Source organism: Sphingopyxis sp. PAMC25046, from assembly GCF_004795895.1.
Lineage (GTDB): Bacteria > Pseudomonadota > Alphaproteobacteria > Sphingomonadales > Sphingomonadaceae > Sphingopyxis.
The window spans coordinates 458125-515795 of record NZ_CP039250.1 but is presented as its reverse complement, the minus strand read 5'-3'; the positions used below and the strand labels follow the sequence as shown (position 1 = coordinate 515795).

At 66.6% G+C, this 57671-nt stretch carries 51 protein-coding genes, 1 pseudogene and 1 riboswitch (2 of these 53 only partly in view); of the genes and pseudogenes, 27 read left to right on the top strand and 25 right to left on the bottom strand.

The genetic code is table 11. The annotated features are described in order from the left end of the window. The 6 genes from E5675_RS02335 to E5675_RS02315 form a co-directional block, all read right to left on the bottom strand. On the bottom strand, window positions 1-2034 hold the 5' portion of the coding sequence (locus E5675_RS02335) for a transglycosylase domain-containing protein (RefSeq protein WP_136173163.1). The gene continues 483 nt to the left of window position 1, outside the view; only the first 2034 of its 2517 coding nucleotides appear in the window; its start codon is at window positions 2032-2034; the stop codon falls past the left edge of the window. Window positions 2035-2167: 133 nt separating this feature from the next. After that, a complete protein-coding gene (locus E5675_RS02330) occupies window positions 2168-2809 on the bottom strand; it encodes a TetR/AcrR family transcriptional regulator (protein ID WP_136173162.1) in 642 nt (213 codons plus the stop codon). Beyond that, window positions 2806-3951 (bottom strand): DSD1 family PLP-dependent enzyme, encoded by a 1146-nt coding sequence (locus tag E5675_RS02325; RefSeq protein ID WP_136173161.1) that lies wholly within the window; start codon window positions 3949-3951, stop codon window positions 2806-2808. Before E5675_RS02325 ends, E5675_RS02330 begins: the two co-directional genes overlap by 4 nt. Continuing rightward, window positions 3948-4721 carry a D-arabinono-1,4-lactone oxidase gene (locus E5675_RS21670; protein WP_247594750.1) on the bottom strand — a complete coding sequence of 258 codons (774 nt, stop codon included), beginning with the start codon at window positions 4719-4721 and terminating at the stop codon, window positions 3948-3950. The genes E5675_RS02325 and E5675_RS21670 overlap by 4 nt, the downstream gene beginning before the upstream one ends. A 21-nt stretch (window positions 4722-4742) precedes the next feature. Continuing rightward, entirely contained in the window at window positions 4743-5201 is a 459-nt protein-coding gene (locus E5675_RS21665) for an FAD-binding protein (protein ID WP_247594749.1), read from the bottom strand. Between the two features lie 60 nt (window positions 5202-5261). Then, entirely contained in the window at window positions 5262-5753 is a 492-nt protein-coding gene (locus tag E5675_RS02315) for a helix-turn-helix domain-containing protein (protein WP_136173160.1), read from the bottom strand. A 100-nt stretch (window positions 5754-5853) separates the two neighbouring features. Here E5675_RS02315 and E5675_RS02310 point away from each other — a divergent pair, with 100 nt between their 5' ends. Then, complete coding sequence (locus tag E5675_RS02310) at window positions 5854-6498, top strand: dihydrofolate reductase family protein (protein ID WP_136173159.1); 645 nt, start codon at window positions 5854-5856, stop codon at window positions 6496-6498. A gap of 42 nt (window positions 6499-6540) precedes the next feature. Here E5675_RS02310 and E5675_RS02305 read toward each other — a convergent pair whose 3' ends face one another. Then, window positions 6541-7494 carry an N-acetylmuramoyl-L-alanine amidase gene (locus E5675_RS02305; protein WP_136173158.1) on the bottom strand — a complete coding sequence of 318 codons (954 nt, stop codon included), beginning with the start codon at window positions 7492-7494 and terminating at the stop codon, window positions 6541-6543. A 637-nt stretch (window positions 7495-8131) separates the two neighbouring features. Here E5675_RS02305 and E5675_RS02300 point away from each other — a divergent pair. From E5675_RS02300 to E5675_RS02275, 6 genes are all read left to right on the top strand, one after another. Then, a complete protein-coding gene (locus tag E5675_RS02300) occupies window positions 8132-10753 on the top strand; it encodes a ribonuclease E/G (protein ID WP_210727594.1) in 2622 nt (873 codons plus the stop codon). A 143-nt stretch (window positions 10754-10896) separates the two neighbouring features. After that, window positions 10897-12300, top strand: a complete 1404-nt coding sequence (locus E5675_RS02295; RefSeq protein WP_136173157.1) for a M48 family metalloprotease — start codon at window positions 10897-10899, stop codon at window positions 12298-12300. A 56-nt stretch (window positions 12301-12356) separates the two neighbouring features. Further along, complete coding sequence (locus tag E5675_RS02290; protein WP_136173156.1) at window positions 12357-13958, top strand: thioredoxin domain-containing protein; 1602 nt, start codon at window positions 12357-12359, stop codon at window positions 13956-13958. A gap of 2 nt (window positions 13959-13960) precedes the next feature. Then, entirely contained in the window at window positions 13961-15775 is a 1815-nt protein-coding gene (locus tag E5675_RS02285; RefSeq protein WP_136173155.1) for a sulfotransferase, read from the top strand. A gap of 140 nt (window positions 15776-15915) precedes the next feature. Further along, window positions 15916-18342 (top strand): TonB-dependent receptor, encoded by a 2427-nt coding sequence (locus tag E5675_RS02280; protein ID WP_136173154.1) that lies wholly within the window; start codon window positions 15916-15918, stop codon window positions 18340-18342. Window positions 18343-18346: 4 nt separating this feature from the next. Then, on the top strand, window positions 18347-19657 hold the full coding sequence (locus E5675_RS02275) for an amino acid permease (RefSeq protein WP_247594748.1): 1311 nt from the start codon (window positions 18347-18349) through the stop codon (window positions 19655-19657). Here the strand turns inward: E5675_RS02275 and E5675_RS02270 are convergent. Genes E5675_RS02270 through E5675_RS02260 form a run of 3 tightly spaced genes read right to left on the bottom strand, consistent with a single transcriptional unit; the run spans window position 19619 to window position 23632 of the window. After that, window positions 19619-21223 (bottom strand): NAD(P)/FAD-dependent oxidoreductase, encoded by a 1605-nt coding sequence (locus E5675_RS02270; protein ID WP_136173153.1) that lies wholly within the window; start codon window positions 21221-21223, stop codon window positions 19619-19621. The genes E5675_RS02275 and E5675_RS02270 overlap by 39 nt on opposite strands. Continuing rightward, a complete protein-coding gene (locus tag E5675_RS02265; RefSeq protein ID WP_136173152.1) occupies window positions 21220-22434 on the bottom strand; it encodes an FAD-dependent oxidoreductase in 1215 nt (404 codons plus the stop codon). Before E5675_RS02265 ends, E5675_RS02270 begins: the two co-directional genes overlap by 4 nt. Window positions 22435-22459: 25 nt before the next feature. Next, window positions 22460-23632 carry an aromatic ring-hydroxylating dioxygenase subunit alpha gene (locus tag E5675_RS02260; protein WP_136173151.1) on the bottom strand — a complete coding sequence of 391 codons (1173 nt, stop codon included), beginning with the start codon at window positions 23630-23632 and terminating at the stop codon, window positions 22460-22462. A 33-nt stretch (window positions 23633-23665) separates the two neighbouring features. Between E5675_RS02260 and E5675_RS02255 the strand changes: the two genes are divergently transcribed. Further along, a complete protein-coding gene (locus E5675_RS02255) occupies window positions 23666-24259 on the top strand; it encodes a TetR family transcriptional regulator C-terminal domain-containing protein (RefSeq protein ID WP_247594747.1) in 594 nt (197 codons plus the stop codon). 79 nt (window positions 24260-24338) lie between these two features. Here E5675_RS02255 and E5675_RS02250 read toward each other — a convergent pair whose 3' ends face one another. After that, window positions 24339-25712 carry a M20/M25/M40 family metallo-hydrolase gene (locus E5675_RS02250; RefSeq protein WP_136173149.1) on the bottom strand — a complete coding sequence of 458 codons (1374 nt, stop codon included), beginning with the start codon at window positions 25710-25712 and terminating at the stop codon, window positions 24339-24341. 67 nt (window positions 25713-25779) lie between these two features. Continuing rightward, entirely contained in the window at window positions 25780-26370 is a 591-nt protein-coding gene (locus E5675_RS02245) for a TetR/AcrR family transcriptional regulator (RefSeq protein ID WP_168707778.1), read from the bottom strand. A 76-nt stretch (window positions 26371-26446) separates the two neighbouring features. On the opposite strand from E5675_RS02245, the gene bdcA reads away from it, so the two are divergent. Beyond that, window positions 26447-27160: an SDR family oxidoreductase gene (bdcA, locus tag E5675_RS02240; RefSeq protein WP_136173147.1), complete on the top strand. Its 714-nt coding sequence runs from the start codon at window positions 26447-26449 to the stop codon at window positions 27158-27160. A gap of 3 nt (window positions 27161-27163) precedes the next feature. On the opposite strand, the gene nth is transcribed toward bdcA, so the two are convergent. From nth to dapB, 5 genes and pseudogenes are all read right to left on the bottom strand, one after another. Beyond that, window positions 27164-27835: an endonuclease III gene (gene nth, locus E5675_RS02235; protein WP_136173146.1), complete on the bottom strand. Its 672-nt coding sequence runs from the start codon at window positions 27833-27835 to the stop codon at window positions 27164-27166. Window positions 27836-27841: 6 nt separating this feature from the next. Then, window positions 27842-28084, bottom strand: a complete 243-nt coding sequence (locus E5675_RS21955) for a restriction endonuclease (RefSeq protein WP_210727593.1) — start codon at window positions 28082-28084, stop codon at window positions 27842-27844. Further along, window positions 28068-28849 (bottom strand): annotated as a pseudogene (locus E5675_RS02225) (IS5 family transposase). The gene E5675_RS21955 and the pseudogene E5675_RS02225 overlap by 17 nt, the downstream one beginning before the upstream one ends. Before the next feature lie 59 nt (window positions 28850-28908). After that, a complete protein-coding gene (locus E5675_RS02220; RefSeq protein ID WP_210727592.1) occupies window positions 28909-29598 on the bottom strand; it encodes a winged helix-turn-helix domain-containing protein in 690 nt (229 codons plus the stop codon). Beyond that, window positions 29595-30320 (bottom strand): 4-hydroxy-tetrahydrodipicolinate reductase, encoded by a 726-nt coding sequence (dapB, locus tag E5675_RS02215; protein ID WP_136173145.1) that lies wholly within the window; start codon window positions 30318-30320, stop codon window positions 29595-29597. Before dapB ends, E5675_RS02220 begins: the two co-directional genes overlap by 4 nt. A gap of 128 nt (window positions 30321-30448) precedes the next feature. Between dapB and E5675_RS02210 the strand changes: the two genes are divergently transcribed. Together E5675_RS02210 and E5675_RS02205 are read left to right on the top strand one after the other, a co-directional pair. Then, window positions 30449-31153 carry an NAD-dependent deacylase gene (locus E5675_RS02210; RefSeq protein ID WP_136173144.1) on the top strand — a complete coding sequence of 235 codons (705 nt, stop codon included), beginning with the start codon at window positions 30449-30451 and terminating at the stop codon, window positions 31151-31153. A 99-nt stretch (window positions 31154-31252) separates the two neighbouring features. Beyond that, entirely contained in the window at window positions 31253-31597 is a 345-nt protein-coding gene (locus tag E5675_RS02205) for a GIY-YIG nuclease family protein (RefSeq protein WP_136173143.1), read from the top strand. A gap of 54 nt (window positions 31598-31651) precedes the next feature. On the opposite strand, the gene tadA is transcribed toward E5675_RS02205, so the two are convergent. Next, on the bottom strand, window positions 31652-32107 hold the full coding sequence (tadA, locus tag E5675_RS02200) for a tRNA adenosine(34) deaminase TadA (RefSeq protein WP_136173142.1): 456 nt from the start codon (window positions 32105-32107) through the stop codon (window positions 31652-31654). 152 nt (window positions 32108-32259) lie between these two features. Here tadA and rpmB point away from each other — a divergent pair, with 152 nt between their 5' ends. Next, entirely contained in the window at window positions 32260-32553 is a 294-nt protein-coding gene (gene rpmB / locus E5675_RS02195; RefSeq protein WP_037556081.1) for a 50S ribosomal protein L28, read from the top strand. A gap of 38 nt (window positions 32554-32591) precedes the next feature. Here rpmB and E5675_RS02190 read toward each other — a convergent pair whose 3' ends face one another. Next, complete coding sequence (locus tag E5675_RS02190) at window positions 32592-33581, bottom strand: esterase-like activity of phytase family protein (RefSeq protein ID WP_136173141.1); 990 nt, start codon at window positions 33579-33581, stop codon at window positions 32592-32594. Between the two features lie 164 nt (window positions 33582-33745). On the opposite strand from E5675_RS02190, the gene E5675_RS02185 reads away from it, so the two are divergent. From E5675_RS02185 to E5675_RS02115, 15 genes are all read left to right on the top strand, one after another. Continuing rightward, a complete protein-coding gene (locus tag E5675_RS02185) occupies window positions 33746-34147 on the top strand; it encodes a glycine zipper 2TM domain-containing protein (protein ID WP_136173140.1) in 402 nt (133 codons plus the stop codon). 189 nt (window positions 34148-34336) lie between these two features. Further along, window positions 34337-35425 carry a Ppx/GppA phosphatase family protein gene (locus E5675_RS02180; protein ID WP_136173139.1) on the top strand — a complete coding sequence of 363 codons (1089 nt, stop codon included), beginning with the start codon at window positions 34337-34339 and terminating at the stop codon, window positions 35423-35425. Beyond that, window positions 35422-36129: an RlmE family RNA methyltransferase gene (locus tag E5675_RS02175; RefSeq protein WP_136173138.1), complete on the top strand. Its 708-nt coding sequence runs from the start codon at window positions 35422-35424 to the stop codon at window positions 36127-36129. The genes E5675_RS02180 and E5675_RS02175 overlap by 4 nt, the downstream gene beginning before the upstream one ends. A gap of 31 nt (window positions 36130-36160) precedes the next feature. Continuing rightward, a complete protein-coding gene (locus E5675_RS02170) occupies window positions 36161-37618 on the top strand; it encodes a S41 family peptidase (protein ID WP_136173137.1) in 1458 nt (485 codons plus the stop codon). A 69-nt stretch (window positions 37619-37687) separates the two neighbouring features. Beyond that, window positions 37688-37872, top strand: a riboswitch (cobalamin riboswitch). 143 nt (window positions 37873-38015) lie between these two features. Then, window positions 38016-39971 carry a TonB-dependent receptor gene (locus E5675_RS02165; protein WP_136173136.1) on the top strand — a complete coding sequence of 652 codons (1956 nt, stop codon included), beginning with the start codon at window positions 38016-38018 and terminating at the stop codon, window positions 39969-39971. Continuing rightward, a complete protein-coding gene (locus tag E5675_RS02160; protein WP_136173135.1) occupies window positions 39971-40513 on the top strand; it encodes a hypothetical protein in 543 nt (180 codons plus the stop codon). Before E5675_RS02165 ends, E5675_RS02160 begins: the two co-directional genes overlap by 1 nt. Further along, window positions 40513-40920, top strand: a complete 408-nt coding sequence (locus E5675_RS02155; protein WP_136173134.1) for a DUF1636 domain-containing protein — start codon at window positions 40513-40515, stop codon at window positions 40918-40920. The genes E5675_RS02160 and E5675_RS02155 overlap by 1 nt, the downstream gene beginning before the upstream one ends. Next, window positions 40917-41933, top strand: a complete 1017-nt coding sequence (gene cobT, locus E5675_RS02150; protein WP_136173133.1) for a nicotinate-nucleotide--dimethylbenzimidazole phosphoribosyltransferase — start codon at window positions 40917-40919, stop codon at window positions 41931-41933. The genes E5675_RS02155 and cobT overlap by 4 nt, the downstream gene beginning before the upstream one ends. Beyond that, window positions 41930-42499: a histidine phosphatase family protein gene (locus E5675_RS02145; RefSeq protein ID WP_136173132.1), complete on the top strand. Its 570-nt coding sequence runs from the start codon at window positions 41930-41932 to the stop codon at window positions 42497-42499. The genes cobT and E5675_RS02145 overlap by 4 nt, the downstream gene beginning before the upstream one ends. Then, complete coding sequence (locus tag E5675_RS02140) at window positions 42496-43215, top strand: adenosylcobinamide-GDP ribazoletransferase (protein WP_136173131.1); 720 nt, start codon at window positions 42496-42498, stop codon at window positions 43213-43215. The genes E5675_RS02145 and E5675_RS02140 overlap by 4 nt, the downstream gene beginning before the upstream one ends. Beyond that, a complete protein-coding gene (locus E5675_RS02135; protein WP_136173130.1) occupies window positions 43212-44180 on the top strand; it encodes a threonine-phosphate decarboxylase in 969 nt (322 codons plus the stop codon). Before E5675_RS02140 ends, E5675_RS02135 begins: the two co-directional genes overlap by 4 nt. Then, complete coding sequence (gene cbiB / locus E5675_RS02130; RefSeq protein ID WP_136173129.1) at window positions 44173-45111, top strand: adenosylcobinamide-phosphate synthase CbiB; 939 nt, start codon at window positions 44173-44175, stop codon at window positions 45109-45111. The genes E5675_RS02135 and cbiB overlap by 8 nt, the downstream gene beginning before the upstream one ends. Further along, window positions 45099-46556 (top strand): cobyric acid synthase, encoded by a 1458-nt coding sequence (locus E5675_RS02125; RefSeq protein WP_136173128.1) that lies wholly within the window; start codon window positions 45099-45101, stop codon window positions 46554-46556. Before cbiB ends, E5675_RS02125 begins: the two co-directional genes overlap by 13 nt. Then, on the top strand, window positions 46553-47074 hold the full coding sequence (cobU, locus tag E5675_RS02120; protein ID WP_136173127.1) for a bifunctional adenosylcobinamide kinase/adenosylcobinamide-phosphate guanylyltransferase: 522 nt from the start codon (window positions 46553-46555) through the stop codon (window positions 47072-47074). Before E5675_RS02125 ends, cobU begins: the two co-directional genes overlap by 4 nt. 87 nt (window positions 47075-47161) lie before the next feature. Beyond that, entirely contained in the window at window positions 47162-48199 is a 1038-nt protein-coding gene (locus E5675_RS02115; protein ID WP_136173126.1) for a transglutaminase-like cysteine peptidase, read from the top strand. Here E5675_RS02115 and E5675_RS02110 read toward each other — a convergent pair. The 6 genes in view from E5675_RS02110 to E5675_RS02085 are tightly spaced (at most 48 nt apart) and all read right to left on the bottom strand, a layout consistent with a single transcriptional unit that may run on beyond the window. After that, window positions 48145-49404 carry an HlyD family type I secretion periplasmic adaptor subunit gene (locus E5675_RS02110; protein WP_136173125.1) on the bottom strand — a complete coding sequence of 420 codons (1260 nt, stop codon included), beginning with the start codon at window positions 49402-49404 and terminating at the stop codon, window positions 48145-48147. The genes E5675_RS02115 and E5675_RS02110 overlap by 55 nt on opposite strands. 3 nt (window positions 49405-49407) lie before the next feature. After that, window positions 49408-50499, bottom strand: a complete 1092-nt coding sequence (locus E5675_RS02105) for a cell wall hydrolase (RefSeq protein WP_210727591.1) — start codon at window positions 50497-50499, stop codon at window positions 49408-49410. Then, complete coding sequence (locus E5675_RS02100) at window positions 50496-52658, bottom strand: type I secretion system permease/ATPase (protein WP_136173124.1); 2163 nt, start codon at window positions 52656-52658, stop codon at window positions 50496-50498. The genes E5675_RS02105 and E5675_RS02100 overlap by 4 nt, the downstream gene beginning before the upstream one ends. A 35-nt stretch (window positions 52659-52693) precedes the next feature. Further along, entirely contained in the window at window positions 52694-54088 is a 1395-nt protein-coding gene (locus E5675_RS02095) for a TolC family protein (protein ID WP_136173123.1), read from the bottom strand. Beyond that, window positions 54088-54810 carry an OmpA family protein gene (locus E5675_RS02090; RefSeq protein ID WP_136173122.1) on the bottom strand — a complete coding sequence of 241 codons (723 nt, stop codon included), beginning with the start codon at window positions 54808-54810 and terminating at the stop codon, window positions 54088-54090. Before E5675_RS02090 ends, E5675_RS02095 begins: the two co-directional genes overlap by 1 nt. A gap of 48 nt (window positions 54811-54858) precedes the next feature. Further along, window positions 54859-57671: the final stretch of a VCBS domain-containing protein gene (locus E5675_RS02085; RefSeq protein ID WP_136173121.1), read on the bottom strand. The gene runs 10375 nt beyond the window's last position; the window shows 2813 of its 13188 coding nt (coding positions 10376-13188); its start codon lies off the right edge, out of view — the gene reads right to left on this strand; the stop codon is at window positions 54859-54861.

Genomic DNA, 57671 nt, shown 5'->3' with positions numbered 1-57671 from the left:
CACCGCGGTGCCGCGCTGGACGACGCCTTCGAGCATATGGACGACCTGATAGGCGGTGATCGGATCCATCAGCTGCTTGCCCGACTTGGCGAAGCGCGGCATCGGCCGACCGTCCCAGTCCTTCATGTTGCAGCGTTCACAGGGTTTCCAATTCTTCGGAAAGATCACCTTGCCGCGACGGTCCTGTGCGTAATCGATCACCCGCGGCTTCAGCGCGCGGCCGTGATTGGCGAGCATAGCATAGGCGTTGGTGATCTTCTCGACCGTCGTCGACCCGGCGCCCAGCGCGGTCGAAAGATAGGGTTCGTGCTGGCCGATGCCCATGCGGCTGATCATCTCGACCACCGGTTCCATGCCGACGAGGCTCGCCGCGCGCACCGTCATCAGGTTGCGCGACTGTTCGAGGCCCCAGCGCATCGTGTGTTCGCCGCTGCCGCCCGAATTGCCGAAGTTGCGGAAGCATTTGTTGCCGAGCGCCGCGCCCTGATAGACGCAGAAGGACCCGTCGACGATCATCGTCGCGGGAGTCATGCCGTTGTCGAGCGCGGCGGCATAGACGAAGGGCTTGATCGTCGAGCCCGGCTGGCGTTCGGCCTGCGTCGCGCGATTGAACGACGACAGGCGGACGTCGAAGCCGCCCTGCATCGCATAGATACGGCCCGAGTGCGGGCTTTCGACGACCATGCCGCCCGACACTTCGGGAATATTGCGAAGTGCGTAGCCGTCCCCGCCCGCCGATTTGACGACGATCAGATCGCCCGGGCGCAGCGCCGAAAAGGCGCTGCCGCCGGTCTTGCGATAGCGCATCCCCGCCGAACTCGCGGGCAGGCGTCCGGTGTCGCCGTTCGAAAAGCCGATCCGCGCCTCGCCGCCCGATTTCGAGAGCACCGCGGCGACGCGCCAATTGTCGTAATCGATGCCGATGAAGCTCGATGCGAGGCGGCTCTGCCACTGGTCGTCGGCCTCGATCGTCGCGATCGGCCCCGACCAGCCCTTGCCAGCATCATAGCGCTGAAGGCCCTTGCGCAGCGCCATCGCCGCGGCCCCTTGCATCTTTCCGTCATAGGGCGTGCGCACCCAGAGGCCGCCGGCATAGACGCTGTGGGGGCCATCCTCCGCCGTTTCGCCGAATTCGGCGATCAGCTGGCGCCGGACCTCTTCCATATAATAGCCGCCCACCTGTGCGACCGCACGGTTGCCGCTGTCGGTCAGGCCCAGCGGCATCGCGCGCGCCGCGTCGCGCTGCGCCGCGTTGATCCAGCCATTGTCCTCCATCGACCCGAGCACAAAGTTGCGCCGCGCCAACGCCTCGCGCTCGAAACGGGTGCGGCCGTATTTCTCGGGCGCCTTGGGCAGGATCGCGAGGAAAGCCATTTCGTGGAGCGCGAGCTGGTCGACATCCTTGTCGAAATAGGCGCGGCTCGCCGCCTGCACGCCGAAGCTGCGGCGGCCGAGCGGGATTTCGTTGAGATAAAGTTCGAGAATCTGTTCCTTGGTCAGCGCATCCTCGATGCGCATCGCAAGGATCGCCTCGCGCACCTTGCGGCGATAGCTGAGTTCGTTGGTGAGCAGCAGATTCTTCGCGACCTGCTGCGTAATCGTCGAGGCGCCGACGGGGCGGCCACTACTCGAAAGATTGGTGATGATCGCCGAAGCAATCCCCGGATAATCGATGCCGCCGTGGCTAAAGAAGGTCTTGTCCTCGGCGGCGAGAAAGGCACGGACGAGCAGCTGCGGATATTCGCTATATTCGAGCTGGACGCGGCGTTCGCGGGCATAGGCGTGCACCGGCTTGCCCTCGCCGTCGCGGACCATCGTCGGCAACGGCGGCTCATAGTCGCGAAGCTGGTCGACCGAAGGGAGGTCGCGCGCGAAAATCGCCCAGATCAGCGCGATACCGAGGAGGCCGGCGAGCGCGAGATAGCCGAGCCAGCGGAACCAGCGCCGCGTCCACATGTCGCGCAGCCAGGCGATGACGGCATTGCCGTCGCGGCGAAGGCGAAGGCGGAAATCGGGCGGACTGTCGGCGGCCATATGCCCCCGCCTCTAAAGCCTGTGTCGCCGAAAGGGAAGCGTGGTTGCGGCAAGGCGGGTTACTACTCCCCTCCCGATTGCGGGAGGGGTCGGGGGAGGGCTTGTTTCCGGAGCTTCCGCGACATGCCCTCCCCTAGCCCCTCCCGCAATCGGGAGGGGGACTTAAAAGGTCGAGCAGCGCCCGCCGCAGCATCGCGGCGACTTCGGCGAACACCGCGTCGGTCGAAACCCGATCCTCCTCGTAAAGCATTTCATCGGCCGCGAAGCCGATCTCGACCGCCAGCCGCAGACGCGACCACAGCATAGCGCGGTCGATGCGGGGAAGATGCGCGTGGCAAGCGTCCGCCAGCCGGTCGGCGACATGGCGGTGCGATTCGAGCCGGACATGGACGAGTTGCGGCGACGCGTGGAGCGACCGCAATATCCATACCGCCCCCGGTTCGGCGCGCGTCACCGCGGCGTTTTCGGACAGAAGTTCGCCGATATGGTCGGCCATGGCGGCGATTCCCGCCGGCGCGTGGCGCGCGAGCCAGGCGTCGAGCACCGCATTCTGGCGCTCCATCAGCCGCCGCCCGAGCGCTTCGAGCACCGCATATTTGTCGCCGAAATAGCGGTAGAGCGCGGGCGGCGTCAGCCCGGCGCGCGCCGCGATCATATTGGTCGAAATCCGCTCGACCCCGACCTCGGCGAGCAATTCGCCCGCAACGTCGAGCAAGCGTTCGCGCGTCTGGCGCGCGCGGTCCTGCTGCGGCGGGCGGCGGGCGGCGACGCTCATCGCGCGCGGCCGCGCGCGCTGACCGGCCAGATGTCGACCAGCGTTTCGCCGGAAACGACATGATAACTGTCATAGAGATTCACCGTCGGATCGCAGTGCGGCACGGTCAGGCTGACGGGATCGCCCGGCTGCAATTCCTTTCCGATTTCGGGCGCGATCAGCGCGGCATGTTCGTCGCCCATGAAAGCGAAGAAGGCGGTTTCGGGCGCGCCGCGCTGGACCACCGCGACGCCGCCGTCGGTCGAGAGCGACTTGTACCCGGCGTCGATCGTGACGAGACCGCTGTGATTCGCGCTGACGACCCGCGCATCGACCGACAGCGAAACCTCGAACGGCGGCTCGGCGTCGCCGGTCAGGTCGCAATCGAGATATTGCTTGTCCATGAAGACGTAAGAGCCCGCCTGCAGCTCGGTGAAGGCGCCGAGGTCGAGGTCGATCCGGTGCGTGCCCGTGCCCGACCCGGTGACGAGGCCGGGCGCGAAGCCCGCTTCGGCCAGCGCCGCGATCACCTCCTGCAAATAGGCGGTGCGCTCGACGATCGCGGCGCGGCGGTCGGTGTAGCTTTCGATATGCTGCTGCGACCCGCAATAGAATTGGACGCCGCGATATACGAGGTTCGGCGCTGCCGAAATCGCCGTTGCCAGCGCGACGGCCGCTTCGGCCGAGGCGACGCCGGTGCGCGCGATGCCTGGGTCGATATCGATGACGACGTCGAGCCGCGCGCCGGCGGCGGCGAGCGCCGACTGGAGCCGATTGGCGACGCCCGGATGATCGAGAACCGCCATCAGCCCTTCGGCGGTCACCGCGAGCTTCGCGAGCCGCTCGATCGCGGCGGGCGCTGCAACGGGCGAAGTGATGAGGATACCGGTCACGCCGCCTCCGGCCAATACCTCGGCCTCGCCGATCTTGGCGCAGCAGACCCCGACCGCGCCCGCAGCGATCTGGCGGAGCGCAATGTCGATGCTCTTGTGCGTCTTGGCGTGCGGGCGCAACGCGACGCCGTGCCGGGCGGCGAGCGCCGCCATGCGGCCGATATTGCGGTCGAGCGCGTCGGCGTCGAGGATCAGCGCCGGCGTGTTGAGGTCGGCGCGCGAGCCCTGGCGGCCGATCAGATGCTCGTGCAATTCACGGTCGTTGGTCATGCGAACAAGGTCTCCAGATGCGGATTGAGAAATTTGCCGTGCGGATCAGCGGCGCGGCGCACCGCAGTATAGCGCCCCGCCATCGGATAGAGAGCGGTGACGTCCGCGCGGTTCAGTCGATGACGCTTCGCCCAGTGCGGCCGCCCGCCGGCGCCGCGGAAGGTCGCCTCGGCCGCGGCGAAGAGCTGTTGCCAAGGCATTTTCGCATATTGGTGCATCGAGATCGCGGCGACCGGGCCGGCGTTCATCGGGCTCATCCAGATATCGTCGGCGGCAACGGTGCGATATTCGAAGGGGAAGGTGACCGGCAGCCGTTTCTTGCGGATCCAGCCGACGACTTCAGCTAGCGCCTCGAGTCCGACGGCGCGCGGCATTTCATATTCCATCTCCTCGAAGCGAATCGTGCGGTCGGACGGGAAGATGCTGTGGGCTGGCCCGCGGCGGCTGCCCGAGATGCCGCTTTTCATCATCAACCGCTGGAGCACGGGCGTCAGGAACGGCAGCCGCGCCGAAATGTCGAGGATAAGGCGAAAGGTCGCCTCCTCCATGTCGGTCGTGCTCGGCGGCGGGTCGCACGGGTCGCAGGGATCGAGCGTTTTGAGGATCACATAGTCGCTGTGCGGGAAGAACCAGAATTCGATATGGCGGTGCTGCTGCGCCAACTCATCATAGCTTTCGCGTATCTCTTCCCAGCGGCGCTTCTCGATCCGTTCGGCAAGGTGAAAAGCGGGGACGACCGCGGCCTCGATTTCGGTCGCGACGCCGAACAACCCGAGCGACAGGCGCTGCGCCTAATAGAGGTCGGCGTTCGTCGCGGCATCGCACCAATGCGGCTCGCCTTCGGCATCGACGAGCCGGAAACCGCGGGCGAAGGTCGATAAGGAGCCGAGGTCGACGCCGGTACCATGCGTCCCCGTCGCCATCGCGCCGGCGAGCGATTGCGGATTGACGTCGCCCTGATTGGCGAGCGCCAATCCCTCCTCCCACAGCGCCGAGGTCAGCCGGCGGATGCTCCAGCCCGCGGGAATGCGCGCCGTCCGGCGATCGGCGGCGATGTGGACCGCGCCCGCCATGTCGTCGAGGCTGACGATCAGCTCGCCCGATTCGCAAAGCGGCATGAAACTGTGTCCGGCGCCGGTGACGCGCAGCTTGTGGGCGCTGCGGACGAGCATCGAAAGCTCGTCCTCGCTTTGCGGGCGGACGAACTGTCCGCTGGCTGTGACGCTTCCCGACCAGTTGCTCCATACCATGCTTCTCTCCCGACCAGCGCCACAAAGCTGGCGCCCGCAGAAAAGTTAGTCAAGACTATATTATTTCTGCTTCAAGACCCGGCGATAGGCCGTGGTCAATCTCTCGAGCACGTTCGCCGAATCGCCGCGCGCCGGTGCGCCCAGATGGAGCGTGCGCAACTCGTCCATGAAATCGTCCCAAAGCATGGGACCGCCCTCCTCCAGCAGTTCTTGGCGGATCGACATCTCGTGCGTCACAGGAAGATGCCGCCGGCCCCAAGCGCCCATATGGACGAGCAGCGGCACGAGATCGATCGCCCGTTCGGTCAGGCTGTAGACGGCCTTCTGCTTGTGGGTCGGGTCGTCGGCCTTGGTGAGCAGCCCGGCCTCGACCAGCCGCTTCAGCCGATCGGCAAGGATATTCGACGCGATTCGCTCGTCCGACCCGGTCAGCAATTCGCGGAAATGGCGGCGATTGCCGAACATGATGTCGCGGATGACGATCAGGCTCCAGCGGTCGCCGAGCGTCTCCAGCGTCAGGTTGATCGGGCATCCGGAGCGTGGGTTCGTCACGCATCCGCTGTAGGGCCGAACAAAACTGCTTGCAATATGAAATCAGATTGCATAGCGACACGCAACTGGTTGCATAATACAATCACATTGGAGAAGGATCATGTCCAAGGTAAAGGTTGCCGCATTCAGCCTCTCGCTCGATGGCTATGGCGCAGGACGCGAACAGAGTTTGCAGGACCCGCTGGGCCGCGACGGTGAAAGGCTGCACGACTGGTTCGTCCCAACGCGCTCGTTCCAGAAAATGTCCGACAAGGAGGAGGGGACGACCGGGGTCGATGATGATTTCGGCGCGCAGAGCTTTGAAAATCTGGGCGCGTGGATCATGGGTCGCAACATGTTCGGCCCGGTACGCGGCGACTGGCCCGACAACGAATGGAAGGGCTGGTGGGGCGACAATCCACCTTATCATGTCCCGGTTTTCGTCCTGACGCACCATCCGCGCGCGCCCGTCACCATGGCGGGCGGCACGACTTTCCACTTCGTCACCGACGGGGTCGAGGCGGCGCTCGAACGCGCGCGCGACGCGGCCGGCGATCGCGACGTCCGCATCGGCGGCGGCGTGTCGACGATCCGCCAATATCTGAAAGCGCGTCTGATCGACGAGCTGCATCTGGCGGTCGCGCCCGTCCTGCTCGGCGGCGGCGAGAGCCTGTTCGCGGGTATCGACCTTCCCGAACTCGGCTATCGCGTGACGCGGCACGTTGCGGGCGCGGGCGCGACGCATATGATCGTCAGCCGGGGCTAGAACCCGAGCGCCACCAGCCTTTCGCTGGCCCGGCCGCGGACATCAGCGCGCCACGTTGCGCCGCGCGAAATGGATCTGCACCGCGTCGCGGACGCCGCGCGCGACCTTTTTCTGTCCTGCGGGCGAAGCGAGAAACTCGACATCGTCCTTGTTCGAGATGAAGCCGGTTTCGAAAAGCACCGACGGCGTGTCGGGCGCCTTCAGCACGATGAACGAGGCGAAGCGGTGCGCGGTGGTGCGGAATTTGACCTCGTCGGAGGCCTCGCGCTGGAGCAGCCGCGCGAAGTCGGAGGCGACATTCATCGACTCGCGCTGGGTGAGGTCGAGCAGGATCGCCGACACATCGCCGCTGTGCGCGCCAAGATCGACGCCGTTGATGATATTCGCCTTGTTCTCGCGCGCTGCCAGCCGCGCCGCCTCGCGGTCGGAGGCGACTTCGGCCAGCGTATAGATCGAAGCGCCGCTGGCGTCCTGGTTCTCGGCCGCGTCGGCGTGAACCGAGATAAACAGATCGGCCTTCAACCGCCGGGCGATGCCGTAACGCTCTTCGAGCACGAGAAAGCGATCGTCCGAACGCGTAAGCGCGACACGTACGCGCCCCGAGGCGAGCAAATCCTTACGGATCGCGCGGGCGAGCGCCAACGTGATGTCCTTTTCATGGCTGCCGTCGTGCGGAGAAATCGCACCGGGGTCGTGGCCGCCGTGTCCCGCGTCGATCACCACGAGCGGCATACGCGCGTCGGCGGGGCCTTCGATGGGGGGCAGCGCCACCGCGGGCTTGGGCTTTCCGATCGGAACCGTCACGCTATAGCGTTTTTCCGGACGCTTGGCACGAAAGCGGGTGAACGGCTGCAATTCGCCGCTCAGGCCCTGCGATGCCGGGTTGAATTCACCGGCCGAGGCGGGGCGCGGGTCGACATCGATCGCGCGGGTCAGCGCCGGCAATGCCGCCGGGGAGGCTCCGATCATGCCAATCAGGACGAGCAGCGGGCTCATGGCGCGTCTATGCCGTCCAAGGCAAGCAATGGTCCAGCCCTATTCGAAGGCGCGAGCTTTCCGGCGCGACAACAGGATGAATCCACCGTTCGCCATCGCGAGACAAAGCGAAGTCGGACCGCCGCGTGACCGAATGGTTTTCTTGCAACACCTTGGCGCCAACCTATCTTTCTGGGGCGGTTGTGGTTGCCGTCGGCCTATGCCGATGCTAGCACGCCCACACTGACGGTGTCGTTCCCCGGTGCCGTCCGGCCTTTTGAGGGGAAGGCCTGCTCCGCAGATATGCGGATCAAGGCCGCCTTGGCGCCGGACAGTCGGGGAAGGGCTATGTGCCGCCAGTCCACCCGGTTGACCGGACAGTCGGGGCGTTCGCTTGCACGCCCGCCCTGCCTGCCCGCTCATCCCGTAACAGGTTGATGCCGCATGAGGCTTGCCATGCCCTCTTCAAATCCCGACGCGGGCACTTTCGCCCCGGTCGTCGCCGGATTTGAAGACCGCATGCGCGTCCAGGACCGGACGCAGGCTCCTTTCGGCAATAACGTCTTTTTTTCTTTCACCCTTTTCCGCCGCGGCCTCTCGCAAGGAGGGTTAGCGGGATTTTTTGATGGCGCGCCGAGGCGCGCTTGGAGTGTATCTGATGACCACGCGCATGTTGATCGACGCGCGGCACCGGGAAGAAACCCGGGTCGCCGTCACCAAGGGAAACCGAATCGAGGAGTTTGATTTCGAGTCCGCCGAGCACAAGCAGCTCAAGGGCAATATCTATCTGGCCAAGGTAACCCGCGTCGAACCGTCCTTGCAGGCGGCGTTCGTCGAATATGGCGGCAATCGCCACGGCTTCCTCGCTTTCAGCGAAATCCACCCCGACTATTACCAGATTCCGAAGGAAGACCGCGACGCGCTGCTGCGCGAAGAGGCCGAACATGCCGCCGCCGCCGCCCAGCGCGCCGAGGAGGATCTCGACGAGCTCGAGGGCGATGTCGCCGACGTCGAATATCACGACGAAGACGAAAATGGCGATGCCCCCGCCCCCGAAACCATCGGCGAAGATGGCGATGGCGACGAGGAAGAGGCCGCCGAAAACGGCGATGCCGACGATGGCGAAAGCGAAGAAGGCACCGAGGAAGGCAAGGATGGCCGCGGCGATCGCAAGCGCCGCGGGCGTGACGGTCGCAAGGGCGGACGGGGCCGCGGACGTGGCCGCCGCAATGACGACGAGGACGGCGAGAGCCGCATGTCGCTGCGCCGCCGCTACAAGATCCAGGACGTCATCCGTCGCCGCCAGGTGATGCTGGTGCAGGTCGTCAAGGAAGAGCGCGGCAACAAGGGCGCGGCGCTGACTACCTATCTGTCGCTCGCCGGCCGTTACTGCGTGCTGATGCCGAACACGATGCACGGCGGCGGGATCAGCCGCAAGATTTCGAACGGTGCCGATCGCCGCAAATTGAAAGCGATGATCGACGAACTCAACCTGCCGCCGACGATGGGCTGCATCGTCCGCACCGCGGGGATGAGCCGCACCAAGGTCGAGATCAAGCGCGACTTCGACTATCTCGCCCGCCTGTGGGACGAGATTCGTGAGAATACGCTGGGCAGCTCGGCGCCGGCGCTGATCCATTCGGACAGCGACCTCGTCAAGCGCGCGATCCGCGACATCTATCACAAAGACATCGAGGAAGTGCTCGTCGAGGGCGACGACGGCTATAAGGCGGCGAAACAGTTCATGAAGCTGCTGATGCCGAGCCACGCCCGCCGCGTGAAGCAATATGCCGATCCGGTCTCGCTTTATCAGCGCTACGGCGTCGAGGACCAGCTCGCGGGGATGCTCAATCCCGTCGTCCAGCTGAAATCGGGCGGCTATCTGGTGATCAATCCGACCGAGGCTCTGGTTTCGATCGACATCAACTCGGGCCGCTCGACACGCGAGCATAATATCGAGCAGACCGCGCTCAATACCAACCTCGAGGCCGCGCACGAAATCGCGCGCCAATTGCGCCTGCGCGACATGGCGGGCCTCGTCGTGATCGACTTCATCGACATGGATCATGGCTCGAACGTCCGAAAGGTCGAGCGCGCGATGAAGGATGCGCTGAAGAACGACCGCGCGCGCATCCAGGTCGGCCGCATCTCGGGCTTCGGGCTGATGGAGATGAGCCGCCAGCGCCTGCGCACCGGCGTGCTCGAGGCATCGACGCGCCCGTGCCCGCATTGCGAAGGCACTGGCCTCGTCCGCACTGCTTCGTCGGCGGGTCTCAGCGCGCTGCGCCTGATCGAAGAGGAAGCCGCGCGCGGCAAGGGCAACAAGATCACGCTGCGCGCAAGCCAGGAAGCGACCTTCTACCTGCTCAACGAGAAGCGCCGCGAATTGCGTGAGATTGAAGAACTCTATGGCGTCACGGTCGAAATCCTGCCCGACGGCGAAACCGAAGGCGCGCGCATGGCAGTCGAAGTGAGCGGCCCGCCACCGGTCGCGCGCCGCAGCTTTGCACCGATCACGCCGATCGAGGATGACGACGACGACTATCCCGAGGACGAGGAAGAAGAAGCCGAAGAGGAAGTCGCCGACGAACGTCCTGCGCGATCACGCGACCGTGAGGAGGGCGAAGGCGATGGTGACGGGCGCAAGCGACGCCGCCGTCGACGCCGTGGTCGTCGTGGTCGCCGCGACGAAGAAGGCAATGAAATCGGTGAAGGCAGCGACGGCGGCGAGGATCGCGATGGCGACAGCGCCGACGAAGCCGAAGCCGAAACCGCGCCGGCCGAAACTGTCGAGGCTGCTTCGGAAGCGGATGCCGAGGAGGCCGAAGCCAAGCCCCGCCGCCGCCGTGGTGGACGCGGCCGCAAGAAGGCCGATACCGCGGACGCCGCCGACGAGGCGGTAGTCGAAGCCGAAGCGGTACCGGCCGAGGCAGCCGAAGCCGCCCAACCGGTCGCCGAAGAAGCACCGGTTGCCGAGGAGAAGCCGAAGCGCAAGCGGGCGCCGCGCAAAACCAAGGCAGCGACCGAAGCCGAAGCGGCGACTGCGGCCGCGGCAGCAGCGCCGGTGGTCGAAGCAGCGCCCGAGCCCGAAGCCGAACCCGCCAAGCCCGCGCCCAAAAAGCGCGCGAGCCGCGCCAAGAAGGCCGTCGCCGCCGAGGCCGCGCCCGAAGCCGCCACGGCGCGCGACGCCGAACCGGTCGCCGCCAACGGCGACGAGGGAGAAGAAGGCCCCGACGGGGAACCGCGCCGCGGCTGGTGGCAGCGCACCTTTGGCAATTGATCATCCAGGCCGATCGGGCCGCAACTGATCGGCGGCAACTGATCGCAGAAATCGCAAGCTGACCTTGCGTCCGCGCGACCTGAACTCCAATAAGCCCCATGGCTTCACTCGGGGTTCAGGCGCGCGGCGCAAGAAGGGCAGGGATGACCGCTTTCCCGCCGCAACCCGCGTCCGGGGCGTCGACGTTGCGCCCCCTTTTTCGTATCCTGCTGATCTTGCTGGCGATGTTCGCGATCGCGATGCGCCCGGCAATGGCACAATCGATCCTGCGCGACGCCGAGACCGAGGCGCTGTTCCGGGACATGATGGACCCGCTCACCGTAGCGGCGGGGCTTCAGCCGGGGCAGGTGCGTGTCCATCTGCTCGGCGACCGCAGCATCAACGCCTTCGTCGCGGGCAGCCAGGACATCTATGTCTTTAGCGGTTTGATCGAAGCCGCCGACAGCGCCGAAGAGGTGCAAGGGGTGCTCGCCCACGAACTCGGACATGTGATGGGCGGTCACGCGATCCGCGTCAACGAAGGCGCGAAAGCGGCGAGCGGCATCTCGTTGCTCAGCCTGCTGCTCGGCGCCGCGGCGATCGCGGCGGGCGGCGGTGAAGCCGGCATGGGCATCATGATGGCGGGCCAGCAGGCTGCGCTCGGCAAGTTTCTCGCCTTCAGCCGCGTCCAGGAATCGACGGCCGACGCCGCAGGAGCGCAATATCTGTCGAAGGCCGGGATTAGCGGCCGCGGCAGCCTCGCCTTCTTCAAGAAACTGCAAAATCTCGAATTCCGCTATGCGGTGAAGCAGGACGACGATCAGGCCTATGGTCGCACCCACCCGATGTCGGGCGACCGCATCCAGACGCTGCGCGAGGTCTATGTCATCGATCCGGCATGGGACAAACCCGCCGATCCCGCGATCGAGAAAAGATTCCAGCGGATCAAGGCCAAGCTGTCGGGCTATATGTCAGAGCCGGAGCGGACGTTGCGCAAATTCCCCGAAAGCAACAGCAGCATCCCGGCGCGCTATGCCCGCGCCTATGCCTGGCACAAGAGCGCCTATCCGCAAAAGGCTCTGGCAGAGGTCGAGGGATTACTCGCGACGAATCCGAACGATCCCTATTTTCTCGAGCTTGAAGGCCAGGTGCTGCTCGAATCGGGGCGGCCCAAGGAGGCGATCCCCCCCTTGCGCAAGGCGGTGTCGCAGTCGCGCTCGCAGCCATTGATCAGCGCGACATTGGGCCATGCGCTGATCGCGACCGAGGATCCGGCCAACTATCCCGAGGCCGAGCGCGTACTGAAAACCGCGGTTGCACTCGACAACCAGAATCCCTTTGCCTGGTATCAACTCGGCATCGTCTATGCGAACAAGGGCGATCAGGCGCGCGCGGCGCTCGCCTCGGCCGAGCGCTACAGCCTTGAGGGTGGACAGGCGGGGCTCGCGCTGCGTAATGCCGAAATGGCGATGCAGGGACTGCCCCAAGGCTCCCCCGACTGGATCCGTGCACAGGATATTTCGATGGTGGCTCGCGCCGAGGTGGAACGCGAGCGCAAACGGCGTTAGATTCGGGTGCAGACAGGGGTAGCGCATCGCAATACCGTGATGCTCGAGGGCGATAAGTGACCGACAAGAAAGACGATTATTATCAGCCATGGCTGCGCGACCCCGCGCCGAAGCCGGGCATGGGCGCGCCGACGCAGGGCGAAGGACTGGCGAAACCGAAGGAAGAGCCTCCCGTCGGCATCGACCTTACGCGATACAGCAAGCCCGAGAAGCCGCGCGGCGAGCCGCTGGTGAAGCCTGAAGCGATCAAGGCAGGCGCCGCAAATCTGTGGGACCGTATCCGCGACGGCGCCGAGGCGTTTGCCGACTGGACGATCCGCGTCGGCGAACGCGCCGACATCCCCGCGCGCGTCGAGGCGATGGAGATTCCGCGCCGCTCGCGCGAACTCGCCGCGAAAACCGGCGCTGTCACCGTCCGCGCCGCGCGCGCCGCCGGGCGCGGATCGGCGCAGGCGGGCCGCGCCGCGGCCAAGGCGAGCGGCGAGGCCTGGGAGAAGATGGCGCTCGGAGACAAGGCCCGGAAGCTGTCGAGCGACGCCGGGCGCGAGCTCGGCGCGGTTGCAGGCAAAACCAGGGCGGGCGTCGTCGATATCGCCAAGGCGGGCAGCGAAAGCCTTCGCGAGCAGCTGGGCGACGCCGCGACCAAGCTGCGCCCGGCGGCGCGCGAGGATCTGACACCGCCACCGTCGGGGCTCGAACAATTGCTCGCGCGCGAGGAAGCCGCCACCACGACGGCGGCCGCGCCCGACCTGCCGCTGTTCGCCGGCGAGACCGCGATTCCGGTGATGGCAAAGCCGGCGCCGGAAAGCACGGCGAACGGGAGGGAAGGCGACGACCGATCGCCGATCGCCCCATCGGCGAAAAAGCCTGTAGCCGCCAAAGCGATGGCGTCGCGGCATCTGCCGCAAATCAAGGGGACCGGGATGGAAGGCGTTTCCACTCGCATATGGGGTCTGACGCTCGGCGGCCTGTTGCTGATCGCGCTCGCCTTCTGGCTCGGCGGACGGTTCGGCGGCGGGATGAGCAAGGGCGAGGTCGAGACCATCGTCGCCGACTATATCAAGGCGAACCCTCAGATCATTCCCGAGGCGCTCGAAGCCCAGCGCAACAGCCAGATCGCGAAGGCGATCGACGGGATCCGTCCCGCGCTCGAGAAGCCCTATGCCGGTGCGTGGGCGGGTAATGCCGACGGCGACGTCACCCTCGTCGTCTTCACCGACTATGCCTGCGGCTTCTGCCGCGCGAGCGTGCCCGACGTCGACCGGCTGATCCGCGAGGACCGACGCCTCAAGGTCGTATTCCGCGAACTGCCGATCATCGCCCCGCAGAGCCGCGACGCCGCGATCATGGCGCTCGCCGCCGCGCGGCAAGGCAAATATGACGCCTTCCACCATGCGATGTTCCAGGCGTCGTCGCTCGAACCCGCCGCCATCGCGGCCGCGGCGGAAAAGGCAGGTGTCGTGACCGACGGCAGCGCCGACGCGACCGCGAACGAGGCGCTGTTCCAGCGCGAGCTCGACAGCAACCTCGCGATCGCGACCCAGCTCCAGCTCAACGCCACCCCGACCTGGATCGTCGGCGATCAGCTGTTCCAAGGCCAGATCGGCTATGACGCGCTGCGTCAAGCGGTCGGCAAGGCCCGCGCGGCGAAAAGCTGAGCTTGGCGACCGTCACGCTCGACCAGGCGCTCGCCAACGCCCGCCAGCTTTTGAACGGCCAGCCCGGCGCGGCGCTCGCGCAGGCACGGGCCATCATCGACGCGGTGCCGGTCTCGGCGGCGGCGCACCGGCTTGCCGCACAGGCGCTGCGCGCGCTGGGCCGCGAGGACGAGGCGCAGGCCGCCTCGCTTGCCGCGGTGTCAGCGACGGTCCACGACGAGGCGATGGTCGCCGCGGCGCTGGCGCTGACCGAAAACCGGCTTCCCGATGCCGAGGGCGCGCTGCGGCAGCGGCTGCGCGAAGATGCGACCGACGTCGCGGCGATCCGCATGCTCGCCGAGGTCGCGGGCCGGATCGGGCGTTATGAGGACGCCGAAAAATTGCTGTCGCGCGCCTTGCAGCTCGCGCCCGGCTTCGGCGCGGCGCGCGCCAATCTCGCAACCGTTTATTACAAGCAAAACCGCTTCGCCGAGGCCGCGGAAACGCTCGATGCGGTGCTCGGCGACGATCCCGAAAATCCCGCGCACGCCAACCTCCGCGCCGCCGCGCTCGGTCGTATCGGTGGTTATGACGAGGCGCTCGCGCTCTATGAGGAACTGACCCGCCGCTTTCCCGATCATGCCAAGCTGTGGATGAGCTATGGCCATATGCTGAAGACGGTGGGGCGCCAGGAGGACGGCATCGCCGCCTATCGCCGCGCGCTCGCCTCTGATCCCGGGCTCGGCGAAATCTGGTGGAGCCTCGCCAATCTCAAGACGATCCGTTTTGGGCCGGAGGAGCGCGCAGCGATGGAGGCGGCGCTCGTCGCCACCAAACCCCAAGGCGACGCCCGCGCCGACGACCGGCTCCACCTGCATTTCGCGCTCGGCAAGGCCTATGACGACGATCGCGAATATGAGCCCGCATTCCGCCACTATGTTGCGGGCAACGCCATCCGGTCGGGTCAGCTCGGCTATCGCGCCGTCGAGACCAGCGCCGCGGTCGACGCGATCATCGCCGCCTGCACCCCCGAATTCTTCGACGCGCGCGCCGATGCTGGTGATCCGGCGCCCGACCCGATCTTCATCCTGGGCATGCCACGCGCGGGATCGACGCTGATCGAACAGATCCTTAGCTGCCATTCGGCGATCGAGGGCACGATGGAGCTGCCCGACATCCCCGCACTCGCGCTCGGACTCGGCCGCGAGGTGAAGCAGGACGGCCGCCGCTGGATCGAGGCGCTGGCCGAAACCCCGCACGAGCAGCTTGCGGAACTGGGCGCGGCGTTCCTCGAGCGCACCGCGATCCAGCGCAAGACCGACAAGCCATTCTATATCGACAAGCTGCCGAACAACTGGCTCTACATCGCCTTCATCCGCCTGATCCTGCCTAATGCAAAGATCATCGACGCCCGGCGCCATCCGCTCGACTGCTGCTTTTCCAACTTCCGCCAACATTTCGCCAAGGGTCAGGCGTTCAGCTACGGCCTTGCAGATGTCGGAAGCTATTACCGCGACTATGTCCGGCTGATGGCGCATATCGATGCAGTGCAGCCCGGCCGCGTCCACCGCGTGATCCACGAGGCCCTGCTCGACGATCCCGAGGCCGAGGTCCGTGCGCTGCTCACCTGGCTGGAGCAGCCGTTCGAGGACACCTGCATGAGCTTCCACGCCAACGCACGCGCCGTCCGTACCGCGTCGAGCGAACAGGTGCGCCGCCCGATCAACCGCGATGGCGTCGGCCAATGGCGACCCTATGAAAAATGGCTCGATCCATTGAAAGAGGGGCTTGGCCCCGTGCTCACCGCCTATCCGGCCGCACCCACCGATTTCGGCTGAGCGAGCCGCGGCAAAACGTTGCCTTTACGCAACAGCACGCGACATTTTCGACCAACGGCCGCTGCGCCGCACAACAATGCTTGCGCTTGTGCTGCACTCGGTCATTCTCCGTCACATGACTGTCATTTGAGGGGGATCTCATGCGGAAGCTATCGACAGTATTCACGACCAGCGGCGTTTTCCTGCTCGGAAGCACGATATTGTGCTCGTCGGGAACCGCGCTCGCGCAGCAAGCCAACACCAACGACGACCGCGATATCGTGGTCACCGCGTCGAAACGCGAACAGAATTTACAGGATGTGCCGCTCGCGATCACCGCGATCGGGACCGAACGGCTCGACGAGCTGCAGGTCAAGGAATTCCAGGATGTCGTGAAATTCCTGCCGTCGGTGACGATCCAGACCGCCGCCCCCGGCTTCAGCCAGGTCTATTTCCGTGGCGTCGCATCGGGCGAAAATGCCAACCATTCGGCGTCGCTGCCGACGGTCGGCACCTATCTCGACGAAATGCCGATCACGACGATCCAGGGCGCGCTCGACATCCACGCCTATGACCTTGCGCGCGTCGAGGCGCTCGCGGGGCCGCAGGGCACGCTCTATGGCGCGAGTTCGATGGCGGGCACGATCAAGCTCGTCACCAACCAGCCCGATACCAGCGGCACCTATGGCGAGGTCGGAGTCGAGCTCAACAATGTCGCGCACGGCGATTTCGGCGGCGTCGTGGAGGGCTTCATCAACGCCCCGCTCGGCGAGCGGGCGGCGCTGCGCCTCGTCGGCTGGTATCGTCACGACGCGGGTTATATCGACAATATCCCGGGCAGCCGCACCTATCCGATCAAGCGATTCGTCGGCGACGATCTGGTTGACCTGCCTGGCGACGACATCGTGCAGACCAATGCGGACCTCGCCGAGAAAAATTACAACGATGCCGACACATATGGCGCGCGCCTCGCGCTCGGCATCGATCTCGACGACGACTGGACATTGCGCCCGACGATCATGGGCCAGATCCAGAAAACCAACGGCAGCTTCGCGCAGGAACGCTCGAGCGCGGTCACCGGCAAGCTCCAGACCGTCCAGTACAATCCCGAATCGTCGAAGGACAAATGGCTGCAGGCCGCGCTGACGATCGAGGGCAAGCTCGGCAACTGGGACCTCACCGTCACCGGCGGGCACCTGCGCCGCAAGACCGACGTCCAGAGCGACTATTCGGACTATGCCTATTTCTACGACGCGCTTTATGGCTCCGCGGTCTATCTTTACGACAATGCGGGCGACCAGATCAGCCCGAACCAATATATCCGGGGCATCGACCGCTATCGGCGCAACTTCTTCGAAGCGCGCGTCGCCTCGCCCGCCGACGCGCGCATCCGCTTCATCGGCGGCGTCTTCTGGCAGCGGCAGAAGCATAACATCGAACAGCATTATATCATCGACGGCCTCTCCGACGACCTGCAGGTGCCCGGCACCGTCGACAATATCTGGCTGACCAAGCAGATTCGCGTCGACCGCGACTATGCCGCCTTCGGCGAGATCAGCTTCGACATCACCGACAAGCTCACGCTGACCGGCGGCGGGCGCGTGTATAAATATGACAACAGCCTTGTCGGTTTCTTCGGTTACAACAATCCCGGCTTCAGCAGCAATCCGGTCTATGCGTGCCAGGGACCGGCGGTGGTCGACGGATCGCCCTGTACCAACCTCGACAAAAGGACGAAGAAGACCGACTTCATCCACAAGCTTAACCTGACCTACAAGTTCAGCGACGATGCGCTCGTCTATGCGACCTGGTCGCGCGGCTTCCGTCCGGGCGGAATCAACCGGCGCGGATCGCTCCCGCCCTATGGCTCGGACACGCTCGACAATTATGAATTCGGGTGGAAGACGAGCTGGGGGCCGGTGCGTTTCAACGGTGCGATCTATCAGCAGGACTGGAACGACATCCAGCTCTCCTTCCTCGGCCTCAACGGGCTCAGCGAGATCCGCAATGCGGGTGTCGCGCGCATCCGCGGCATCGAACTCGACCTCGGTTACCGGCAGAACGGCTTCTCGATCAACGCGGGCATGAGCTACAACGACGCCGAGATCCGCCGCGATTTCTGCGCGATCGCCAATGACGCCTTCGACTGTACGCTGCCCGGCGCAGACGGCGCCGACAATGCGCTGCTCGCGCCGAAGGGCACGAGCCTGCCGGTGACGCCAAAGTTCAAGGGCAATATCGTCGCGCGCTACGAATTCCCCGTCGGCGACCTTGGCGCGCATGTCCAGTTCGCGGTCAATCATATCGGAAAAAGACGCAGCGACGTGCGCACGCTCGAAAACGGCATCAAGGGCATGTTTGACGCTTATACAACCGCGGACGTCAGCGTCGGGGTGAAGGGCGAGAGCTGGAAGGCCGAGCTTTTCGCGACGAACCTGTTCGACAGCAACGGTGTGATCAACGCGGGGGTCCAGTGCCTCGAAACCACCTGCGGCGACCCCGACGGGGTCACCGCGAACGGCGGCGTCTTCTATGATACGGTCGTGCGGCCGCGCCTGATCGGTATCAAGGTCAGCAAGGAATTCTGACCGGGTGACCGATTCCTCCACCGTTAATGAAGGGCCGGGCCGCAAGCTCGGCCTTTCGTTGTGCATCGCGCTGGTGATGGGCAATATGATCGGGTCGGGCGTGTTCCTGCTCCCCGCCAGCCTCGCGCCCTTCGGCTGGAATGGCGTCGCCGGCTGGGCGATCACGATCGCCGGCGCGCTCGCGCTCGCTTTCGTCATCGCACGGCTGACGGTAGCGTTTCCCGCCGCGAGCGGGCCGACGGGTTTCGTCGAACGCGCCTTCGGGCGCGTCCCCAGCTTTATGATCGGCTGGGCTTATTGGGTGTCGGTGTGGACCGCGAACGTCACGCTCGCGGTGGCGAGCGTTTCCTTCCTCAGCCTCTTCGTTCCCGCGATCGGCGATCATATGGCGATCTCGACGATCGCGCTGATCTGGCTCGTCACCGCGATCAACTGGCAAGGCGCACGCGCGGCGGGGCGCTTCCAGATCCTCACGCTCGCGATCAAGCTGATCCCGCTCGTCACCATCGTCGTGCTGATCCCCATCGCCTTCGGACGTAGCGAACCCGTGGCAATCACGCCTTTCCCCGCCGAGGGCCTGTCGCTGACCGCCGTCAGCGGCTCGGCGATCTTGACTTTATGGGCACTACTCGGTTTCGAATCGGCGAGCGTCGCCGCCGACAAGGTCGCGAATCCGACGGTCACCATCCCGCGCGCGACGATCATCGGCACCCTCGCAACCGGCCTCCTCTATCTGATCGTCTGCTCGGCGATCGCGCTGATGCTCCCCGCCGCCGCGGTCGCGACGTCTGAAGCGCCCTTCGCGCTGTTCGCCGAAACCTATTGGGGGCACGGCCCCGCGGTGTGGATCGCCGCCTTTGCCGCGGTGAGCGCGCTCGGCGCGCTCAACGGCTGGACGCTGATCCAGGCCGAACAGCCCGCGCGGCTTGCCGAACAGGGGCTGCTTCCCGCCTGGTTCGCAAAGACGAACCGCCACGGCACCCCCGCCGCCGCGCTGCTGCTGTCGAGCGTCATCGCGACCGTCTGCGTCATCCTCAACAGCAGCAAATCGACCGCCGAGATGTTCACCTTCATGGCGATCCTCTCGACCTCGGTGACCTTGTGGCTCTACCTCGCCTGCGCCGCGGCGGCGTTGCGCTTGCGCGTCGCGATCCCGGTCGCGCTCGCGGGGCTCGCCTATGCGATATGGACGCTGTGGGGCGCCGGGATCGGCGTCAGCGCGATGAGCCTGATCCTGATGGTCGCGGGGCTGCCGCTCTATGTCTGGACACGACTGTCAGCGCCAGCGCGGGGCGAAGAATCCCCGGTCGCGTAGGATCACCTGCGCGGCGTTATGTCCCGGTGCCCCGGTGACGCCGCCGCCCGGATGCGTCCCGGCGCCGCACATATAGAGGCCCTGCACCGGCCCGCGATACCCGCCATTGCCCAGCACCGGCCGCGCAGCCCACAGCTGGTCAAGGCTCATATTGCCGTGCATGATGTCGCCGCCGACGAGCCCGAACTTGCGTTCGAGGCCCTTGGGCGACAGGCGCGTCTGCGCGACGATGCTCGCGCGGAAGCCCGGCGCGTGCTTCTCGACCGTGTCGATGATGCAGTCGGCGGCGGCTTCCTCCTCATCGTCCCAGTCGCGCCCGTCCGGAAGCTCGGGCGCGAACTGCTGGCAGAAGAGGCTGGCGACGTGGCAACCCGGCGGCGCGAGGCTGTCATCGACGGTCGAGGGGATCAGCATCTCGACGATCGGCGCCTTTGACCAGCCATGCTGTTTCGCATCGAGGAAGGCGCGGTCCATATAGTCGAGCGTCGGCGCAAGGATGATACCCGACTGGTGGTGTTCACCCGGTTCGGGAAGGCAGGTGAATTTGGGAAGCTCGCTGAGCGCGACATTCATGCGGAAAGTGCCGCTGCCTGCCTTGAAGCCCTTGATCCGGCGCTGGAAGTCGGCGGGCAGGTCGCTCGCATCCATCATCCGTTCGTAGAGCAGCTTCGGCCCGACGTTGGCGATCACGCGCGCCGCCGGGATTTCCTCGCCGCCGACAAGCTTGACCCCGACCGCCTTGCCGCCATCGACCAGCAACTTCGCGACCGGGCTTTCGAGGCTGATCTCGACCCCCATGTCGCGGCAAACCTTCGCCATGATCTCGGTGATCTTGCCCATCCCGCCGACGCTGTGGCCCCACGCACCCTTCTTGCCGTTCACCTCTCCGAAGACATGGTGAAGGAGGACATAGGCGCTGCCCGGCGTGTCGGGGCTGGCGTAATTGCCGACGACCGCGTCGAAACCGAAGGCGGCCTTGACAGCCTCGCTCTCGAACCAGCTGTCGAGCATCGTCCGCGCCGATTTGGTGAAGAGGTCGAGCACGTCGCGCTGTTGTTCGAGGCTGAGCGTGGCAAAGCGCCGCCCCTGCCGCGCGCCGTCGAGCAGCGTGCGCATCCCGTCGCCGACGTTCGGCGGCACGCGCAGCGCGAGGTCGCGGAGCAGTTCGGCGACATTTTCGAGCGCGTCATAATATTGCGGCAGCACCTCGGCGTCGCGCGCCGAGAATTTGCGGAACTCGGCCTGGGTGCGTTCGAGCCCGCCGCCGAGTTTCAGGTAACCGCCATCCTCCTGCGGCAAGAAGTTGCTGATCGGCCGCTCGATCACGCGATAGCCATGATCGGCGAGCTTCATGTCGGCGATCACCTTGGGCTGGAGCAGGCTGACCGTGTAGCTCGCGACCGAATTGCGGAAGCCCGGCGCGAATTCCTCGGTCACCGCCGCGCCGCCGACAACGTCGCGCGCCTCGACGATCCGCACCTTCAGCCCTGCCTTGGCAAGATAGAAGGCGCAGACGAGGCCGTTGTGGCCGGCGCCGATAATCAGCGCATCATAGGCTTTGGTCATCGAAACTCTTTCGCAAGCGGGGATTGGACATGCTGACGACCGAAGCCGAGGCCGAGGACGCGGCCGGGGATGCGGCGCAGCAGCGGGATGGCGTCGAGCAGGCGGACGGCGAAGGGCACGCGCGTAATCTCGCCGCGCAGCATCAGCTCGATCACGCGCCGGTGCGCGAAACGCTGGATCGCCTGCATCCGCGTCGTCGGTTTCCACCGGCGCTCCTGGACCTTGACCAGCAGCGGGTCGGGATCAGCGCCCGCCGCGAGGGGGACGGCAAGAATGTTCGCGGCCGCGACCGCATCCTGCACCGCAAGGTTGATGCCGACGCCGCCGACGGGCGACATCGCATGCGCCGCGTCGCCGATCGCGAGCAGGCCGGGGCGCGACCAGCGGGTGAGCCGGTCGAGCGTGACCGAGAGCAATTTCACATCGTCGAAGCTCCGGATCGCATCGATCCCGGCGGCGAGGCCCGGCGCGATCTCGACAACCTTGTTCCGAAAGGCCGCGATCCCCTGCGCCTCGATCGGCGCGAAGCCGCCCTTTTCGATGATCTGCGCGCATTGCCAATAATCGCCGCGCGGGATCGCGACGACCATGCCGCCCTTGTCGATCGTGCCGAGCGCGACTTCTAACATATCCACCCCCGCCGGGACCGGAATGCGGAACCAGAGCACGTCCATCGGCGCACCCAAATCCTCAAGCGGCAACTCGGCCGCATCGCGCAGCACCGAACGGCGCCCGTCAGCGGCGATGACGAGTCGCGCGGGCAAAGCCTCGCCGCTCGCCAGCGTCACACCGCTGACGCGGCCCGCATCATCATATGTCAGCCCAGCCGCCTCGGTCGACATGCGCAGGTCGAAGGTCGGATAGCGCCGTCCCTGCCCTGCGATGAAATCGAGCAGATCCCATTGCGGCATCATCGCGACGAAGCGCGCCGCGACCGGCAGATGCTTCATCGTCGCGATCGTATATTGGCGCCCGAGCAGATTGAGCGTCATCGTGTCGATCGCAGCGTGCGGCTCCTCGAGCAGTTCTTCGAGCAACCCGATCTCGTTGAACAGTTCGAGCGTCGAGGGATGCACCGTGTCGCCGCGAAAATCGCGGAGGAAATCGGCGTGCTTTTCGAGAACCGTCACGCGAACGCCCGCACGAGCAAAGAGCAGGCCCGCGACCATGCCCGCGGGTCCGCCGCCGACGATGATAACCGGATCGCTCATAACCCTCTCCTCTCGTACCAAGCGGTTAGCGGCTCCACCCCGGCGGCGGGGCGTGCTCCTGTCGTGCTTCGGGGATCAGGTCGCGCATCCGCGAACAGAAATGCTTGAGGCACACTTCCTTGTCGCTGAGCGGACCCATCGAGAATGTCTTCGACGCCATGCCCTGCTGGACGCGCGTGATCAGCGCCGTATCCTCGGCATTGACCTGGCGGTTGATACGCCAGTTGAGGTAGCGCGCCGCCTTCATCTCGCGGCGCGCATCGGGGAGGACATAGCTGATCTCGCGGATCAGGCAGCTCGTCGGGCCGGTCGGCAGCCACTGCATGAAATCGACCTGGTCGGGATAGATGTCGAAGGCGACGTTCGGCCAGAGCTTGAAATAGAGCCAATGGCGCTGGTTCGCTTCCGGCAGGTGCGGCACCGGAGGCAGCAGCCGCTGGTACATTCGTTCGGACCAGTTCGCCGACGGCCGGTCGCTCAAATCGCCCCACATGCGATCGACGCGCTCCTCGGCCTCGACACCATAGCTTTTGCCGAACAGGCGCGTCAGGCCCGGATGCGCGACTGGAATGTGGAGACCGTCCGAATAATTGTCGCCGACATTCTTCCAGTTCACCTCGCGCGGGCGAAGCGTGACGCGGCCGAGCGCACCGAGTTCCTCGAAGCGATAAGGCTCGATCATTGCCTCATAGGGCGCCATCATCGATGTGACCGACGGACCGCCGTCGTCGTCGAGCCGGACGAACCAGAAACCGCGCCATTGTTCGAGCCCGACCGGAACGAGCCCCGCCTTGCCCTTGTCGAGTGTCGGGTAGCTTGCCGAATCGGGCACGCCGGTCAGCCGGCCGTCGAGCTCGTAGGTCCACGCGTGATAGGGACAGACGAGCTTTTTCGCGCAGCCCGCCGCACCGTCGACGAGGCGCGAACCGCGGTGGCGGCAGACGTTGGTAAAGGCGCGGACGATGCGGTCGGTACCGCGGACGAGGATGACGCTCTCGCCGCAATAGTCGATGCTGTGCCAGTCGCCCGCATTCGGGATGTCGCTGTCGTGGCAGACGACCTGCCAGCTCGGGCGGAAGATGCGCGCCATCTCTGCGGCGTGGAAGTCGGGGTCGCTGTAGGTCCACGCCGGGAGCGACCAGCCGTCGAGGGGGTCGATGTTCTGGAAGTTGTCGAAGGTGTCGCGTAGCGTTGCCATGGTCGGATCCTTGTTATACATATGTATAACAATATGACCGCCGCTCGCCAAGCCTTTACGCGCGAAAGCGCCGATGCCCGCCGGGCGGACCTGATCGAAGCGACTGCTGCGGTGCTCGCGGAACATGGCCTTGCGGGAACGAACGTGCGCGCGATCTGCGCAAAGGCGGGGGTGTCGCCGGGTCTGCTGCGCCATTATTTCGGCGGCATCGACGATCTGGTCGCCGCGACCTATCAGGCGACGAGCGACCGGATGGACGCGATTTTCGCGGCGTCGGAGGACGCGGCCGGGGCCGATCCCCGCGCGCGGCTGACCGCCTATCTGACCGCGAGCTTCCGCCCGCCGGTGACCGACCCCGAGCTGCTCGGCGCATGGACCGCCTTCTGGGCGTTAGCGCGCAGCGACGCGCGCATGGCCGAAATCCATGCGGAAAGTTACGCGGGCTATCGCGCGCGGCTCGGCGAACTGCTTGCCCTTTGCGGAGCAGCCGACGCCGGGCGGCTCGCGATCATGCTCACCGCGATGGTCGATGGGCTGTGGCTCGAATTGTCGCTCGACCCTGAAAGTTTCGGCGCCGAGGCGGCGGTGCAGATGGTCGAAAGGGCGGTGGGGGCGTTGCTGCCCTAACCGCCCTCACCCTCATCCAACTTCGCCTAGCCGCTTCGCGGCAAGGCTGCGTATCCTTCTCCCCCAAGCGGAGAAGGAGTCACTTCGACAAATCGCGCAGCAGGCTGTCCCAATGCGCGAGCGCGGGGGCGATCGCGTCGACGGGGACGCGCTCGTTGAGGCCGTGGGCGAAGCTGTCGCTCGCTTTCGAGAAGAGCCCCGCGACGCCGTAGCTCGGCACGCCCTGCGCGCGGAAATGATAGCTATCGGTCGCCCCCGCGCTCATCGACGGGATGATCGGCAGGCCGGACGCGCGGGCGTGCACCGCCTTTTTCACCGCCGCCATCACATCGGGGCGCAGCGGCGAGGCATCGCTGGCGCTGGCGTCGGGATCGGTGTTCACCTTGACCGCGGGGTCGGCGATCACCTTTTCGAGCTCGGCGCGCACGGTTTCGACCGGCACGCCGGGAAAGATGCGGCAGTTGATGTTCGCGGTCGCGCGCTGGGGCAGCGCATTTTCGGCATGGCCGCCCTTGACCAGAGTCGGCACGCAGGTCGTGCCGATCTGGCCGACATATTCGGGCTCGGCGCGGATCGTCGCGATCGCTTTTGCATCGGCCGGGTTGGCGGCGAACGCCTTCAACGCCGCGCCGATCTCGCCGCCGACCTGCTCGGCGACGATCGGCATACCGACCTTGGTCAGCTCGTTCTGCTGCGGCGCGAAGCGATAGGCGCCGACCTTGGCGAGCGCATTCGCGAGCTGGACGATCGCATTGACGTCCGACGGGCGCGAGCTGTGGCCGCCGGGGTTGGTGACTTCGAGCGTGAAATCGGCATAGGTTTTTTCGCCCGCCTGCAGGGCGTAATATTGCGGCTTGCCGTCCTCGGCGATCAGCCCGCCGCCGCCATCGCCGTTCAACGCGAATTCGGCGTTCTTATATTTGGCCGCGAGCGCGCGCGTCGTCGTCATTGAGGTTTCCTCGTCGCCCGACAAAAGCAGGATGATCGACCGCTTCGGCTTGAACCCGTCCTTTTTGAGCTGCGCCATCGTCGCGACCATCATCGAAATGTCGAACTTGTTGTCTTCCGACCCGCGCCCGAAAATATAGCCATTTTCCTCGACCGGCACGAAGGGGTCGCGCGTCCAGTCCTTGGGATCGGCCTCGACGACGTCCATATGACCGAGCAGCACGATCGGTTTTTCCTTCGTCGTGCCGTGGAGCGTCGCGGCGAAGGTCGCGGTTTCGCCCATCGGGGTGATTTCGATGTCGCTGTCGGCATAACCCGCCGCCTTGAGCACCCCGGCATAATAGGCGGCGAGTTCGGGCACCTTGCCGCGGCCCTCGACGGTCGGGATCGCGACGCTGTCCTTTAGTATCTTTTTCGCCACCGCAGGATCGGCGGGCTTGGCGTGGACGGGCGCGGCGGCGAGCAAGGCGGCAGCGAGAGCGAGCGGAGCGGTAAGGTTGCGCATGGAAACGGACTATGCCGCGTCCGCGCGGCTTCGCAAGGGGGCATCGGCGTCGCAGCCGAAGCGTCGTTCATGCAGGAAGGATTTGCGCGAGGACGCGGCCGGCGAGGCGAGCGGTAGCGAGCAGACGAGGCAGGTCGTGCCCGCTACGCGCCTTTGCCGACAGCCCCGACATCGTCGTGCTGACGAAATCGGTGACCTCGTCGGCGGCATCGGGATGGCGGGCCGCGACATAGTCGCGAATAAAGGCTTCGGCACCCAGATTGAGCACCCGCGCAGCTTCGCGCGCGCCGTCGTCGTTGCAGCGCGTGCCTTCGAGCACGAGGCAGCCGCCCGCGGCCGGACCGGACGCATAGCGGCGCGCGGCGTCCTCGAGCATCGCCGCGAGGGCAGTGGAAACGGGGACATCGGCGCGCAATATGTCGGCGAGCGGGATCGCTTCGGTATCGGTCCAGTGATCGAGCACGCGCTGGTAAAGGCCGGCCTTGCTGCCGAAGGCGGCATAGAAGCTGGGCGGATTGATGCCGAGCGCATCGGTAACGTCCGCGACGCTGACCGCGTCATAGCCGCGCGCGTGAAAGAGCCGCTGCGCGGTCGCAACCGCCGCTTCGGGATCGAAACGGCGCGGGCGGCCGCGAGTTCTGGATTTATTTGTAGTCACTATTACAAAATACCTTGAAGATGGCTTTCGCGATTTTATGTAGTGCTCCCTACATTAATTAGCAAGGAATCTCCCTATGTCCGCATTCCAAGGAAAATCCGTTCTCGTCCTCGGCGGCAGCCGCGGGATCGGCGCGGCGATCGTGCGCCGCTTCGCCGCCGACGGCGCGAAGGTCGTCTTCACCTATAATGGCTCGCGCGAGGCGGCCGAACAGCTCGCGGCCGAGACCGGAACGAGCGCGGTGCCGACCGACAGCAGCGACCGCGATGCGGTGATCGCGCGCGTGCGCGAGAGCGGCCCGCTCGACATTCTCGTCGTCAATGCGGGCTTTGCGCTGTTCGGCGATGCACTCGACCTCGACCCCGACGACGTCGACCGGTTGATCCGCGTCAATGTCACCGCCCCCTATCATGCGTCGGTCGAGGCGGCGCGGCAGATGCCCGACGGCGGCCGTATCATCGTCATCGGATCGGTCAACGGCGACCGCATGCCCGTCCCCGGCATGGCATCCTATGCGCTGAGCAAATCGGCGCTGCAGGGCATGGCGCGCGGGCTGGCGCGCGATTTCGGGCCGCGCGGGATTACGATCAACATCGTGCAACCGGGCCCGATCGACACCGACGCGAACCCCGAGGACGGCCCGATGCGCGAACTGATGCACAGCTTCATGGCGATCAAGCGCCACGGGCGGCCCGAAGAGGTCGCGGGCATGGTCGCCTGGCTGGCGGGTCCCGAAGCGGGTTTCGTCACCGGTGCGATGCACACGATCGACGGGGCGTTCGGCGCCTGACGGTTAGCCGGGGGCGGCTTCGGCGCGTCCCCGGCCCTTGGGCGCGGGCGTCTTGGGCTTGTAACGGCAGAGGTCGGCGACCGGGCAGCGCCAGCATTCGGGGGTGCGCGCCTTGCAGATGTAGCGGCCGTGGAGAATCAGCCAGTGATGCGCGCCGACGCGGAAAGGCGCGGGCGTTTCCTTGTCGAGCTTCTTTTCGACCGCGAGCGGGGTTTTGCCGGGGGCGAGGCCGGTGCGGTTGCCGACGCGAAAGATATGAGTGTCGACCGCGAAGGTTTCAGCTCCGAAGGCGCAGTTCATCACGACATTGGCGGTCTTGCGCCCGACGCCGGGCAGCTCGACGAGCGTGTCGCGGTCGGCGGGTACCTCACCATCAAAATCGCGGAGGAGGATTTCGCTGAGCGCGATGACATTTTTCGCCTTCGCGTTGAACAGCCCGATCGTCTTGATGTGCTGCTTGAGCCCCTCTTCGCCGAGATCGACCATCTGCTGCGGACTCTTCACCTCCCGAAACAGTTTCCGCGTCGCCTTGTTCACCCCGACGTCGGTCGCCTGCGCCGAGAGCACGACCGCGACGAGCAGCTGATAGGTATTCCCAAACTCCAGCTCGGTCTCGGGACTGGGGTTGAGCTCGGCGAGACGGCGGTAGAATTCGAAAATATCGGCCTTTTTCATTTGAGGTCAAATACCGCCGAACCAATCCGGATCGATTTTGACTCTTTCGATCATCTCCGTTTCGACGCCCAGCTTATTCTCTTTCAGAAGATCGCAAAGGCGATCTCCATCAATCAAATCGATCGCGATTGCTCCGTCGCGTGTGGCTTCGTCGGATGCTTGGCTGGTGAAATGGCCGGTCGTTATGAAAAGCCCCTTGTCCGCTCGACCCTGTAACGCGCCCCTAAAGTCCCTAGGCCGCGTTGACAAAAGACTTCAGCCATAGCCGCGTGGCGGCGAGGTTTAGGAAGCTCTCGAACGAGAGAAGGGTTTTGTCATATCGAGTGGCGATGCGTCGTTGCTGTTTGAGCTTTCCGAACATGCGCTCGACGCGGTTGCGGTCCTTGTAACGGCGATAGTCGGGATGCTCTGGCACCTTGCGGTTCGAGCGGGGCGGGATGATCGGCAGGATGCCCCGGGTCAGCAGGCTTTCCCGGAAGCGATCACCATCATAGCCCTTGTCCGCGAGCAGCGCCTTGGGTGTGGCGACGGGGATCGCCATCAGCGGTTCGGCAGCGGTGTAATCAGAAGCCTCGCCGCCGGTCAGGATGAAGCCGACAGGCAGTCCTTGATTGTCGCAGCGGGCGTGGATTTTGCTCGTAAAGCCGCCGCGTGATCGACCAAGAGCGTTCGCACAAGCCCCCCTTTTCCGCCCGCTGCCGAAACATGGCCGCGAACGCTGGTGCTGTCGATCATATGTTGCCAGTCGTCGGTCAGACCCAGATCGACCAGCGTTTGCAGCAGGGCATCCCAGACACCCTGTTCGGCCCAGCGCCGGAAGCGGACATAGACCGAGTTCCACTTGCCGTAGCGCTCGTGCATGTCGCGCCAAGGGCAGCCGACCCGCAGCACGTGAAGCATGCCGTTGAGAAAGCGACGATTATCGCCCGACGGCCGCGCCCAGCGACCACGTTCAGGCGGCAGCAGCGGCCCAATCAGGTCCCACTCCGCATCCGACAAATCCCCGCGACCCATGACTGATCCTCAAAAAGCAGTCTTGAATCAGAAGGAGGAGGATTTGGGAATCCCTTTTGTCAACACGGCCTAATCTCCTTTGATCCGACGCTGCCTTTCCATCGTTTGCATTGGAAATAAACTTGGAATGAAACAAGATTCACTCGCAACACTCCAAGACCGTCTATACCGCCATCTCCTGATTTCCCTCTGACTTCGACCTTCGTAAATCCAGCCTCGCGAAGTAAGCGTTGCGAGAGTCGCTCAAACGCATCGGGTGCCATGGAAACAAGCACTGCCAGAAGCTGAGATTTCCAATCTTCTGCGTTGTCTGGCTCTGACTCCGGAGCCTCTACAGCCTCAACACCGGCCAACTTAGCCGCGCTGCGCTTGGCTTTGGCGCGGGCTCGCTCTTCTAAAGTTACGAGTTCATAGATTGCGCGCGTTTCCTCGATCGAGGAAATAGTCGATCCTGCTTCGGTCAGCGCCCAAACCGCTCTCGCAGAGTTCTCTAACGCGCCGCCCCGTTTCAAATAGGTCCTTGCCCAAGCGAGGTAGTAGTTCACTCTTGGGCGATTTTCGTCACGCGGCATGGAGAATGATTGTTCTTCCTCGGACACCCCTTCCAATTCGATGACCCGTTCATCAAGCTCTTGAATCGTAGCTGATCCACCCAAATCCCTCAGCGCCTCGACGGTGACCAGCATCATCCCCGGCAAATCCGGCAAACCGTCGACCTCAATCTGGAATCGCCTCTCCATTTTCATCATAGCCCCAGCACCTGCGGCATCGTGTAGCGGCCGGGTTTCTGGCGGATCAGCCACAGCGCCGCGCGCACCGCGCCGCGCGCGAAGATCATGCGGTTTTCGGCGCGATGCGACAGCGTGATCATTTCCTCGGGCCCCGCGAAAATCACGTCATGGTCGCCCGCGACGGTGCCGCCGCGCAGGCTCGCGAAGCCGATCTTGCCATGCCCGCGCGCGCCGGTGAGGCCGTCGCGGCCGCGTTCGGAGCAGGTCGCAAGGCTGATCCCACGCCCCTCGGCCGCCGCCTGCCCCAGCAGCAGCGCGGTGCCGCTCGGCGCGTCGACCTTGTTCCGGTGGTGCATCTCGACGATCTCGATATCATATTCGCGGTCGAGCCGCGCCGCCGCCTCGCGCACCAGATGCGCGAGCAGGGTGACGCCGAGCGAAGTGTTGCCGGTCTGGAGCACGGCGATGTCCCTCGCCGCATCGTCGATCAGATAATGGTGGCGCTCTTCGAGCCCCGTCGTCCCGACGACGATCGGCTTCTTTGCCGCGACGCAGGCGTCGAGCGTCGCTTCGAGCGCGGCGGGCGAGGAGAAATCGACGAGAACGTCCGCCCCCGCTGCGAGCTTCGCGACATTGCCGCCCCTGTCGACGCCGCAGCTGCGCTGCCCCGCCTCGGAGATCGCGGCGGCGAGCGCGACGCCCATCCGCCCTTCGCTGCCGATAATGCCGATGCTGGTCATGTTGCGTCCCCTATCCTTCGCTTCCCCCCCTTAGCCGTTCGCATCGAGCGAAGTCGAGATGCCCCTCGCCGCGCGCCATTTCGACGGGTGTCTCGACTTCGCTCGACACGAGCGGATAGAGAGGGCGTATGGACCCTATCCAGAATATCGTCATCCTGACCGGCGCGGGCGTGTCCGCCGAAAGCGGCATCGACACGTTTCGCGACGCCGGCGGATTGTGGGAACGGCACCGCGTCGAGGATGTCGCGACTCCTGAAGCCTTTGCGCGCGACCCCGACCTGGTGCTGCGATTCTACGACATGCGGCGCGAGGCGATCCAGACCAAGGAGCCCAATGCGGCGCACCGGGCGCTGGCGCGGCTCGACGCCGAATGGCCGGGCGAACTCCTGATCGTCACGCAGAATGTCGACGATCTGCACGAACGCGCGGGGGCGAAGCGGCTACTCCACATGCACGGCGAGCATCTGAACGCCTGGTGCACCGGGTGCGACGTGCGCAGCCCGTGGACGGGGCCGCTGCTGGACCGCCCCGGCTGCCCCGCGTGCGGCGCCGCGGGCAGCCTTCGCCCCGACATCGTCTGGTTCGGCGAGATGCCATACCGGATGGACGAAATCTATCACGCGCTCAATCGCGCCGACCTGTTCGTGTCGATCGGCACCTCGGGCGCGGTCTATCCCGCCGCGGGTTTCGTGCGCGAGGCAAGGGCGGCGGGGGCGCGGACGCTCGAGCTCAATATGGAGCCGAGCCAGGGCAGCCACTGGTTCGACGAGGCGCGGCACGGCCCGGCGACGGCGCTGGTCCCGGCGTGGGTGGAGGCGATGCTGGGCGGGTGAGTTGCTTGGTGTGATGCGGCAGCTTGCGGACAGTTGCGGACGTTGCACTTCTCGTCACCCCGGGCTTGACCCGGGGCCTGCCTTGTCTTTTCTGGCGCTATGGAACGTTATCCCTGCGTCTATATTCTTGCGCGTTCGTCGCATGGGACATTCTACACCGGGGTCACCTCGAACCTTGTCCAGCGGATCCATCAACATCGTGAAGGGACATTCGGCGGCTACACGAAGGACTATGGAATCAAGCGCCTCGTCTGGTTCGAACGCCACGAGATGATGGATACGGCAATCCTTCGAGAGAAACGCATCAAGCGGTGGCTGCGTGCATGGAAATACGAACTGATCAACGCGATGAACCCGACATGGCGCGATCTCGCCGAGGATTTCGGGTTCGAACCTTTGCCCTTGGCAAGAAGGAAGGCGGGTCCCGGGTCAAGCCCGGGATGACGGAAGTGGAGGAGAGCAACGACAGTTCTCCACCCGAAGCCGCCGCCGTCGTCGCTACCGCCGCGCCGCGAAGAAATCCCTGAGCAGCGCCGCGGCTTCGGCTTCGCCGATGCCGTCGTAAATCTCCGGCCGGTGGTGGATCGTCGGCTGCGCGAAGGTGCGCGGGCCGTGGACGACCGCGCCGCCCTTCGGATCGTCGGCGCCGTAATAGAGGCGCGCGAGGCGCGCGTGGGCGATCGCGCCCGCGCACATCGCGCAGGGTTCGAGCGTGACATAGAGGTCGCAGCCGTCGAGGCGTTCGTTGCCGAGTTTCGCCGCCGCCGTGCGAATCGCGACGATTTCGGCGTGCGCGGTCGGGTCGTGCGATTCGCGCGGACGGTTGTGGCCCTCGGCGACGATCGCGCCGTCCTTGACGACCACCGCGCCGACGGGCACTTCGCCCCATTCGGCGGCGATACGCGCGAGATCGAGCGCACGGCGCATCGGTTCGGGGAGCGGAAACGCGGGCATAAAAGCGCCCTATTCGCTTGACGAATCTCCCGCAAGCCGATAAGCGCGCGCCTTTCCCGGCTCACTCCGGTCTTGTGCTCCCCGTTTTACGGGAAGTGTCCGGACGCCGATCCGAAATTTTTGACCCAGTTTATTGGACAAGGACGAAGACGATGTCGCGCATCTGCGAACTGACCGGCAAGGGCCGCCAGGTTGGCCACAATGTCAGCCACGCCAACAACAAGACCAAGCGCACCTTCCTGCCCAACCTGCAGAATGTGACGCTGCTGTCGGACGCGCTCGGCAAGGGTGTGAAGCTGCGCGTGTCGACCCACGGCCTGCGTTCGGTCGAGCATAATGGCGGCCTCGACAACTGGCTGCTCAAGGCCGGCGACGACCAGCTGTCGGCGAACGCCCGCAAGCTGAAGAAGGAAGTGACGAAGAAGCTGGCCGAAAAGGCCGCTTAAGCTTCCAAGCGTCTCTCGAAACGCAGAAGGCGGCCCGGTTACGGCGCCGCCTTTTTGCTGTCCGGCGTTTTTTTGGGCGGCAAATCGACCAGCTCGAATTGCAGCAGCAGGCTGCGTTGCCAGACGTTGAAATTATTGTCGGCGACGAGCCAGAGGAAGGTGCGCCCGCCTTCGACCGATACCGCCGCGCCCTCGTAATTTTCGGCAAGCCGCGGGGGAACGCGGCCGATCGTCCGCGATCGCACGACCGCATCCGCCTTGATGTCGGCGGGATCGGCGATCGACAGGATCGTCGTGAACACCGGATCGAAGCCGAGCCGCCGGTGGACGAGCAGGATGCGCCCGTCGGGCAGCGGCGCGGCGTCGCTGACGGGACCGCGGCCATCCGAATCGTAGAAGAAGCGGAGCGGCGGCGGGCCGGGCGCGGCCGGATCGCCGCTATAGAGCAGCCCCTCGCGTCGGCGCGCTTCTTCCGAAAAGACGACCGTGCGTCCGTCGCCAAGGCGCACCATCGCTTCGGGGCCGAGGTTTCCCGGCCAGCGCGGCCGGGGCAGCTTGCGGCGCGCCTCGATCGCCGCGAGGTCGGCGTCGAGCCGCCAGATTTCGTTGATCCCCTCGAGCGCGATCCAGCTCTTGCCGCTCGCGCGATCGACGAACATCGCCTCGGCATCGGCCATCGACTTGCGGGCCGGGCGCCCGTCGGGAGTCGGCAACGGCCGGATCCGGACATCAGAGACCGCTCCCCGCGAATCGAGCGCCAGGCGCGTCCAATAGCCATTGTCGCCGACGAGTTGAAAACGGTCCGCCCCCGCCTCCCGCGCGAGTGCCGAGAAGCCGCCGAAGCGGCTATGCGGACTGACGAGGTGCCAGCCGCGCACGAAGCGCAGCGTGCCCGCCGCCTCCGGCGCGAACGCGAGCGGTCGCGCGGCGGCGCTTTCGGTCAGGTCCGGTTCCGGGGCACGCATCACGGTTCCGGGCATCGGCCCGAGCGCAGCGAAGATCAGGGCGGCGGTGAGGAGGCGGCGCATCGCGGCGGGGTTAGGGTGCCGCCAAGCGAAAGGAAAGCGTTTCGGCGCGCGAAGCTGAACGGCAGCCAACAATGATGTTCAGGCTTCACTCAATGCGAATCGGGCAAAACAGCATCATCGACCACAGCCCCGAAGGGCCAAGTGACGAAAGAAGGAGAAATACGATGAAAAAAATGGTGACTCTCTCGATCGCCGCCCTGATGTCCACCGCGACGCTGGGCCTGGCAACGCCCGCCGCGGCGCAGAACGGTTATTATGACCAGGGCGGCTATTCGAGCTATTACAGCGGCTATGATCGCGACGACCGTCGCTATGACCGCCGCGACTATCGCCGTTACGATCGCCGCGACTACCGCAATGATCGCCGCTATTACCGTGGCGACCGCCGCAACTATCGCCAGTGCGACAACGGCACCGGCGGGACCGTGATCGGCGCGATCGCGGGTGGCCTTGCCGGCCATGAAATCGCGGGCCGCGGCGACAAGACGGTCGGCACGATCATCGGCGGCGCCGTCGGCGCCCTCGCCGGCCGCGCGATCGACAAGGGGAATGACGGCTGCCGTTAAGGGGCAGACCCGACCCCCAACAACTTTCCTCTCCCCTTTCACCCCGTCCGGCCCCGCGCCGGGCGGGGTTTCTTTGCGCACGGCGCCTACGGGCGGAGGCCTTGCCATGCGGGCGCCGGAAGCCTAGGTTCGCCGCCAAGTGCACGTTCGCGGTTTTGCGGGCGCGTGAGTAGAACAGGTACAATAGCCATGCGGCAAATGGCAGCGCCATCGCGGCGACCGCCGCGGCCCGGTCCGGCGGGTAAGGGACGAAAAGCGGGCGGCGCCGAGCGCCCCGTGCCGATCGCGCGCCCGCGCAGCTATGCCGCGATCGACCTTGGCACCAACAATTGCAGATTGCTGATCGCGAGACCGCAGGACGGCGAGCTTGTCGTCATCGACGCCTTTTCGCGCATCGTGCGGCTGGGCGAAGGGTTGCACGGCACCGGCCGGATCAGCGACGCGGCGATGGACCGCACCGTCGCGGCGCTGGCGATCTGCGCCGACAAGCTGCGCCGCCGCCACGTCTCGCTGTCGCGCGCGGTCGCGACCGAGGCGTGCCGCCGCGCGAGCAACGGCGCGGAACTGGCCGAGCGCGTCCGGCGCGAGACGGGAATCGTTCTCGACATCATCTCGGCCGCCGAGGAAGCGCGCCTTGCGGTGCTCGGCTGCCACAATCTGATGGAACCCGGCGAGGGCCCGGCGCTGATCTTCGACATCGGCGGCGGATCGACCGAGCTGATGCACGTCGAGGTCGCCGAGCATGACGTCAAAATCCATGACTGGATCAGCGTGCCGTGGGGCGTCGTGTCGCTGACCGAGCACGCGCCGCTGCCCGAAGACAGCCTTGCGGGCCGGCAGGCCGCCTATGCGCATATGCGCCAAGTGACGCGCGAGGCCTTTGCCCCCTTTGCCGCGCGCGCCGAACGCTTCGCCGGCGAGCCGCTGCGCCTGCTCGGCACCAGCGGCACGGTGACGACGCTCGCCAGCGTCTTCCTCGATCTGCCGCGTTACGACCGGCGTGCGGTCGACGGGCTCGTCGTGCCCGCCGACGCGATGCGCGACATCAGCCGCCGCCTTGCCGACGCGAGCATCGCCGACCGCGCCGAGATCGCGTGCATCGGGCGCGAGCGCGCCGACCTGGTCGTCGCGGGCTGCGCGATCCTCGAGAGCATCATCGACCTGTGGCCCGCCGCGCGCGTCGGCGTCGCCGACCGCGGCATCCGCGAAGGCATCCTGCGCACGCTGGCGATGCAGGGCCGCGACATTCCGGTCACGCGCCGCGAGTATCGCAAATGAGCGGCAGCGGCGGCAAAGGTGGCGGGCGCGGCGGACTGCATGTGCGGGTCAAGACCGCGAAGAAGCGCAGCGTGTCGTCGACGCGCTGGCTGCAACGACAATTGAACGACCCCTATGTGCGCCGCGCGCAGGCCGAAGGCTATCGCTCGCGCGCCGCGTACAAGCTGATCGAGCTCGACGAGAAATTCGGTTTCCTCAAGAAATCGCGCGCGGTCGTCGATCTGGGCATCACGCCGGGCGGCTGGTCGCAGGTTGTGCGCAAGGCGAATCCGCGCGCGCGCGTTGCGGGGATCGACCTGCTTGCTTGCGAACCGATCGAGGGGGTCGAAATCCTCGAGATGGATTTCATGGACGATGCGGCGCCCGATGCACTGATCGAGGCGCTCGGCAGCGCCCCCGACCTCGTGATTTCGGACATGGCGGCAAATACCGTCGGCCATCCGCAGACCGACCATCTGCGCACGATCGGCCTTGCGGAAACCGCTGCCGATTTCGCGGTGCAAAATTTGCTGCCCGGCGGGACGTTCGTCGCGAAAGTGTTCGCAGGCGGCGCCGACCGCGAATTGTTGACTTTACTAAAGCGACACTTTTCAACGGTAAAACACGCCAAGCCGCCCGCCAGCCGCAAGGGGTCGCCCGAACTCTATGTTATCGCGCAAGGGTTCAAGGGCCGGCAAGATGGCAGCGAGGCGGACGCCGAATAAAGGTCGATGGGTCGAACCGGGGAGAATAGCGATGGGCAAGTCGAGGCGGCCGGTAGCGGCGCTAACGCTCGCGGCTTTGATGCTGGCGTCGTGCGGCGGCGGCGACGGCGGAACATTGGGCAGCGGCCCGGTCACGGTCACCCCGACGCCAAGCCCCACCCCGACCCCGACGCCCAATTGCGCGCTCGCCTCGCGCCAGTCCTTTGCCAAGGCGGTGATCGACGAATGGTATCTGTTCCCGGGCGACGTCGCGAGCGCCAACCCCGGCGCCTATAGCGATGTGCAATCCTATATCGATGCGCTGGTCGCGCCGGCGCGCGCGCTGAACAAGGACCGTTTCTTCACCTACATCACCTCGATCGCCGAGGAGAATGCTTTCTTTGCCAGCGGTTCGAGTGCGGGATTCGGCGTGCTGATGGGGTATGACGCGATCAATCAGCGCATCGTCATCGCCGAAGCCTATGAAGGCGCGCCAGCCTTTGCGGCGGGAATCGACCGCGGCACCGCGATCGTCGGGATCGGCACGAACAGCGGCAATGTGCGCACCGTCGCGAGCATCGTCGCCGCCGAGGGAACACAGGGGCTTACCGACGCGCTCGGCCCGAACGACCCGGGGGTGAGCCGCGTGCTGCGCATCACCGACGCGGCGGGTACGCGCGACGTCACCGTCGCCAAGGCCGACTATTCGCTCGACCCGGTTTCGGACCGCTATGGTGCCAAGATCATCAGCGAAGGCGGCCGCAACTACGGCTATCTCAACCTGCGGACCTTCATCTCGTCGGCCAACAACCAGCTCGGCGCCGCCTTCGCCGATTTCCGCACGCAGGGCGTCACCGATATCATCATCGATTTCCGCTATAATGGCGGCGGTCTCGTTTCGACCGCCAATCTGATGGGCGACCTGATGGGTGCTGGACGCGCCGGCCAGCTTTTTTCGCAGACGCGTTTCCGCCCAAGCAAGTCCGCCGAGGACGACGAGCATCGCTTTGCGCCCGGCGCGCAATCGATCGCGCCAACGCGGATCGCCTTCATCGGCACCGGGTCGACCGCCTCGGCGAGCGAGCTGGTGATCAATTCGATGCTGCCCTATCTCGGTACCAATATGACGCTGGTCGGCAGCAACACCTATGGCAAGCCGGTCGGCCAGATCGCGCTCGACAAGGCCGAGTGCGACGACCGGATACGCGTCGTCGCCTTCGCCACCGGCAACGCAAGCGGCCAGAGCGACTATTATGACGGGCTGGCGCCGAAGATCGCGAACAGCTGCGCCGCGAACGACGATCTGGGCTTCCCGCTCGGCGACCCGCGCGAGGCGTCGGTCCGCGCCGCGATCGACTTCCTCGCCGGCAACGCCTGCACGACGCGAATCGCCGACGCGAGCGCCCGCACGGCGTCGAGCGATCGCCGTTTTGCCGTAGCGGCCCCGCCGACAATGCTGGTGCCCGACCGCCCGAGCGCGGCGCAGCGCGAATTGCCGGGGCTGTTTTAAAGATCGTCGCCCCCGCGACGGAAAACTCTCTCCAGACGGCGATTGACCGCCGCCCCCGAACCGGGCTAACGGCCGCGGCAAGCGACAGGTTCCCCGGCGACGGGGACTAAGAGGGAACGGGAAAACCCCGGCTGCCCCTGCAACTGTACGCGGCGAGCCATCGGCCATTTGCCATTGGGACCCCGGTCCCGAGAAGGCGGCCGACCGGCGCTGACCCGCAAGCCAGGAGACCTGCCCGTCGCCGTCGTCTTTCGCGCGGACAGGGTGTGCCGGGCGGACGGGGGTGAACCCGCATGACGACAAAGCTGGCTGCGCAGGTGCGCGGGCGATGTCGTGCGTCCCCGAGGGACGAGCCATCGGCCGCGCGCATGGGCGGCATTGTCGATGGGTTTGTCCAATGTTCAAAGTTATTTACCGAAGTTCGATCTGTCTCGCCGCCGTCGCGGCTTCCTCCACCGCGTCCGCCGACGAAGCGGCGCATGCCGTCGCCGCCGACGCCGACAGCATCGTCGTCACCGCAACACGCGCGCCGCTGACACTGGACGAGATTCCGTCGTCGGTCGCGGTACTAGACAAGGACGCGATCGACCGCGCGCAGGATATCGGCGTCACCGAATTGCTGCTCCGCACCCCGGGCATCAGCATCTCGCGTAACGGCGGCTACGGCACCGCGACCTCGCTCCGCATCCGCGGCGCCGAATCCGAGCACACGGTAACGGTGATCGACGGAGTGAAGCTCAACGATCCGTCGTCGACCGGCGGCGGCTTCAACTTCGCCAATCTGCTCGCGGGCGACATCGACCGGATCGAGGTGCTGCGCGGGCCGCAGTCGATCCTGTGGGGAAGCCAGGCCATCGGCGGCGTGATCAATATCGTCACCGCATCGCCCGAGAAGGCACTCGAAGGCAGCTTCGACCTCGAAGCCGGATCGCGCCAGACGGTGAGCGCGCGTGCCGCGATCGGCGGGCGCACCGGTCCGCTGAGCTGGCGCCTGGGCGGCCAGCGCTTTACCACCGACGGCATTTCGTCGCACGCCAAGGCGTTCGGCGGGGTCGAACGCGACGGCTATCGCAACAGCAATGTCTCGGGCCGCGCCGAACTCGCGCTCGCCGACAATCTCAGCGCCGAAGTGCGCGGATATTATTCGAGCGGCCGCGTCGAATTCGACGGCTTCAACACCGACAGCAACGACTATGGGCTCAACAAGGAATTCGTCGGCTATGCGGGGCTGAATTTCGACCTCGTCGGCGGGCGCTTCCGCAACCGGATCGCCTACACCTATACCGACACCAACCGCGACAATTTCAACCCCGACCGCGCGCGTCCGCGCAGCTTCGAGGCCGACGGCGAGAACCGGCGCTGGGAATATCAGGGCAGTTTCGACGTCAGCGACCGGATCACCGCGATCTTCGGGGTGGAGAATGAGCGCTCGAGCTTCCGCAGCCGCTCGCCTTCGGCGTCGCTCGCCACGCCGATTCCCGACTTCGTGCGCGGCAAGGCAGAGATCACCAGCGCTTACGGCCAGCTCAGCGTCGAACCGGTGGACGGGCTGACGCTGAACGGCGGCGTCCGTTATGACGATCATAATCGCTATGGCGGGCAGACCTTGTTCGCGGCGGGCGGCGTCTGGCGCCTGCCGACCGGAACGGTGCTGCGCGCGAGCTATGGCGAGGGGTTCAAGGCGCCCGGCCTCTACCAGCTGTTCAGCGAATATGGGAATGTCGGGCTCGCCCCCGAGGAAGCGCATGGCTGGGAAGCGGGAATCGAGCAGCATCTGCTTGGCGACAGGCTGGTGGTCGGCGCGACCTGGTTCGAGCGCACGACGAAGAACCAGATCATTTATAACGGCTGCTCCCCGCCGACGACCGATCCGCTGTGCACGTTGCCCGGCAGCAATCCGCCGGTGTCGCGTTTCGGCTATTATCTCAACGTCGCGCGCAGCGAGGCGCATGGCATCGAGGGCGCCGCGGCGTTGACGCTGGGCGGGCTGACGCTCGATGGCAATTACAGCTGGATCGTCGCCGAAGACCGGTCGGAAGGCAGCACCAATTTCGGCAACCGGCTGCCGCGGCGTCCGCGCCACAGCGCCAATGCGTCTGCAAGCTATGCCTTCGGTGCGGGGTTCGAACTCGGCGCCGCGCTGCGCTGGTCGGGCAAGAGCTATGACAATGCGAGCAATGCGCAGCGGCTCGACGATTATATGCTCGTCGACCTGCGCGCCGAAGTTGCGCTGTCCGACGAAGTGAAGCTGTTCGCGCGCGCCGAAAATATCTTCGACGAGCAATATATGACCGCCTACCGCTACGGCTCGCTCGGCCGCAGCATCTATGCCGGCATCAGGGGGCGCTTCTGATGGCGGCGCTGTCCGGCCGCGGCGCTTCGACGCTTTGGGTCGCGCTGCTCACCGCGGCAAGCACGGCGACGACGCTCGCGCTCGGCTGCGCGACGCCCTTCCCCTCGCTCGCGGCGCTCGCGGCGGTGCATATGCGCCGCCGCGACGGGCTCGCGCTGATGCTGCTCGCCTGGGCGGCGAGCCAGATCGTCGGCTTCCTCCTGCTCGGTTATCCGCGCGACGGCAGCACGCTGGCGTGGGGCGCCGGGCTCGCCACCGCGGCGCTCGGATCGGCGCTGGCGAGCTATGCCGCGCTCGGCGCGCTAAAATACCGAACGGTCGCGGCGCGGCTCAGCGTCGCCTATGCGGCGGGTTTCACCGCGTTCAAGGCGATCATCCTCGGCTGGGCGCTGGTCCTCGGCGGATTGCATTCGGTGATGGCGCCCGACCTCCTTGCCGAGCAGTTCGTAAGGAACGCCGCGATCCTGATCGGGCTTTACGCGCTTTATCGCGCGCTCGTCGCGGCGGGCGTTCCGACGCCGCCGCAAGCGGCGACCGCCTGATGCTGACGCGCGTCGACCCCGGGCCCGCGGTGGTGGTGTGCAACACCTGCCGCCACAGCCGCGAGGCCCAGGTCGATGCCGCAGGCATGCGCGGCGGCGCGCGGCTCGTCGCGGCGCTGAAGCGGCTCAAGGATACCGAGCCGCGCTATGCCGGGATTGCGGTGCAGGAGATGGCGTGCCTCTTTGCCTGCCAGGATCATTGCACCGTACACCTGCGCGCGCCCGACAAGGTCGGCTATGTGCTCGGCCGCTTTCGGGGGGACGCGGAATCGGCACGCGCGATCCTCGACTATGCCGTCCATTATGCGGCGAGCGCGCATGGCCGCGTCGCCTATTCGCTGTGGCCCGAAGGCATAAAGGGCCATTTCATCACCCGCACCCCGCCGCCAGGATTTGTCGCCGAATGACCAGTTTCGTTTCTGTCGAGGCCTTCGAGGCCGCGCTTGCCGACCTTCGCGAACCCGACACCGGTGCCGCCGCCAATGCGCGGTTGCGGCAGGCCGAACTCACCAAGCCGGCGGGATCGCTCGGCCGGCTCGAGGATCTCGCGATCTTTTTCGCCGGCTGGCAGGGCCGGGCGCGGCCGCGGATCGAGCGTGCGCGCGCCGCGATCTTCGCGGGCAATCACGGCGTCACCGTGCACGGTGTCAGCGCCTTTCCGCCGAACGTCACCGCGCAGATGGTCGCCAATTTCGCCAGCGGCGGCGCGGCCATCAACGCCTTGTCGGAGGCGGCGGGGCTCGAGCTGGCCATCGTCGCGCTCGACCTCGACCGGCCGACCGCCGATTTCACCGTCGCACCGGCGATGCGCGAGGACGAATGCCTCGACGCGCTGAACCGCGGCGCGGCGGCGGTCGAGCCCGATCTCGATCTGCTCGTGCTCGGCGAGATGGGGATCGGCAATTCGACCGCCGCCGCCGCGCTTTGCGCGCGCAGCTTCGCGGGCGAGGTGGCGGGATGGGCCGGCCCGGGGACCGGGGTCGACGGGCACGGCGTCGCGCGCAAGATTCAGGTGATCGAGAGCGCGCTCGCCTTCCATGCCGAGGCGCCGCGTTCGGCGTTCGAAACGCTGCGCCGCGTCGGCGGGCGCGAGATCGTGGCAATCGCGGGCGCCATCGTGCGTGCGCGCCAGCTCGGCGTGCCGGTGCTGCTCGACGGCTTTATCTGCACTTCGGCGATCGCGCCGCTGGCGGCGGAGAACCCCGCGATCGTGAACCATTGCATCGCGGGCCATTGTTCGTCGGAGCCGGGGCACAAGCGCCTGCTGGCATTGCTCGGGCTCGACCCTTTGCTGTCGCTCGATATGCGGCTGGGCGAAGGCAGCGGCGCGGCGGTCGCCGCGAATATCGTGCGCAGCGCGCTCGCCGCGCACGACCGGATGGCGACCTTTGCCGAGGCGGCGGTCTCGGCCTCGCTGTGACCGGCTTCGCGCTCCATTTGCTGCGCCACGGCGCGCCCGAAACGCCGGGGCTGCTGATGGGACGCACCGACGGGGCACCGACCGAAGCGGGAATCGCGGCGTGTGTTGCGCAAGCGAAGGGCTTGGGCATCGAATGCCTGGTCGCTTCGGACCTTTGGCGATGCCGCGCGGCAGGAGAGGCAATCGGGTCGGCGGTCGACCTGCCGCTCACCTCCGATCGGCGCTGGCGCGAGCTCGATTTCGGTGACTGGGACGGTATGGCGGTGAACGCCGTCGACGTCGGTGCCTTTGGCCGCTTCGTCGATGACCCCGACGCGAACCCACCGCCGGGGGGCGAGCGCTGGTCGGCGCTGGTGGCACGCATTGCCGCCGCGATCGCCGACCTCGCGCCGGTGCCGGCGCTGGTCGTCACGCACGGCGGCGCGATGCGCGCGGCCTTGCATGTCCTCTGCAGTTTCGACCAGCGCCGGCTCTGGGCGTTCGACCTGCCCTATGCGGCGCTGCTGTCGCTGCGTGTCTGGCCCGGCGAACGCCCGAGCGCGCAAATCGTGGGGCTGCGGCCATGAAGGGGCTGATCGTCGCGATCCAGTTCCTGACGCGCCTGCCGACGCCGCGCGTCGCGGTGTCGGGCGAGGAATTTGCCGCGTCGATGCGCTGGTTTCCAGCGGTCGGGCTGATCGTCGGCGTGATCGTCGCGGGCGCGGGCTGGGCGGGGGCGCGGATCGATCCGTGGACCGGCGCGCTTGCGGCGCTGATCGTCTGGGTCGCGGTCACCGGCGCTCTCCACCTCGACGGGCTCGGCGACATCGCCGATGCGAGCGGCGCGGCGCACAAGGACCGCGACCGGCTGATCGCGGTCCTCGGGGATCCGCATGTCGGGAGCTTCGCGGTTGTCGCGATCGTTTTGCAACTGATCGCCAAGCTGGTGCTGCTCCACGCGCTGTTCGAACGCGAGGCGTTCGTCGCCGCCCTGCTCGTCCCCTTCGCGGCGCGAATCGGACCGCTGGTCTGGTCGCGCGCGCTGCCCGACCTGCATGCCGGATTGGGCTCGCGTTTCCGCAACGCGGTGCGCCCGGTTGATTTCGCGGGCTGGGGCGGGTTGCTGTTGGCGGCGGCGTGGGTGTCGCCCTCCCTGCTCGCCGCGCCGTTGATCTTCCTTGTCTGGGGCTGGTGGCTGCTGCGCCGGATCGGCGGGATTTCGGGCGACGGGCATGGCGCGGGGATCGAGATCGGCGAAAGCCTGCTCCTCGCCGCCGCACTGCTGTGGGCGCATGTTGCGTGAGCGATCCATGGACCTGGCACGGCGGGGGCATCGAGGCCGCGAAGCGCGAATTCGGCGAAGGCGACTGGATCGACCTGTCGACGGGGATCAACCCGCATCCCTGGCCGGGCGCCGCGGGGATGGCGTTCGACTGGCGGCGATTGCCCGAGCCCGAGCATCTCGCGCGGCTTGAAGCCGTCGCGGCGGACTATTTCGGCGTCGATCCACGCCATGTCTGCGCGGTGCCGGGCAGCGAGATCGGACTACGCCTGGTCGGGGCACTGATCGGCGGCGATACCGCCCACATCGCGCCGGGGTATCGCACCCATGGCGCGATGATCGCGGGCAGCGCGGAAACCCGCTGGGATGTGGCGCCGGGCGCAACCGGAAACCTGATCCTCGCCAATCCGAACAACCCCGACGGGCGCGCCCTTGCCCCCGATGCCCTGCTCGGATGGCTCGAACGCGGCGTCGGCTGGCTGCTCGTTGACGAAGCCTTTGCCGACGCCGATCCGGCGCTGAGCGTCGCAGCGTCGGTCGCCGACGATCGAAAGCTGATCGTCTTTCGATCCTTCGGCAAATTTTTCGGCCTCGCGGGGGTGCGGCTTGGCTTCGTTCTGGCGCCGCAGGCGATCGTCGCTGCGCTGCGCGCGCGGCTGGGCGCATGGCCGCTATCCGAAGCGGCGATCGCGATCGGCACCGCCGCCTATGCCGATGCCGGCTGGATCGAAGCGACGCGGCAGCGCCTCCCCGCCGAGGCGATCGCACTCGATGCGGCGTTGGCACGGCATGGCTATCGCGCGGCGGGCGCCTGCCCGCTGTTTCGCCTGATCGAAACCGATGACGGCCGCGCGCTGTTCGAGCGGCTTGCCCGGCGTGCGATCCTGACCCGCCCCTTCGCCGACGAGCCGCGCTGGCTGCGCATCGGGCTGCCCGCCGATGCCGAAGCGCTGGCGCGGCTCGATGCGGCGCTTGGTCATGGCTGAGCCCGTCGCGCTCACCGCGCTCGCGCTCGACGCGGCGTTCGGCTGGCCGGGTGCGCTGTATCGCCGCGTCGGCCATCCGGTGGGGCTGTTCGCGCGCATCATCGCCGGCTGCGAGGCTCGGTGGAACCGGGCCGCGTCTGGCTTTGCGAGGCGGCGCGCGCTGGGCGTTCTAACGCTTGTCCTCCTGCTGCTCGTCGCCGGCGGCCTTGGCCTCGGACTCCAGCATCTGCTGCTTTCCACCTTGAGCGGCTGGGGCTGGATCGGCGTCGCGATCCTCGCCTGGCCCGCGCTCGCGCAGCGCAGCCTGTTCGATCATGTCCGCGCGGTCGGCGAGCGGATCGACGCGGGCGACCTCATCGGTGCGCGCAGCGCCGTGAGCATGATCGTCGGCCGCGACACCGCCACGCTCGATGAAGCCGGGGTGTCGCGCGCCGCGATCGAGAGCCTCGCCGAAAGCTTTTGCGACGGCGTCGCCGCGCCGCTGTTCTGGCTTCTGCTGCTCGGCCTGCCGGGGGTGTGGGCGTATAAGGCGGTGAACACCGCCGACAGTTTGATCGGCCACCGCGAGGAGCGCTGGCGCGCGTTCGGGTGGGCGGCGGCGCGGCTCGACGATCTCGCAAACTGGATTCCGGCGCGGCTGGCGGGCGTGCTGATCTGCCTCGCGGGCGGCGGCGGATGGCGCATATTGCAGCGCGACGCGCGCAAACACGCCTCGCCCAACGCGGGCTGGCCCGAGGCGGCGATGGCGGGCGCGCTGGGGCTTCGGCTCGCGGGTCCGATCGCCTATGACGGGGTGATGCAGGGCAAATCATGGATCGGCGACGGGACAGGCGAAGCGAGCGGCGCGGCGGTCGACCGTGCGCTCGCCGTTTATCTGCGCGCCTGCCTGCTGCTGTGGTTGATCGCGGGAGGCGCGGCATGGCTGCGCTGATGCTGCAAGGCACCGGGTCCGACGTCGGCAAGTCGGTGCTGGTCGCCGCGCTCTGCCGCGCACTCACCCTTCGCGGCCTGACCGTCCGCCCCTTCAAGCCGCAGAATATGTCGAACAATGCCGCGGTCACGACCGACGGCGGCGAGATCGGGCGCGCGCAGGCGCTCCAGGCCATGGCGTGTCGCGTCGAACCGCACAGCGACATGAACCCGGTGCTGCTGAAACCGCAGGCCGACCGCACCTCGCAGCTGATCGTTCATGGCCGTGTGCGCGGCACGCTGGGCAGCGGCAATTTCCGCGAAGCGCGCGGCGCGCTGATGACCGAGGTGCTCGAAAGCTATGACCGGCTGCGCGGCCAGTGCGACATCGTGATCGTCGAGGGCGCGGGATCGCCCGCCGAGATCAATTTGCGCACCGGCGACATCGCGAACATGGGCTTCGCGCGCGCCGCCGACGTGCCCGTGGTGCTGATCGGCGATATCGACCGCGGCGGGGTGATCGCGTCGATCGTCGGCACGCGCGCGGTGATCGAGGCCGAAGATGCGGCGATGATCCGCGGTTTCCTGATCAACAAGTTCCGCGGCGATCCCGCGCTGTTCGACGACGGTTATCGCGAGATCGAGCGGCGGAGCGGCTGGCGGGGGCTGGGCGTCATACCGTGGCTGAGCGCCGCCGCGCGGTTGCCGAGCGAGGATGCGGTGATCCTCGAACGCCCCGCCGATCCGCGCGACGGGCGGCGGATGATCGCCTGCCCGATTCTGCCGCGTATCTCGAACTTCGACGACCTCGATCCGTTGAAGCTCGAGCCCGGTGTCGAGGTGGTGATGGTGCCGCCGGGGCGGCCGATCCCCGCCGAGGCGGCGATGATCATATTGCCGGGGTCGAAGGCGACAATCGCCGACATGGCCGCGCTGCGCGCCGAAGGCTGGGATATCGACATCAAGGCGCATCACCGGCGCGGCGGGACGATCGTCGGGCTGTGCGGCGGATACCAGATGCTCGGCCAAAGGATCGCCGATCCGTTGGGAATCGAGGGAGCGCCCGCCGAGGTCGACGGGCTGGGCCTGCTCGATGTCGAAACGACGCTGTCGCCGGCAAAAATCTTGCGGCGGGTGACCGGGACCGCGCTGGGGGCGCCGGTCACCGGCTATGAGATGCACATGGGCGAAACCCGTGGCCCCGGCTCGGAGCGGGCGTTCGCGACGCTTGAGGATGGCGCGAGCGACGGCGCGGTCGATCCGGCGGGACGGGTGATCGGATCCTATCTGCACGGGCTGTTCGCGTCGCCCGCGCTGCGCCGCGCGCTACTCGCACGGATCGGTGTGACGGGAAACGGCCGCGACTATGCCGCCGATGTCGACGCGGCGCTCGACGCCGTCGCCGCCGAATTCGCGCGCCACGCCGACATCGAGGCGATGCTGCGGATCGCGGGGATCGGCGCATGAGAGGGGCGTCGCTGTTCGTGATCGGCGGCGCGCGCTCGGGCAAGAGCCGCTATGCGCAGGCGCGCGCCGAGGCGGCGGGGGGCGAGCCGGTGTTCATCGCGACCGCCGAGGCGTTCGATGACGAGATGCGCGAGCGGATCGCGCGCCACCGGGCCGACCGCGATGCGCGCTGGTCGACGGTCGAGGCGCCACGCGATCTGCCCGCCGCGATCGATGCGCTGAGCGGAAACGGCGCGGTCGTGCTCGTCGATTGCCTGACGCTGTGGGTGTCGAACCTGCTGCTCGCCAACGCCGATATAACACGCGCGGCGAAGCAATTATGCGACGCGATCGCGCGGCACGACGGCACGCTGATCCTCGTCGCCAACGAGGTCGGGCTGGGCATCGTCCCCGACAATGCGCTCGCGCGGCGCTTCCGCGACGCGGCGGGGCAGCTCAACCAATCGGTCGCGATGACGGCGCAGGAGGTCGTCCTGCTCACCGCCGGGCTGCCGCTCACGCTCAAATCGGCGGGCTGATCGCCCCGGCGCAGCGCCACATGGTGAATTTTGTGTTTACCATGGTCATGAAGCGGATTCTCACGTCCCCCCGGCAAAGCGGGCGGCATGAGCAAGTCTGCCCATCCCGTTTTCGAGTCGCGGTGGCTCGCCGCTTCGGCGGCGCTGGCCGCGACCGCGCTGACGCCGTCGACCGCGCATGCCGCGTCGAAGCTGGTCAATGCGAAGTCGGTGACGGGCGGCAAGGCTGCGTGCGCCGTCGTCGCGGGCGCCGCTGCGGCGCCACGGGCCGACATTTCGCGCGCCCTGCTGGGCGGCGCGCCGAGCGCGCTCGACCGCATCCGCGCCGAACAGGCGGCCGCGTCAACCGCGCCGGTCCCCGCAGCGATGCCCGTGCGGCAGACGCTCGAGCCCTCGAGCCGGGCGCCTGTCTCTTTCGCGGCACCCGTCGCCGATTGCGGCATGTCACCGATCGCCGCGCCGTTCGCCCGGACCGACGCGGATGCCGAACTCGGCACGCGCGCGATCCCGGTCAAGCGAACGCGTTTCGACAATCGCTGGGACCGCGTTCGCCGCGCCGCTCCCGCCGCGTTGATGCAGGCCGAACTGCGCCGCGCGAACGCGTCGCGGGGTCTGGACGAGCGGGAGTTGCTCGCGCGCGTCAACCAGTGGGTCAATCGCGCGATCACCTACGTCGGCGACGACCGCAATTACCGCCAGCGCGATTATTGGGCGACCGCCGAACAGACGATCGCGCGCGGCAAGGGCGATTGCGAGGATTTCGCGATCCTGAAGATGCAGATGCTGCGCGCCGCGGGAATCGGTGCCGAGCGGATGAAGCTGGTGCTGCTCCGCGACCTCGCGGCGAACGCCGACCATGCCTTTCTGCTCGTCGAGACCGACGCGGGGAAGCTCGTGCTCGATAATGTCACCGACCGCCTTTATGACGGCAGCCAGCCCAATGCGGTGCGCCCGGTGCTGTCGTTCAGCGGCAACCGACGCTGGGTGCACGCCTATCGCGGGACACCGCCGTCGACGAATCCGGCCGCGATTCCGGCGTCGCAGAAAAGCTATACGCTCGCGCTCAACAATCAGCGTTCGGTAAGCGCCGACCCGCTGACCTTCAAGACCGGTTTGAGCAAATAGCTCAGCACCGATTTCTTTCCGGTCACAATCTCGACATCGCATAGCATACCGGGGGTGATCGGGAGCCGCCGGCCGTTCGAGGTCAGATAGGCGTTCGTCGTTTCGACGACGACAGTGAAATAGGCCTGCCGCTCGACCTCGTCATATATGCTGTCGGCCGACACGCGCACGACCTTGCCGTTGAGGCCCCCATAGATCGAGAAGTCGTAGGCGGTCACCTTGACGTTCGCGGGGTCGCCCACCTTGATGAAGGCGATGTCGCGCGGGGTGACGCGCGTTTCGATGAGCAATTTGTCACCCAAGGGCACGATCTGCATGATCTGTTCGCCCGCGTTGACGTAGCCGCCCAAGGTATTGACGAGCAGGTCGTTGACGACGCCGCGCGCCGGCGAGCGGATTTCGGAGCGCGCGAGGCGGCCTTCGGCGCCGCGGATCGTTTCCTCATTGACCGCCATCTTGGTCGCGAGTTGGCTGCGTTCGTTGAGCGCCTCCTGCTGGAAGTCGAAGCGCGCGCGCTGCACCTCGGCGCCCGCTTCGCGGACGGCGGCCTGCGAACGCGAGATCGCCTGCCGCGCGGCGGCGAGGCGGCCCTGGATGTCGACGACCTCGCGCTGCGCGGTGAGCAACTCGGTCTGCGGGACGACGCCCTTCGCCGCGAGCGGTTCGAGCATCGCCACCTGTTCGCGCGCGAGGCGCAGGCTGGCTTCGAGCGATGAAGCGGTCGCCTGCGCCTCGGCCATGTCGCGGCGGCGCTGCTCGACCCCCGCCGAGAGCGCGGCGAGCTGGCTTTGCAACGACGAGCGCCGCACCGCGGCGAGGCGCGCTTCGTCGCCACAGTTCGCGCCGGTGCAGCCCGCCCCCGCACCGCCTTCGCCCGCAAGGCGTGCGGCGCGCTGCGCGAGGCGGGCGTTTTCGGTTTCGAGCTGGCCGAGTTCGGATTGCGAGGTCGTATTGTCGAGGCGGACGAGCAACTGGCCCTTTTTGACCGTTTGCCCCGAGCGCACGAGGATTTCGCGGATCGTCGAGGGTTCGGCCGACTGGATGATCTGCACCTTCGACGAGGGGATCACGCGCCCCTGCCCGCGCGACACCTCGTCGACGCGCGCGATGCTCGCCCACAACAGGAAGAGGGCGAGGCCCGCGGCGGCAGCGACCATGATCTGCTCGCTTCCGCGCAAACGCTGCCAGAATTTCACGATCGACATGCGTTATGTTCCGGGTTGAGCTTCGGGCGCAGCGACGACGCCCTGCTGGCTGGTCAGGCTGTCGAAGCGCGCCTTGCTCCGCGTCGGGTCGGGGATGTTCGGCACCCAGCCCTTGGTGACGTCGATGCGGCCGCCGATGTCGTTATCGGCACGGTGGTCGGTCGGGTCGCGCGGCGGGGCGACGCCCCCGACCGCGATCGCTTCGCCGGGCAGCGCATCGGTCGCCGCCGCACCGCCTTGATAAAGCTGGCTGAAGGCGGGGATATATTCGGAGCCGGCATAGGCGTCCGAAAATGCGCGCGGCTTGCCCCACGATCCGGGCCAGCGATAGAAGATATGCGCGCCGATCTGTTCGATCTTGGTGAGTTTGGGCGCCCAGCGCGGAAGGACGTAATTGGCGTGATAATGCGTCGCCATGCCGACGCTCGCCTCGACATGGCCCGACAGCGCGGCGCGCGCGACCTCGGCCGAGCGGCGCCACAGCGTGGGCACCGGCGGGCGGCGCATCGAGCCGTCGCACGCGAAGCTGAACTGGCAGCCGGGGCGCGAACTGCCCTGATAGATCACGCCGCAGATGGTGTTCGGATACGCCGGATGCTTCATGCGGTTGAGGATGACCTGCGCGACCGCCGCCTTGCCCGCGTCGGATTCGGTCGCCGCCTCATAATAGATCGCCTGCGTCAGGCAGCGCTGCGCGTTGGTCGATTGCACCAGCGAGATTGCCGGCATCAGGAACGGCCGCGCCGCCTCGACGGGCAGCGTTGAAACGGGGAGCAGCGCGTTGCGCGCGACGGCGTCGGCGCCCTCGGCGGCGGGAACCAGCGAATCGCTCTCGGTCTCGGTGATCAGCCTGGCGATCGCCTGCTTCTTTGCCGCCTTCGCAGTTTCGGCGGGGTCGGCGTTCCAGCCCTCGACGGCGCCTTGGACCAGGCGCGAAAGCCGGTCGTTCGACGCAGCGAAGAGGATCGCGGCGGCGAAGAGCGCCAGACCGAGCAGGACGAGCTTGAGGCTCTTTGACGGCGCGCGTCGGTCTTCGGCCCAAGGGGCGTCCGCGCGCGCGGCGCCGCCCTGCCCGATGTGCAGTTCGGGGATCATGATGCCGATTCCCTGGTCGCCGATTCCTTGCTCGTCCGCGCGAGGATTTCGGCGCGCGGGCCGTCGGCGACGATGCGGCCGCCGTCGATGACGATGATGCGGTCGCACATCTTGAGGATCGCTTCGCGATGCGTCGCGACGATCAGCGTCTGCGACTCGGCGACGGCGTTATCGAGCGCCTCGATGAACAGCCGCTCGCTCTGCGTGTCCATCGCGCCGGTCGGTTCGTCGAGGAAAAGCAGGCGCGAGGGTGAAGCAAGCGCGCGGGCGATGGTGAGGAAGCCGCGCTGCCCGCCCGAGAGCTGCCCGCCGCGCTCGCCGGTGCCGCGGTCCAGCCCGGTCTCGTCGCGGCCCATGAAGCGGTCGGCGCCGATCGACTGCAGCGTCGCGAGTAGCTCGGCGTCGGTCGCCGCCGGCGCGCAATATTGCATATTCTGCTTGATCGAGCCGCTGAACAGCACCGCGTCCTGTCCGACGAAGCGGAATTGCGAGCGGAGGTAAATCGGCGAATGCTGGCGGCTGTCGAGCCCGTCGATGAAGATATTGCCCGCCTCGGGCGCATAAAGCCCGCAGAGCAGCCGCCCGAGCGTCGACTTGCCCGACGCGACGCGGCCGACGATCGCGATCCGCTCGCCCGCATCGATCTTGAGGTCGATGTCGGCGAGCGATGGCGCGGCGGCGCCCGGATAGGTGAAGCACAGCCCCTCGACCGAAACGTCGCCCTTGTCGATCGTGAGATCGAGCGCGCTGCTGCCCATGCGGCGTTCGTCGCCGGCCTCGATCATCTGCTGGATGCTCGCCATCGTCGTCACCGCCTGCCGCCCGCGCGTCATCAGGAAGGCAAGCTGGCCGACGGGAGCCATCGAGCGGCCGGCGAGCATGACGATCGCGATGATCGCGCCCATCGAAATCTTGCCGGCGTCGAACAGATAGAAACCGCCGACGACGAGCGCGAGGCCGGAAAATTGCTGCCCGAGCGTCGCGAGGTTGATCGCGGCGGCGCCCGTCCGACGCAGCGCAGCCTGCGTCCGCGCGCTGGTGTCGACCATCCGGCGCCACTGGCCGAGCACCTGCCCCTCGGCGGCGCAGCTCTTGACCGTTTCGGCGCCGCCGATCGCCTCGACGAGCATCGCGTGCTGGATGCTCATGTCGGCCTGATTGTCGAGCGAGGCCTGCATCATGCGCCGCTGGAGGAAATAGCCCGCGACGCCCATCGCAGCGATGATCGCGAGCGGGACGAGCGCGAGCCAGCCCGCGAGCACCGCGATCATGATCACGAAAAGGAAGAGGAAGGCGAGGTCGACGATCAGCACGATCGTCGTCGAGGCGAAGAAATCGCGCACGCTTTCGAATTCGGACACGCGGCGCGCGAGCATCCCCGTGCTGCCGCGCCGGTCGGCGAGCGGCATGTTCAGCACTTTCGAGAAAATCTTCTCGGACAGTTTGACGTCGAGGTCGCGGCCGAGATCGTCGAGCAAGGTCGCGCGCGCGAGACGCAGCGTGAATTCGACCGCGAAGGCGAGGCAAGCCCCGATCGCGAGCACCCACAGGCTCGATACCGCCTTGTTGGGGATGACGCGATCATAGACGTTCATCGTGAACAAGGGCAGCGCGAAGCCGAGCAGGTTGATCATCAGCGCCGCGCCGAGCACGGGATAGAAGGAGCGGCGCATCCGCCGTACCTCGCCCCAGAACCAATGGCGCTTCGCCTGTTCGTCCCACGGCCGTTCCTCGGCGCGGATCGCGGTCGGATCGGCGGCGACCGCGACCGCCTGTCCCGCATAGCTTTCTTCGACCGCCGCCTCGTCGGCCCAGAAGGGCAGCGCGGCGCCGGGTTCCCAGACGAGATATTGCTCGTCCTGCGCCTCGAGCAACACCGCGCATGTGCCGTCGGTGCGGCCGATGATCGCGGGCAGTTCGCGCGCGAAATGCCGTACCTTGCGCGCATGGAGCCGTTCGTTGTTGATGAAGCAGAGGTCGAGCGCGGCTTCGGCCTGGTGAAAGGGAAGGAAGCCGCGTTCGTCGCGCGCGAGCGCGCCGAGCGCGCCGCGCTGGAAATTTTGCCCGAAATGCTGCGCGACGAAGAGGATGCAGGCGATCAGCGGATCGCCCGGTGCCTCTTTGCCGATATACGCAATCGTCGATTGATCCTGGAACATTTCAAATTTTTCTAGCTGGAATCAATCCGTGGACGTCATTGCGGGTAGCGGCGGCGCTGGAGTTCGGCGGGCGCCGGCGGGCCGTAACCGACCTCTTCACGGGCATAGACGCGGCGCGATTCGGGTGCGGTCAGATTAAAGGCGTCGAGCAGATTGTTGGTCGAGGCGAGGATCTGATAGACCGCGAACATCTCCGAAAAGCGCGCGGTTTCGGCGCGAACCTGGACGTTGAAGCGCGTGTTCTGCGCGTCGAGCACATCGAGCAGCGAACGGCGGCCGACCCCGAACTGGTCGCGGTACGACAGGAGCAGCTCGTCGGTCGCCTTGCTCTGGTCGACGAGGTCGCGGAACACCGCGGTCTGCGTCTCGCGCGCATTCCAGGCGCGGCGCGTATCGGCCTCGGCATTGCGTTCGGCCTCGTGCAGGCGGAAGCGACTCTCGCTCGCGCGGCGCACCATCTCCTGATATTTCGCGCGATTGATCCCGCCGTCGAAAATATCCCAGCGCATCACGACGCGGCCGAGCAGGTCGTTCGTCTCGCCGCGGAAGGCGTCGATATCGTCGCCGATCCGGCCCGACAGCTCGAGCCCGATCGTCGGGGCGAAATCGCCCTTGGCCTTTTTGGCTTCGGCATTCGACGCATCGACGTCGGCCTGCGCCTCGAGCACTTTCGGATGCCGCGCGCGGGTGAGGCCCACGGCTTCGCTGAGGCTGACGGGAAGCTTTTCGGCCATCGCCGGGGGCATCTGCACTTCGTCGACCTGAAGCCCGCTCAGCGCGAGCAGCTCGATCTTCGCATTCTGCAGCGCTTCCTTCGCTTCGCTGACGCGCACGCTCGCCGCCTTGGCGCGTTCCTGCGCCTGCTGCAGGTCGGCGATGCTGATCGAGCCCGCATTCACCCCGCTCGACAGGTCGGAGACGAGGCCGTTGTGAAAGGTCATATTGTCTTCGGCGGCGGCAACGACGCGCTGCTGGAGCAGGACGTCGAGATATTGCCGCGCGCTTTGCAATGCGATGAATTCGGAGCGTTCGACGACGCGCAGCGCGGCGCCGTCGACGCGCGCTGCCTGACGCAATTTCTCGCCGCGACGGCGGCCGAAATCGATCAGCGTCTGTTCGGCGCGGATTCCCGCCTCGAGCGGATAGAGCTCCTCATTGGCGATGCCGAGCGCACGGCGGGTCGCATTTTCGAGCCGGCGGACCCCCGCCGACAATTCGAGCGTGACGCGCGGCAGGTAGAGGCCCTTCGCCTGCTCGAGTTCGAACTCGATCGCCTGCTTGTTCATTTCGGCCTGATGGATCTGCGGGTTCGAATCGATCGCGACCGCCATGACATTCTGCATACTGGTCGGCTCGGCCGCAGCCGAGGCGGCGAAACAGGCCATGGCGAGCGCCGAGACAAGGCCGGCGAGCTTATGTTGCGGTTTCATCACTGTCCCCCCATCGCGTTCACTTCGACTTCGACACGCCGGTTTTCCGGCGTCCGCGCGCCATCGACGGTCTGGACGCGCGGCTGGCGCTCACCCATTCCCGAGACGGCGATCGCGCCCGCCGGAATGCCCGCGCCGCCCATCATGTCGGCGATCGCCTGCGCGCGGCGCAGCGCCAGCCCGTCGTTGTAGCTATCGGGGCCCGAGCGGTCGGTGTGGCCGACGACGGTGAAATTCGCCCAGCCGCAGCGCGTGCGGTTTTCGGCCATGAAAGCGACCGACTGCGCCGCGTCGGCGGGCGGAGTGGTCGAATCCCAGTCGAAATAGAAAGTCGAGGCGACCTCGGGCGGGCAGTTTTCGGTGCTCGGCGGTGGCGGCGGCACCAGCGCCGCTTCGGCGGGCGGCGCCGGCTGGCGCGTCATCATACCGTAGGCGAAGTCGCAGCGGCGCAGGCTTTCGGCGTCCTTGCTGTTCGATTTGAGAAAACCGAGCGCGATGCCGCACTGGACCTTGGCCTCCGACGCCCAGGCGTAGCTATTGCTGTCGGCCGCCGCGACCGAGGGGTCGATCGACATCGCGAGCGCCGCGTCGTAGCGGCTGCGCACCTCGGTCTTGAGCTCGCCGATCGGCCGATCGGCGAGCGCCTGCGCCATTGCGCCGCCTGGCTGAGCGAGTAGCAGCGCCGACAGCGCCCCCGCCATCCATTGTCCCTGATGTGCCATGGTCTAATCGCCCTCCCACTTAGTCTTTCTGGTCCTGCAATGCGCCGGTCAGGCCGCCGCCACTTGGTGAAGTTCGTGCTCGACCGTCGGATGCGGGACGATTCCCGCCTCAAGGATCACGCGCTGGTCGAGGAATTGCGCCAGATCGAAGGCGGGCGCTTCGGCCGCTTCCTGCACGGTTCCGCCGCCCGCGACGGTGTCGATCAGCTGGTCGATCGCATTGCTGCCCTCGATCACCTCGGCGAGCACCGCCGTCGCCGCCGGGTCGTGCGCCGCCGCATCGGCGATGGCGGCTTCGGCGGGCAGCGCGGCGAGCGCGAGCAGCCCGTCCATCACGCCCTGACCTGGCGCCGCATGGTCCGCGACCTGGTCGAACAGCGTATCCGCGCCGCGATCGGCGTCCGCATCGCCGGCCGCATCGGTGCGCCAGTCGCCGCGATCCGTATCGATCGAAGCGGGCGCCGCGTCGTCGTGGGTGGCGGCGGGCGGCACGGGCCGAGCCTCGTCTACCCGTTCGGGTGCGGTTTCGGCCACGATGTGCGGCGCAACCGCATGGGCGTTTTCGGCCGCCGCGACGCCGCTTTCATCGGCCGCTTCGATGGTGACGACATTTTCGCTCACGCCCTTGCCCGTCGCCGGGCCGTCCGACCGCTCGTCATGCGCGATGGCGATCAATGACGCAGCGACCAGCGAGCCGGCCAGCGCCTGATTACCCGCCGCGCGTTCGATGTCGTTCGCTGCGCGCGGGGAAATGAACGACACGTCGCCGACCGCGGCGGTGGTACCGTCGGTACGCGTAAAGCTCGCCTCGCCATGGACGATCACCTCGCCGTCGCCCGCGACATAGGCTTTGCCGTCGGAGATCAGCGCGATGCTGGCGATGCCGAGGTCGGCAAGCGAGCGGAACTCGCCCGCGTCGGTGACGCCGTCGCCGTTAGCGTCCTGCCACACGCCGAAGCTGGCGAATTCGGCGTCCTCGGCGCTGAGCTTGCCGTCGCCATTGCTGTCATACTGCAGGCGCAGCCCTTCGAGGTCGGTCGAGCCGGCGACCGAAAAGCTGATCTCGCCGCCGTCGTTGGCGATGCCGTCGCCATTGGCGTCGCGGACGAGGATGCCGTCGCCGCGGCCCGCCCACGACGTCGCCTCGCGCACGCCATCGCCGTCATGGTCGAAGGCGGCGCCCGCCGCCGACGACACGAAATCGAGCCCGTCGCCGCCGAGATCGAGCGTCACCGGGGTGACGCGCGTGCCGATCAGCGTGTTCAAATTGGTGATCGTGACGCCCTGCAGCTCGACGAGGATGTCGTTGGCGGGGTTCGGACTGGTTCCGACCTGCTGATAGACGAAGGTCCGCGTGCCCGCGACGAAAGCGACGGTCGTTCCCGCGGGGCCGAGGTCGTTGCGCTGCAGATAGTCGACCGCCGCCGCGACGTGGGCATCGCTGGACAGGGTGAGCGCGGTCGCGAAGCTGTTATTGTCGTCGAATGTAATCACGCCATCGGCGACCGAATGCGAGCGGATCGCTTGTCCGCTGATCGTCAGAACCGAGTTTGTTCCGTCCACCGCGCCATTCCCGTCGGGGACCGGGGTTCCGGGCAGGTTCAAAATATCAGCCGCGAGATTGAAATCGGTGATCACGTCGTGCCCCGTGATCGTCCCGCCATTCCCGCTGCCGCCCAGCGTCGGGCGGCTGTCGCCCGCGTTGAAGACGTAGGTGTCGCTTCCGGTTCCGCCGGTCATGACATCGCGGCCCGTGCCGCCCTGGATCAGGTCGTCACCACCCCCGGCGTTGATCGTGTCATTGCCTTCCTGACCAAGGATGATGTCGTTGCCGGCGCCGGCATTGATCGTGTCATTGCCCCCCGTCCGGCCGCTTTCCTGTGCGAGGCTGGTGTAGTTCGCGCGGATATAGGCGATCGTGTCCTGACGATTCCAGTCGGCGCCATTGCCGGCGGGATCGATCGCTTCGGCGTTCACCCGGCCTTCGAGCGTCTGGAACACCGCCCAGCCCGATCCCGGCGCAAGGTTGACGCCAAGCTGCGCCGCAAGCGCATCGGTGTAAAGCACGTCGCCGAAAATGACGTCGGCACCCTCGCCGCCGTTGATCGTGTCGTTTCCGGCCGCGGCGAGGTCGGTCGAGCCGCCAAGCACCTGCAGCACCGCCGCGAGCTGTTCGGCCGACGTCGCGTTGGTCGCGCTGCCGGTTCCGCCCGAGGCGTTGCCGTCCTCGACATCGCTGAGCCGCGCCAAGAGGCTCGCATTGACGTTGACCCCGACCGCGTCGATCGAATAGCCCGTCGCGAGAATCTGTTGCGGTTCGTTCGTTCCGTCCGAGCCCAGCACCTGGTTCATCGAATTCTGGACATTGGTCGCGTCGCCGTCGTCGCCGGTGCCGCCATTGTTCCAGACGGTCGGATTGCCGTCGGACACGAACACGACCTTGTTCACGTCGGCGCCGGCGATGCCGTTGCCGCCATTGATCCAGCTCAGCGCGTCCTGCAGGCCGTCCTCATAATTGGTGCTGCCCGACGCCGTCATCCCGTTGACGGCCGCCTTCGCGGCCGTGACCTGCGCCGCCTGGACGACGCCGTTCACGATCAGGTTGAAGGTCCCCAGATTATCTCCGTCGGAATCGAAATCGATCACGGTGATCCGGACGTCGAGCGCGCCCGATTGCGAGAGGCTGTCGATCAGCGCGTTCACGCCATTCTTGAGCGCCTGCATCCGCGAAATCGTACCGCCCCCGAAGGCGATCTGGGTCGTCATGCTGCCCGAACTGTCGAGCACGAGCACGACATTCGCCTGCTGCCCCTCGGTGATCGTCACCGAGCCGGGGTCGCCGACGAGCGTGTCGTCGAAGG

Coding starts and splice junctions, on each gene's coding strand:
- E5675_RS02330 (WP_136173162.1), bottom strand. CDS start 2,809: ATGAGCGTCGCCGCCCGCCGCCCGCCGCAGCAGGACCGCGCGCGCCAG.
- E5675_RS02325 (WP_136173161.1), bottom strand. CDS start 3,951: ATGACCAACGACCGTGAATTGCACGAGCATCTGATCGGCCGCCAGGGC.
- E5675_RS21665 (WP_247594749.1), bottom strand. CDS start 5,201: ATGGTATGGAGCAACTGGTCGGGAAGCGTCACAGCCAGCGGACAGTTC.
- E5675_RS02310 (WP_136173159.1), top strand. CDS start 5,854: ATGTCCAAGGTAAAGGTTGCCGCATTCAGCCTCTCGCTCGATGGCTAT.
- E5675_RS02305 (WP_136173158.1), bottom strand. CDS start 7,494: ATGAGCCCGCTGCTCGTCCTGATTGGCATGATCGGAGCCTCCCCGGCG.
- E5675_RS02300 (WP_210727594.1), top strand. CDS start 8,132: ATGACCACGCGCATGTTGATCGACGCGCGGCACCGGGAAGAAACCCGG.
- E5675_RS02295 (WP_136173157.1), top strand. CDS start 10,897: ATGACCGCTTTCCCGCCGCAACCCGCGTCCGGGGCGTCGACGTTGCGC.
- E5675_RS02280 (WP_136173154.1), top strand. CDS start 15,916: ATGCGGAAGCTATCGACAGTATTCACGACCAGCGGCGTTTTCCTGCTC.
- E5675_RS02270 (WP_136173153.1), bottom strand. CDS start 21,223: ATGACCAAAGCCTATGATGCGCTGATTATCGGCGCCGGCCACAACGGC.
- E5675_RS02265 (WP_136173152.1), bottom strand. CDS start 22,434: ATGAGCGATCCGGTTATCATCGTCGGCGGCGGACCCGCGGGCATGGTC.
- E5675_RS02260 (WP_136173151.1), bottom strand. CDS start 23,632: ATGGCAACGCTACGCGACACCTTCGACAACTTCCAGAACATCGACCCC.
- E5675_RS02255 (WP_247594747.1), top strand. CDS start 23,666: ATGACCGCCGCTCGCCAAGCCTTTACGCGCGAAAGCGCCGATGCCCGC.
- E5675_RS02250 (WP_136173149.1), bottom strand. CDS start 25,712: ATGCGCAACCTTACCGCTCCGCTCGCTCTCGCTGCCGCCTTGCTCGCC.
- bdcA (WP_136173147.1), top strand. CDS start 26,447: ATGTCCGCATTCCAAGGAAAATCCGTTCTCGTCCTCGGCGGCAGCCGC.
- nth (WP_136173146.1), bottom strand. CDS start 27,835: ATGAAAAAGGCCGATATTTTCGAATTCTACCGCCGTCTCGCCGAGCTC.
- E5675_RS02220 (WP_210727592.1), bottom strand. CDS start 29,598: ATGATGAAAATGGAGAGGCGATTCCAGATTGAGGTCGACGGTTTGCCG.
- dapB (WP_136173145.1), bottom strand. CDS start 30,320: ATGACCAGCATCGGCATTATCGGCAGCGAAGGGCGGATGGGCGTCGCG.
- E5675_RS02210 (WP_136173144.1), top strand. CDS start 30,449: ATGGACCCTATCCAGAATATCGTCATCCTGACCGGCGCGGGCGTGTCC.
- E5675_RS02205 (WP_136173143.1), top strand. CDS start 31,253: ATGGAACGTTATCCCTGCGTCTATATTCTTGCGCGTTCGTCGCATGGG.
- tadA (WP_136173142.1), bottom strand. CDS start 32,107: ATGCCCGCGTTTCCGCTCCCCGAACCGATGCGCCGTGCGCTCGATCTC.
- rpmB (WP_037556081.1), top strand. CDS start 32,260: ATGTCGCGCATCTGCGAACTGACCGGCAAGGGCCGCCAGGTTGGCCAC.
- E5675_RS02190 (WP_136173141.1), bottom strand. CDS start 33,581: ATGCGCCGCCTCCTCACCGCCGCCCTGATCTTCGCTGCGCTCGGGCCG.
- E5675_RS02185 (WP_136173140.1), top strand. CDS start 33,746: ATGAAAAAAATGGTGACTCTCTCGATCGCCGCCCTGATGTCCACCGCG.
- E5675_RS02180 (WP_136173139.1), top strand. CDS start 34,337: ATGCGGCAAATGGCAGCGCCATCGCGGCGACCGCCGCGGCCCGGTCCG.
- E5675_RS02175 (WP_136173138.1), top strand. CDS start 35,422: ATGAGCGGCAGCGGCGGCAAAGGTGGCGGGCGCGGCGGACTGCATGTG.
- E5675_RS02170 (WP_136173137.1), top strand. CDS start 36,161: ATGGGCAAGTCGAGGCGGCCGGTAGCGGCGCTAACGCTCGCGGCTTTG.
- E5675_RS02165 (WP_136173136.1), top strand. CDS start 38,016: ATGTTCAAAGTTATTTACCGAAGTTCGATCTGTCTCGCCGCCGTCGCG.
- E5675_RS02160 (WP_136173135.1), top strand. CDS start 39,971: ATGGCGGCGCTGTCCGGCCGCGGCGCTTCGACGCTTTGGGTCGCGCTG.
- E5675_RS02155 (WP_136173134.1), top strand. CDS start 40,513: ATGCTGACGCGCGTCGACCCCGGGCCCGCGGTGGTGGTGTGCAACACC.
- cobT (WP_136173133.1), top strand. CDS start 40,917: ATGACCAGTTTCGTTTCTGTCGAGGCCTTCGAGGCCGCGCTTGCCGAC.
- E5675_RS02140 (WP_136173131.1), top strand. CDS start 42,496: ATGAAGGGGCTGATCGTCGCGATCCAGTTCCTGACGCGCCTGCCGACG.
- cbiB (WP_136173129.1), top strand. CDS start 44,173: ATGGCTGAGCCCGTCGCGCTCACCGCGCTCGCGCTCGACGCGGCGTTC.
- E5675_RS02125 (WP_136173128.1), top strand. CDS start 45,099: ATGGCTGCGCTGATGCTGCAAGGCACCGGGTCCGACGTCGGCAAGTCG.
- cobU (WP_136173127.1), top strand. CDS start 46,553: ATGAGAGGGGCGTCGCTGTTCGTGATCGGCGGCGCGCGCTCGGGCAAG.
- E5675_RS02115 (WP_136173126.1), top strand. CDS start 47,162: ATGAGCAAGTCTGCCCATCCCGTTTTCGAGTCGCGGTGGCTCGCCGCT.
- E5675_RS02110 (WP_136173125.1), bottom strand. CDS start 49,404: ATGTCGATCGTGAAATTCTGGCAGCGTTTGCGCGGAAGCGAGCAGATC.
- E5675_RS02105 (WP_210727591.1), bottom strand. CDS start 50,499: ATGATCCCCGAACTGCACATCGGGCAGGGCGGCGCCGCGCGCGCGGAC.
- E5675_RS02100 (WP_136173124.1), bottom strand. CDS start 52,658: ATGTTCCAGGATCAATCGACGATTGCGTATATCGGCAAAGAGGCACCG.
- E5675_RS02095 (WP_136173123.1), bottom strand. CDS start 54,088: ATGAAACCGCAACATAAGCTCGCCGGCCTTGTCTCGGCGCTCGCCATG.
- E5675_RS02090 (WP_136173122.1), bottom strand. CDS start 54,810: ATGGCACATCAGGGACAATGGATGGCGGGGGCGCTGTCGGCGCTGCTA.